General features: G+C 65.3%; 54 protein-coding genes and 1 pseudogene (1 of these 55 cut by a window edge). 23 read left to right on the plus strand and 32 right to left on the minus strand.

The window, feature by feature from the left end; genetic code table 11:
* Window positions 1-510: ABC transporter substrate-binding protein (locus tag GQS65_RS02640; protein ID WP_233264993.1), on the minus strand; the 510-nt coding region annotated here is incomplete at its 3' end.
* A 128-nt stretch (window positions 511-638) separates the two neighbouring features.
* Between GQS65_RS02640 and GQS65_RS22050 the strand changes: the two genes are divergently transcribed.
* Window positions 639-1,832: a M24 family metallopeptidase gene (locus GQS65_RS22050; RefSeq protein ID WP_158203127.1), complete on the plus strand. Its 1,194-nt coding sequence runs from the start codon at window positions 639-641 to the stop codon at window positions 1,830-1,832.
* Window positions 1,833-2,686: 854 nt separating this feature from the next.
* Here the strand turns inward: GQS65_RS22050 and GQS65_RS02650 are convergent.
* A complete protein-coding gene (locus GQS65_RS02650; protein ID WP_158203128.1) occupies window positions 2,687-3,460 on the minus strand; it encodes an SDR family oxidoreductase in 774 nt (257 codons plus the stop codon).
* An 80-nt stretch (window positions 3,461-3,540) separates the two neighbouring features.
* Here GQS65_RS02650 and GQS65_RS02655 point away from each other — a divergent pair, with 80 nt between their 5' ends.
* A complete protein-coding gene (locus tag GQS65_RS02655) occupies window positions 3,541-4,320 on the plus strand; it encodes an SDR family NAD(P)-dependent oxidoreductase (protein ID WP_158203129.1) in 780 nt (259 codons plus the stop codon).
* 74 nt (window positions 4,321-4,394) lie between these two features.
* Window positions 4,395-5,588, plus strand: a complete 1,194-nt coding sequence (locus GQS65_RS02660; protein ID WP_158203130.1) for a M24 family metallopeptidase — start codon at window positions 4,395-4,397, stop codon at window positions 5,586-5,588.
* 30 nt (window positions 5,589-5,618) lie between these two features.
* Here GQS65_RS02660 and GQS65_RS02665 read toward each other — a convergent pair whose 3' ends face one another.
* Window positions 5,619-6,389: a CoA-transferase subunit beta gene (locus GQS65_RS02665; RefSeq protein ID WP_158203131.1), complete on the minus strand. Its 771-nt coding sequence runs from the start codon at window positions 6,387-6,389 to the stop codon at window positions 5,619-5,621.
* On the minus strand, window positions 6,386-7,300 hold the full coding sequence (locus tag GQS65_RS02670) for a CoA transferase subunit A (RefSeq protein WP_158203132.1): 915 nt from the start codon (window positions 7,298-7,300) through the stop codon (window positions 6,386-6,388). Before GQS65_RS02670 ends, GQS65_RS02665 begins: the two co-directional genes overlap by 4 nt.
* Window positions 7,301-7,532: 232 nt before the next feature.
* On the opposite strand from GQS65_RS02670, the gene GQS65_RS02675 reads away from it, so the two are divergent.
* The 5 genes from GQS65_RS02675 to GQS65_RS02695 all read left to right on the plus strand — a co-directional run bounded on the left by GQS65_RS02675 (window position 7,533) and on the right by GQS65_RS02695 (window position 13,471).
* Window positions 7,533-8,873, plus strand: coding sequence for an aspartate aminotransferase family protein (locus GQS65_RS02675; RefSeq protein ID WP_158203133.1), 1,341 nt, complete (start codon window positions 7,533-7,535; stop codon window positions 8,871-8,873).
* A gap of 123 nt (window positions 8,874-8,996) precedes the next feature.
* On the plus strand, window positions 8,997-10,397 hold the full coding sequence (gcvPA, locus tag GQS65_RS02680; RefSeq protein ID WP_158203134.1) for an aminomethyl-transferring glycine dehydrogenase subunit GcvPA: 1,401 nt from the start codon (window positions 8,997-8,999) through the stop codon (window positions 10,395-10,397).
* A complete protein-coding gene (gene gcvPB, locus GQS65_RS02685) occupies window positions 10,394-12,031 on the plus strand; it encodes an aminomethyl-transferring glycine dehydrogenase subunit GcvPB (RefSeq protein ID WP_158203135.1) in 1,638 nt (545 codons plus the stop codon). Before gcvPA ends, gcvPB begins: the two co-directional genes overlap by 4 nt.
* 50 nt (window positions 12,032-12,081) lie before the next feature.
* Window positions 12,082-12,570, plus strand: a complete 489-nt coding sequence (locus GQS65_RS02690) for a VOC family protein (protein WP_158203136.1) — start codon at window positions 12,082-12,084, stop codon at window positions 12,568-12,570.
* Between the two features lie 91 nt (window positions 12,571-12,661).
* Window positions 12,662-13,471, plus strand: a complete 810-nt coding sequence (locus GQS65_RS02695) for an amidohydrolase family protein (protein WP_158203137.1) — start codon at window positions 12,662-12,664, stop codon at window positions 13,469-13,471.
* Between the two features lie 37 nt (window positions 13,472-13,508).
* On the opposite strand, the gene GQS65_RS02700 is transcribed toward GQS65_RS02695, so the two are convergent.
* On the minus strand, window positions 13,509-14,534 hold the full coding sequence (locus GQS65_RS02700) for an ornithine cyclodeaminase family protein (RefSeq protein ID WP_158203138.1): 1,026 nt from the start codon (window positions 14,532-14,534) through the stop codon (window positions 13,509-13,511).
* Between the two features lie 205 nt (window positions 14,535-14,739).
* Between GQS65_RS02700 and GQS65_RS02705 the strand changes: the two genes are divergently transcribed.
* Window positions 14,740-15,858 carry an ATP-NAD kinase family protein gene (locus tag GQS65_RS02705; protein ID WP_158203139.1) on the plus strand — a complete coding sequence of 373 codons (1,119 nt, stop codon included), beginning with the start codon at window positions 14,740-14,742 and terminating at the stop codon, window positions 15,856-15,858.
* A 51-nt stretch (window positions 15,859-15,909) separates the two neighbouring features.
* Here the strand turns inward: GQS65_RS02705 and GQS65_RS02710 are convergent, their stop codons facing one another.
* On the minus strand, window positions 15,910-17,571 hold the full coding sequence (locus tag GQS65_RS02710) for an aldehyde ferredoxin oxidoreductase family protein (protein ID WP_158203140.1): 1,662 nt from the start codon (window positions 17,569-17,571) through the stop codon (window positions 15,910-15,912).
* A gap of 157 nt (window positions 17,572-17,728) precedes the next feature.
* Between GQS65_RS02710 and GQS65_RS02715 the strand changes: the two genes are divergently transcribed.
* Window positions 17,729-18,397 carry an EthD family reductase gene (locus tag GQS65_RS02715; protein ID WP_158203141.1) on the plus strand — a complete coding sequence of 223 codons (669 nt, stop codon included), beginning with the start codon at window positions 17,729-17,731 and terminating at the stop codon, window positions 18,395-18,397.
* Window positions 18,398-18,462: 65 nt separating this feature from the next.
* Here GQS65_RS02715 and GQS65_RS02720 read toward each other — a convergent pair whose 3' ends face one another.
* From GQS65_RS02720 to GQS65_RS02745, 6 genes are all read right to left on the minus strand, one after another.
* Window positions 18,463-19,227, minus strand: coding sequence for an SDR family oxidoreductase (locus GQS65_RS02720; RefSeq protein ID WP_158203142.1), 765 nt, complete (start codon window positions 19,225-19,227; stop codon window positions 18,463-18,465).
* Between the two features lie 81 nt (window positions 19,228-19,308).
* Window positions 19,309-20,145: an ABC transporter permease gene (locus GQS65_RS02725; RefSeq protein WP_158203143.1), complete on the minus strand. Its 837-nt coding sequence runs from the start codon at window positions 20,143-20,145 to the stop codon at window positions 19,309-19,311.
* Window positions 20,142-21,065 (minus strand): ABC transporter permease, encoded by a 924-nt coding sequence (locus GQS65_RS02730; protein WP_158203144.1) that lies wholly within the window; start codon window positions 21,063-21,065, stop codon window positions 20,142-20,144. Before GQS65_RS02730 ends, GQS65_RS02725 begins: the two co-directional genes overlap by 4 nt.
* A gap of 3 nt (window positions 21,066-21,068) precedes the next feature.
* On the minus strand, window positions 21,069-22,142 hold the full coding sequence (locus GQS65_RS02735) for an ABC transporter ATP-binding protein (RefSeq protein ID WP_158203145.1): 1,074 nt from the start codon (window positions 22,140-22,142) through the stop codon (window positions 21,069-21,071).
* A gap of 64 nt (window positions 22,143-22,206) precedes the next feature.
* Window positions 22,207-23,349: an ABC transporter substrate-binding protein gene (locus GQS65_RS02740; protein WP_158203146.1), complete on the minus strand. Its 1,143-nt coding sequence runs from the start codon at window positions 23,347-23,349 to the stop codon at window positions 22,207-22,209.
* Window positions 23,350-23,591: 242 nt separating this feature from the next.
* Window positions 23,592-24,533 carry a dihydrodipicolinate synthase family protein gene (locus GQS65_RS02745; protein ID WP_158203147.1) on the minus strand — a complete coding sequence of 314 codons (942 nt, stop codon included), beginning with the start codon at window positions 24,531-24,533 and terminating at the stop codon, window positions 23,592-23,594.
* A gap of 152 nt (window positions 24,534-24,685) precedes the next feature.
* On the opposite strand from GQS65_RS02745, the gene GQS65_RS02750 reads away from it, so the two are divergent.
* Entirely contained in the window at window positions 24,686-25,408 is a 723-nt protein-coding gene (locus tag GQS65_RS02750; RefSeq protein WP_158203148.1) for an SDR family NAD(P)-dependent oxidoreductase, read from the plus strand.
* A gap of 57 nt (window positions 25,409-25,465) precedes the next feature.
* Here the strand turns inward: GQS65_RS02750 and GQS65_RS02755 are convergent, their stop codons facing one another.
* Entirely contained in the window at window positions 25,466-26,395 is a 930-nt protein-coding gene (locus GQS65_RS02755) for a TIGR03619 family F420-dependent LLM class oxidoreductase (protein WP_158203149.1), read from the minus strand.
* Between the two features lie 253 nt (window positions 26,396-26,648).
* Between GQS65_RS02755 and GQS65_RS02760 the strand changes: the two genes are divergently transcribed.
* From GQS65_RS02760 to GQS65_RS02785, 6 genes are all read left to right on the plus strand, one after another.
* The gene (locus tag GQS65_RS02760; RefSeq protein WP_158203150.1) at window positions 26,649-27,428 is read left to right on the plus strand and encodes an SDR family NAD(P)-dependent oxidoreductase; all 780 of its coding nucleotides are present in this window, start codon (window positions 26,649-26,651) and stop codon (window positions 27,426-27,428) included.
* A gap of 189 nt (window positions 27,429-27,617) precedes the next feature.
* Complete coding sequence (locus GQS65_RS02765; protein ID WP_158203151.1) at window positions 27,618-29,231, plus strand: DUF885 domain-containing protein; 1,614 nt, start codon at window positions 27,618-27,620, stop codon at window positions 29,229-29,231.
* Window positions 29,232-29,409: 178 nt separating this feature from the next.
* Entirely contained in the window at window positions 29,410-30,339 is a 930-nt protein-coding gene (locus GQS65_RS02770; protein ID WP_158203152.1) for an ABC transporter permease, read from the plus strand.
* A gap of 3 nt (window positions 30,340-30,342) precedes the next feature.
* Window positions 30,343-31,413 carry an ABC transporter ATP-binding protein gene (locus GQS65_RS02775; RefSeq protein WP_158203153.1) on the plus strand — a complete coding sequence of 357 codons (1,071 nt, stop codon included), beginning with the start codon at window positions 30,343-30,345 and terminating at the stop codon, window positions 31,411-31,413.
* Entirely contained in the window at window positions 31,410-32,426 is a 1,017-nt protein-coding gene (locus GQS65_RS02780; RefSeq protein ID WP_158203154.1) for an ABC transporter ATP-binding protein, read from the plus strand. The genes GQS65_RS02775 and GQS65_RS02780 overlap by 4 nt, the downstream gene beginning before the upstream one ends.
* Before the next feature lie 2 nt (window positions 32,427-32,428).
* The gene (locus GQS65_RS02785; RefSeq protein ID WP_158203155.1) at window positions 32,429-33,370 is read left to right on the plus strand and encodes an ABC transporter permease; all 942 of its coding nucleotides are present in this window, start codon (window positions 32,429-32,431) and stop codon (window positions 33,368-33,370) included.
* A 48-nt stretch (window positions 33,371-33,418) separates the two neighbouring features.
* Here the strand turns inward: GQS65_RS02785 and GQS65_RS02790 are convergent, their stop codons facing one another.
* On the minus strand, window positions 33,419-34,186 hold the full coding sequence (locus tag GQS65_RS02790) for an SDR family NAD(P)-dependent oxidoreductase (RefSeq protein WP_158203156.1): 768 nt from the start codon (window positions 34,184-34,186) through the stop codon (window positions 33,419-33,421).
* 180 nt (window positions 34,187-34,366) lie between these two features.
* Between GQS65_RS02790 and GQS65_RS02795 the strand changes: the two genes are divergently transcribed.
* Window positions 34,367-35,440, plus strand: coding sequence for a M24 family metallopeptidase (locus tag GQS65_RS02795; RefSeq protein ID WP_158203157.1), 1,074 nt, complete (start codon window positions 34,367-34,369; stop codon window positions 35,438-35,440).
* A gap of 92 nt (window positions 35,441-35,532) precedes the next feature.
* Complete coding sequence (locus GQS65_RS02800) at window positions 35,533-35,991, plus strand: nuclear transport factor 2 family protein (RefSeq protein WP_158203158.1); 459 nt, start codon at window positions 35,533-35,535, stop codon at window positions 35,989-35,991.
* Window positions 35,992-36,057: 66 nt separating this feature from the next.
* Here the strand turns inward: GQS65_RS02800 and GQS65_RS02805 are convergent, their stop codons facing one another.
* The 4 genes from GQS65_RS02805 to GQS65_RS02820 all read right to left on the minus strand — a co-directional run bounded on the left by GQS65_RS02805 (window position 36,058) and on the right by GQS65_RS02820 (window position 41,262).
* Window positions 36,058-37,002 carry a dihydrodipicolinate synthase family protein gene (locus GQS65_RS02805; RefSeq protein WP_158203159.1) on the minus strand — a complete coding sequence of 315 codons (945 nt, stop codon included), beginning with the start codon at window positions 37,000-37,002 and terminating at the stop codon, window positions 36,058-36,060.
* Window positions 36,999-38,030: an ornithine cyclodeaminase family protein gene (locus GQS65_RS02810; protein WP_158203160.1), complete on the minus strand. Its 1,032-nt coding sequence runs from the start codon at window positions 38,028-38,030 to the stop codon at window positions 36,999-37,001. Before GQS65_RS02810 ends, GQS65_RS02805 begins: the two co-directional genes overlap by 4 nt.
* A gap of 425 nt (window positions 38,031-38,455) precedes the next feature.
* Complete coding sequence (locus GQS65_RS02815; RefSeq protein ID WP_394351423.1) at window positions 38,456-39,475, minus strand: aldo/keto reductase; 1,020 nt, start codon at window positions 39,473-39,475, stop codon at window positions 38,456-38,458.
* A 122-nt stretch (window positions 39,476-39,597) separates the two neighbouring features.
* Entirely contained in the window at window positions 39,598-41,262 is a 1,665-nt protein-coding gene (locus GQS65_RS02820; RefSeq protein ID WP_158203161.1) for an ABC transporter substrate-binding protein, read from the minus strand.
* Window positions 41,263-41,542: 280 nt separating this feature from the next.
* Here GQS65_RS02820 and GQS65_RS02825 point away from each other — a divergent pair, with 280 nt between their 5' ends.
* A complete protein-coding gene (locus GQS65_RS02825) occupies window positions 41,543-42,307 on the plus strand; it encodes an SDR family oxidoreductase (protein ID WP_158203162.1) in 765 nt (254 codons plus the stop codon).
* 1,061 nt (window positions 42,308-43,368) lie between these two features.
* Here the strand turns inward: GQS65_RS02825 and GQS65_RS02830 are convergent.
* The 9 genes from GQS65_RS02830 to GQS65_RS02865 form a co-directional block, all read right to left on the minus strand.
* A complete protein-coding gene (locus GQS65_RS02830; protein ID WP_158203163.1) occupies window positions 43,369-43,770 on the minus strand; it encodes an acyl-CoA thioesterase in 402 nt (133 codons plus the stop codon).
* A 574-nt stretch (window positions 43,771-44,344) separates the two neighbouring features.
* Window positions 44,345-44,470 (minus strand): hypothetical protein, encoded by a 126-nt coding sequence (locus tag GQS65_RS21820; RefSeq protein WP_267902876.1) that lies wholly within the window; start codon window positions 44,468-44,470, stop codon window positions 44,345-44,347.
* Between the two features lie 116 nt (window positions 44,471-44,586).
* The gene (locus GQS65_RS02835; protein WP_158203164.1) at window positions 44,587-46,245 is read right to left on the minus strand and encodes a glycosyltransferase family 39 protein; all 1,659 of its coding nucleotides are present in this window, start codon (window positions 46,243-46,245) and stop codon (window positions 44,587-44,589) included.
* A 233-nt stretch (window positions 46,246-46,478) separates the two neighbouring features.
* Window positions 46,479-46,838, minus strand: coding sequence for a group I truncated hemoglobin (locus GQS65_RS02840; RefSeq protein ID WP_158203165.1), 360 nt, complete (start codon window positions 46,836-46,838; stop codon window positions 46,479-46,481).
* A gap of 102 nt (window positions 46,839-46,940) precedes the next feature.
* Window positions 46,941-47,570: a helix-turn-helix domain-containing protein gene (locus GQS65_RS02845; RefSeq protein ID WP_158203166.1), complete on the minus strand. Its 630-nt coding sequence runs from the start codon at window positions 47,568-47,570 to the stop codon at window positions 46,941-46,943.
* 177 nt (window positions 47,571-47,747) lie between these two features.
* Window positions 47,748-48,215, minus strand: a complete 468-nt coding sequence (locus tag GQS65_RS02850; RefSeq protein WP_368279778.1) for a hypothetical protein — start codon at window positions 48,213-48,215, stop codon at window positions 47,748-47,750.
* A 698-nt stretch (window positions 48,216-48,913) separates the two neighbouring features.
* Window positions 48,914-49,192, minus strand: a complete 279-nt coding sequence (locus GQS65_RS02855) for a hypothetical protein (protein ID WP_158203167.1) — start codon at window positions 49,190-49,192, stop codon at window positions 48,914-48,916.
* A gap of 1,206 nt (window positions 49,193-50,398) precedes the next feature.
* A complete protein-coding gene (locus GQS65_RS02860) occupies window positions 50,399-50,773 on the minus strand; it encodes a type II toxin-antitoxin system VapC family toxin (RefSeq protein WP_158203168.1) in 375 nt (124 codons plus the stop codon).
* Window positions 50,774-51,004 (minus strand): AbrB/MazE/SpoVT family DNA-binding domain-containing protein, encoded by a 231-nt coding sequence (locus GQS65_RS02865; protein WP_158203169.1) that lies wholly within the window; start codon window positions 51,002-51,004, stop codon window positions 50,774-50,776.
* A 224-nt stretch (window positions 51,005-51,228) separates the two neighbouring features.
* Between GQS65_RS02865 and GQS65_RS02870 the strand changes: the two genes are divergently transcribed.
* On the plus strand, window positions 51,229-51,429 hold the full coding sequence (locus tag GQS65_RS02870; protein WP_158203170.1) for a hypothetical protein: 201 nt from the start codon (window positions 51,229-51,231) through the stop codon (window positions 51,427-51,429).
* A gap of 45 nt (window positions 51,430-51,474) precedes the next feature.
* Here GQS65_RS02870 and GQS65_RS02875 read toward each other — a convergent pair whose 3' ends face one another.
* The gene (locus GQS65_RS02875; RefSeq protein WP_158203171.1) at window positions 51,475-51,924 is read right to left on the minus strand and encodes a hypothetical protein; all 450 of its coding nucleotides are present in this window, start codon (window positions 51,922-51,924) and stop codon (window positions 51,475-51,477) included.
* Between GQS65_RS02875 and GQS65_RS02880 the strand changes: the two genes are divergently transcribed.
* Window positions 51,900-52,667 carry a hypothetical protein gene (locus GQS65_RS02880; protein WP_158203172.1) on the plus strand — a complete coding sequence of 256 codons (768 nt, stop codon included), beginning with the start codon at window positions 51,900-51,902 and terminating at the stop codon, window positions 52,665-52,667. The genes GQS65_RS02875 and GQS65_RS02880 overlap by 25 nt on opposite strands.
* Window positions 52,668-53,268: 601 nt before the next feature.
* Here the strand turns inward: GQS65_RS02880 and GQS65_RS02885 are convergent.
* The 4 genes from GQS65_RS02885 to GQS65_RS02900 form a co-directional block, all read right to left on the minus strand.
* Window positions 53,269-54,000, minus strand: a complete 732-nt coding sequence (locus GQS65_RS02885; RefSeq protein ID WP_158203173.1) for an SDR family oxidoreductase — start codon at window positions 53,998-54,000, stop codon at window positions 53,269-53,271.
* Window positions 54,000-54,335: an EthD family reductase gene (locus GQS65_RS02890; RefSeq protein WP_158203174.1), complete on the minus strand. Its 336-nt coding sequence runs from the start codon at window positions 54,333-54,335 to the stop codon at window positions 54,000-54,002. Before GQS65_RS02890 ends, GQS65_RS02885 begins: the two co-directional genes overlap by 1 nt.
* A 179-nt stretch (window positions 54,336-54,514) precedes the next feature.
* Window positions 54,515-54,925 (minus strand): Zn-ribbon domain-containing OB-fold protein, encoded by a 411-nt coding sequence (locus GQS65_RS02895; RefSeq protein ID WP_158203175.1) that lies wholly within the window; start codon window positions 54,923-54,925, stop codon window positions 54,515-54,517.
* On the minus strand, window positions 54,922-56,097 hold the full coding sequence (locus GQS65_RS02900; protein WP_233264994.1) for a thiolase C-terminal domain-containing protein: 1,176 nt from the start codon (window positions 56,095-56,097) through the stop codon (window positions 54,922-54,924). The genes GQS65_RS02895 and GQS65_RS02900 overlap by 4 nt, the downstream gene beginning before the upstream one ends.
* Window positions 56,098-56,322: 225 nt before the next feature.
* Here GQS65_RS02900 and GQS65_RS02905 point away from each other — a divergent pair.
* A pseudogene (locus GQS65_RS02905) lies at window positions 56,323-56,911 on the plus strand (acyl-CoA synthetase); its annotated part runs 631 nt beyond the window's last position; the annotation flags it as partial.

Below are 56,911 nucleotides of genomic sequence, written 5' to 3' on the forward strand. Positions count from 1 at the left end.
CACGACCCCTCGTCCGATGGGGGCCTGGAAGGAGTAGATGACGTCCTCGGCGGTCACCGGGTCGCCGTTGTGGAACGTCGCATCGTCGACCAGTTCGACGACGTACCGCTGGCCGTCGTTCTCCGTCTCGGGGAGGCCCGTCACGAGGTCCGCACCGACGAGTTCGAGGCTGTCGTCGTAGGTGTACAGCGTACTGAACGCGTTCTGGCCGATTATCGCCGACGAGATGCCGAGTCCGAGGATGGGGTCGAACTCCGGCGGCGAGTTGCTCTGGAGGACGGTGAGGCTCCCCCCGTCGTTCGACCCGCCGGACTGCGTCCCGTCGGTACTGCCCGACCCGCCGTCGGTTCCGGTCGACCCACCACCCTCACCGGTCCCCGTCGCGTTCGCCCCCGAATCACCGCCGGTACAGCCAGCCAGCAACGCGAGCGACCCTGCTCCAGCGAACTGCACGAGTCGCCGTCTCGAGATGTCGGTACTACTGCCATGCGACTCGTTGTCCTGAGTCATGCTACCTCGATTTGCCCGTTCCTGCTCTTAACTGTAACTCTCACGTTCCGGAGTGTACCGGACACCGACGCGAAGCGCGACCGCCGAGAGGGGAAGACATTTGTCCGACGTGAACACACCGGATAGACGTGACGTCCGATAGCGAACTCATCACCGAGAAAGTCGACCAGGCCGTCGACGTACTGCAGGAGACCGACACCGACCTCTGGCTGACGTACTGTCGTGAGACGACCGAGATTCAAGAGCCGTGTCTCCCGTTCCTCCTCGGCTTCGACGTCGTCTGGCCGACGATGGTCCTCGTCACGAGTGAGGGACGGACGGCGACCATCATCGGGTCACACGACGCCCCCAACGCCCGTGCGCTCGACACCTACGAGGTGTACCCGTACGAGTCGTCGCTCGGTGAGCAGTTCCACGACCTCCTCGCGGAGATCGACCCCGACGAGATCGCCGTCAACTACGCGGAGGACAACACCATCGCCGACGGCCTCACTCACGGGATGTACCGACGCCTCGTCGACCTGCTGGACGGCACCGACTACGAGGGGCGACTGACGAGCGCCGACGAGGTCGTCACACGCCTCCGGAGCGACAAATCCCCCATCGAACGCCAGCGGATGGTCCGGGCGGCGGAACTGACGCAGGAACTCCTGGCGGAAGCAACGGAGCGGTGGACACCGGAGTGGACCGAGGCGGACGTCGCCGAGTACGTCCACGACCGGATGCGCGAACAGCGCCTCGGGAGCGCGTGGTCGTGGGACTACTGCCCGACGGTCCACGCCGGGTCGGACTCCGAGATGGGGCACACGATGGCGGGAGACATCACGCTCCGCCCGGGACAGGTCCTCCACGTCGACTTCGGCGTGAAGTACGAGGGGTACACGACGGACATCCAGCGCCTGTTCTACTACCCGGAGACCGAGGGCGAACCGATTCCAGACGACCTCCAGTCGGCGTTCGAGGACGTTCGGGCGGCGGTGAACGCCGCGTTCGACGTGCTGGCACCCGGTGTCGAAGGGCACGTCGTCGACGACGCCGCGCGTGACGAGATTACCGACCGTGGCTGGCCGGAGTACGGCCACGCCGTCGGACACAACGTCGGCCGGAACGCACACGACGGCGGGACCCTGCTCGGCCCGCTGTGGGACCGCTACGGTGACTCTCCCCGGGGCGTCGTCCGCGAAGGTGAGATATACACGCTCGAACTCGGCGTCGAGACGGAGTACGGCTACCTCGGTCAGGAGGACATGGCCGTCGTGACGAGCGACGGCGCGGAGTGGTTCGTCGACCCGCAGACCGAACTCCACCGCCTCGAAGCGTAGCCCCCGACTCGGGCGGTTCTGCCACCCGTCGCTCTCTCGTCTCCCGACGAACGTCCGCCGAGCGACCGCGACCGGTGACCGACGACCCGCACCGGGAGCAGCGTCGAACCCGTATTCCTGTCGAACCGGCGTTCGCCATCGAGAAACGCTCGTCGGGAGCCAGGGAGTGGCGTCCGAGTACCGCTCGACACGCAGCGACGTGACTCTCTGCCATCTCAGGCCGTATCGGTGGCTCTCCGGTCGTTCGACACCGTTTCTCGGCAGCGACCGGCCTTCCCGTGGACCCCGCTCGGGACGAACTCCGGCACACTTCCTGGCGCTCCGACCGCCAGCGATCGACGTAACAAGCATAGCCATGTTATTCAATCGGCCCGTCGGAGCGACACATCGGACGACAGGCGAGGTGGTACGGACCGAGTCTCAGGGGTTCGATGTCCGTATCCTCCGGCGAGAGCGGTCACCAGTGTGCCCTTCGTGGGCGTTGCAGACGACCGGCCTCACCGAGAGCGGGTCGCCACACCGAGGGTCCGCCTGCGCCGACCAGCGTGGGATCTGTGGTGAAGTGGGAGGGTCGTTCGTCGTCTCCGTTCGCTCCTGAGAAACGCTTGGAGGCGGCCGGCGTTCGACGCGAGGCGTCCGTACTGGCCGTAGGGAGGGTTCCACGGCCGTTTCCGACCGGTACGCACGTCGGTCACTCGACAGGACAGTGGAGAACACGGTCCGCCGGCCGGGTGGTGCTCGTCTCCGGGTTACGGTGGCGTGGGCTCTCGGGTCACCGGACTCGCGGACGGCAGTCCGAACCAGGAGACCGGGGGAGAGTCGACGTATCCGCTACCGCTGGCGGTCTCGCTCTGTCAGTGGATGCCTTGGAGGACGCCACCGTCGACGACCAGCGACGCACCGGTGACGTACGAGGCGAGGTCGCTCGAGAGGTAGACCACCGAGTCGGCGACGTCGTTCGGCCGGCCGAAGCGTCGGAGTGGAATCGACTCCTGCTGTCGCTCGCCCTTCTCGGTTCCGACGATTTCGACGTCGCTCGTCACCATCTGCGTCTCGGTGGTTCCGGGGTGAATCGCGTTGACCCGGATGTCGGGGCCGAGTTCCGTCGCCAGCGCGTAGGTGAGCAGCCGGACCGCGCCCTTCGACGCACAGTAGATGCTGTTGTTCGGGACGCCGACGATGCCCGCCGTACTGGAGACGTTGACGATGCTCCCGCCGTCGCCCTCCATCATGCGCTCGGCGGCGGCCTTACACCCCAGGAAGACGCCCCTCGCGTTGACACCCATCACCGCCTCGTAATCCTCGACCGTGAGGTCGGTGATGTGTCCCATCTTGATGATGCCGGCGTTGTTGACCATCACGTCGATACCGCCGAACTCGTCGGCGGCCCCGACGGCCTCACGAACGTCGTCGAGCGACGTGACGTCACACTCGACGAAGGTCGCACGGCCGTCGGTCTCCGACGCGACCAGTTCGTCGGTCGGGCGGCCACCTTCTCTGGGGTCGCGCCGGCGGTCAGCGACGACCACGTCCGCTCCGTACTCGGCCACGGTGAGCGCGATCGCACGACCGTTCCCGCTCGCACCGCCGGTCACCACCACCGTCGAACCGCCTAACAGTCGGGACATCGCTACGCAGTACCGACCCGACGACTATCACTGTTCGGATGGTGCGAAGACTGATAGCGTCGGGCGAACCTATCACGAGTATGGGTCTGTTGAGTGGGCAACTCGCGGTCGTCACGGGGGCCGGCCGAGGCCAGGGTCGGGCCGAAGCGGAACTGTTCGCGGACCACGGGGCGTCGGTCGTCGTCGCCGACGTCGACACGGAGAACGCAGAACGGGTCGTGGCGTCGATTCGAGACGGCGGCGGGGAGGCCGTCGCGGTCACACTCGACGTCTCCGAGGAGGCCGGCTGGGAGGCACTCGTGCGGACCGTCGAGGCCGACTACGGGGCTCTCGACTGTCTCGTCAACAACGCCGGCGTCGCTCGCAGCGAGTCGATAACGGACGAGACGGTCGACGGGTGGCAACACGTCGTCGACGTCGACCTGCGTGGCGTCTGGCTCGGCATGAAACACGCCATCCCGCTGTTGCGGGCGAACGGTGGCGGGAGCATCGTCAACGTCTCCTCGATATACGGCGTGCGTGGCGGGGCGGGCGACAGTGCCGCGTACCACGCCGCGAAAGGCGGGGTTACGGTCCTGACGAAGAACGCGGCGGTCGGTTACGGACCCGAAGGTATCCGGACGAACTCCCTCCATCCGGGGTACATGCGACGGCCGATGGGGCCGGGGGCGGACGAACCAGAGGCCGACGGCGACGAGAACGCGGCCCCGAGTCACGGGCCACCGGTCGAGGCGGTCCCGCTCGGTCGCTTCGGACGCTCCTCGGAGGTCGCGAGCGCGGCGCTGTTTCTCGCCAGCGACCTCGCTTCGTACGTCAACGGCGTCGAACTCTACGTCGACGGCGGCTACCTCGCGGCGTAGCTCTGGGACGTTCGGAGCCGAGAGCGGCTCTCCCGGACCAAACGACTATGTAGTCGCTCACGATTGTCTACGCCATGTCGAGTAGTTCGATACTCGCGGAGAAGACCGACCAGGCCGTCGCCGAACTTCGGGACGCCGAACTGGACGGCTGGTTGACGTTCGCACGAGAGACACACAACCTCGGGGAGCCCTGTCTCCCGCTCGTTCTGGGCGAGGGGTTCGTCTGGCCGGGGATGGTGCTGCTCACGGCGACGGGCCGGAAGATAGCCATCACCGAGACGCACGACGCCGACAACGTCCGTGCCCACGGCGTCCACGAGGTCTACCCGTACGAGTCGTCGCTCCAGTCGGCGTTCCACGAGGTGCTGGACGAGGTCGAACCGAAGCGGCTCGGGCTCAACTACTCGAAGGCCAACCCGACCGCCGACGGCCTCTCGCTCGGTCTCTACGAACAGCTTCGGGAGTACATCGACGCCTCCGACCACCGAATCGAACTCGTCAGCGCGGCACCCATCGTCGAGTCCGTTCGCGGCCGGAAGTCCGAGACCGAGACCGAGCGTATCCAGGGTGCGGTCGACACCGCTCACGGCATCCTCCGCGAGGTCCAGACCGAGTGGCGACCGGAGTGGACCGAGGCCGAAACCGCCGCGTTCGTCCACGAACGCGTCGCCGACCTCGGTCTGGTCACGTCGTGGGACGCCGAGACCTGCCCCGCGGTCACTGCGGGCGTCGAAGGCGAGTACGGGCACGCCAAGCCCGGCGACGTGACGATTCCGCCCGGCGAGGTGATGCGTATCGACTTCGGCGTCATCCGAGAGGAGTACGCCTCGGACATGCAGCGTGTCTACTACCACCAGCCGGCCGGTGAGACTGAGATTCCCGATGGCCTACGCTCCGACTTCGACGACGCACGGGACGCGATTCGGGCGGGCTTCGACGCGCTCGAACCCGGCGTGCAGGGCTACGAAGTCGACGCGGCCGCCCGCGAGTACCTCACCGAACGAGGCTGGCCCGAGTACCAGCACGGGCTGGGCCACCAGGTCGGCCGCTACGTCCACGACGGTGGGACGTACCTCGGGCCACAGTGGGACCGCTACGGGGACGCTCCCTACGGCGAAGTTCGTGAGGGAGAGGTCTACACGCTCGAACTCGGCATCCAGACCGACTACGGGAGCATCTCCCTCGAAGAGATGGTCCAGGTGACAGCCGACGGTGCCCGGTTCATGACCGAACAGCAGACCGACCCCTGGGTGCTCGACGCGAACTGAGACGCGCTGTGGAGACCGACTCCCGGCCGCTCAGTCGGTTCCGGTGTAGACGCCCTGCGGGTCGAGTTCGTCTCGAATCGTCGCCACCTCGTCGGGCGTCGGTGGGGCCGTCCGAGCGCTCTCGTCGGAGATCTCGACCTCCCACCCGGTCGCCGCCCGGACCTCGTCGGCCGAGACGTCCGGGTGGAGCGTCTCGACGTACGCGACACCGTCGTCGTCGAACCGCAGCACCGCTTTGTCGGTGATGATGGCCGACGGACCGCCGCGCAGGCCGAGTTCCGCGCGGCCCTCGCGCCCACCGACGTAGCCCGGACTCGTCACGAAGTCGACCTCGGCCGGGAGCCGACGCTCCTCGTGAGGCGTGATGATTATCGTCCGGTGGGCGTTGCTGGCGATATCGCAGGCGCCTCCGCTTCCGGGAAGCCTCACCACGGGGTCGTCGTACTCGCCGATGACCGTCGAGTTGATGTTGCCGTGGCGGTCGATCTGTGCGCCGCCGAGGAACCCCACGTCGATGCGACCCGCCTGCAGGTACGTCGTGAACCCGTCGAACATCGGGACGACACGGAGCGCCCCCGACGCCAACACCGGGTCGCCGATGGAGAGCGGGAGCTTCGAGGGGTTCGAGTCGATGGTCCCGGACTCGTAGACCATCTGCAGGTCGGGCGCGTGCGTTCGTTTCGCCAGATTGCACGCGAGGTTGGGGACGCCGACACCGACGAGGACGCTGTCGCCGTCGTCGAGTTCCCTCGCGGCGGCGACGACCATCGCCTCGGTCGCGGTGTAGTCGGCGTCGGTCATCGGTATCGCCCCATGTTCGCGGGCGTCGTGTACGCCGTCGACGGCTGGAGGTCGAGCAGTCGGTCCGCACCCAGTCGTTCGAGGTACTCGCGCCGCGAGTCGACGCCGTACACCCACTCGTCGAGCCAGGCCTCGACCGACTCGTGTGACGCCGACGCCTCCGCCCACTCCAGATACGCATCGTTGTCGCGGTCGTAGTAGCCCTGTGCGTAGGACGGATGCGAGCCGTAGGGCTCCTCGACGACGTAGTCGACGTCGCGGTTCGTCAGTGTCGTCCGGTTCGGGTCGCTCCGGATGACCGACTCGTCGACCAGTTCCTCGACGCTGAGGACGACCGTCTCGGCGGCCATCGCGGCGTCCGCTATCTCCCCGGAGATGCCCCAGAGATGGGCGTTGCCGTTCTCGTCCGCTCGCTGTGCGCGGACGACCGCGACGTCGGGGGTGAGCGGCGGGACGGCGTGGAGTTCGCCGCCACCGAACGGGTCCTCGACGCGCCGGATGTTGTCGTTGTGTGCGGGCAGGTCGGAGCCAGCGTAGGTCCGAACCGGCATGAACGGGAGCGCACGAGCACCGGCCGCCAGGCGAGCGGTCAGCCCGTAGTGTGAGTACTCCTCGATCTCGATCTCGTTCGGGACGCCGTCCTCGACGGCGCGCCTGAACGCCTGGAGGCTCCCGACACCGGGGTTCCCGGCCCACGAGAACGTCACCTTCGAGGCACACCCGGCGGCGACGAGTTGGTCGTACACCAGATCCGGGGTCGCGCGAACCAGGTGGAGGTCGCGCAGCCCCGCTCGAATCATCTCGTGGCCCGACGCGAACGGGATGAGATGGGTGAACCCCGCGAGGTAGACGGTGTCCCCGTCGTCGATAGCACTGGAGACGGCATCGGCCGTCGTGGTCAACACACTCATATCTCTGGATACTCCATGACTACGATGATTTCACTCCGTGCGTATCGATAGCATTCGTTGAGGACTTAGCTATGTCGGTCGGTTCGGCCGCTCGTCGCTCACGTGTCCGCCGTGAGGCGGTGTTCAGCGTCGACACCGACCCTCGGACGACCACCTCGTGGCGGGAGACGAGACGGACGTGAGCACCCCCGAAAAGTATAACCGCCGTGATTGGATAGTTCGGGTCGTTCATATGAGTGATTCTGAGCACGATGCGGCGTCACGGTCACGACGTGACGTCGACCGGGAGCAGTTGAAACGGACGACCGACGACCTCCTGATGCCCGCCGTCTACGGCCAGCAGGACCTCGTCCTCGACCGGGGGGAGGGCGTTCGACTGTGGGACGTCGACGGGAACGAGTTCCTCGACGCCGTCGCGGGCATCGCCGTCGTCAACACCGGCCACTCCCACCCGAGAGTCGTCGAGGCGATTCAGGAGCAGGCCGCGAACTACGTCCAGTCGTCGTACTACTTCTACCACGAACCGATGGCGGACCTGCTCCAGACGCTCGCGGACCGCTCCCCGGGGGCGCTGAAGAACACCTTCTTCGGCAACTCGGGGGCGGAAGCCGTCGAGGGCGGTATCAAGCTGGCGAAGAAGGCCACCGGAAAGAGCGAGTTCATCAGCCTCCGTGGGTCGTTCCACGGTCGGACACCGGGAGCGATGGCGCTCACCGGTCAGAACAAGTACACGCACACGTTCAACCCGCACATGCCCGGCTGTTACAAGATTCCCTCGCCGAACTACTACCGGTACGGCGACCGGTTCGCCGACGAGGAGGAGTTCGGCAAGTGGGCCGCCGAGCAGGTCCACGAGGTGATCAAGTACGACTCGAACGACGACGTCGCCGCGGTAGTCGTCGAGCCGATTCAGGGAGAGGGCGGCATCGTCGTCCCACCGAAAAACTACCTGCCGTACCTCAAGGAGATCTGTGAGCAAGAGGACATCCTCTTTTTCGCCGACGAGGTCCAGACGGGGATGGGTCGCACCGGGAAGCTGTTCGCCGTCGAGCACTGGGACGTCGACCCCGACATCATGACCCTCGCGAAGGGCATCGCGAGCGGCGTCCCGTTCGGCCTGTTCATGGGCACCGAGGAAGTGAGCGAGACGATGGCACCGGCGGACCACTACACGACGTACGGCGGCAGTCCCATCGCCTGTGCGGCCGCGAACGCGACGTTCGACGTCATCGACGAGGAGGGACTCGTCGAGAACGCGGCTACGGTCGGGGACGAGGCGCTCGACCGCTTCGAGGAACTGAAGGAGGACCACCAGCTCGTCGGCGACGCACGCGGGAAGGGCCTCCACCTGGGACTCGAACTCGTCGAGGACCGAGAGACGAAAGCGCCGGCCGAGGAGGGGGCGAAGGCCGTCCGCGCGGCCGCTCACGAACGCGGGCTGCTCGTCTCGCGCTGTGGCACCCACGGCAACGTCCTCCGACTCACCCCGCCGCTGTCGATCACGAGCGACGAGATGGAGGAGATGCTCGACCGCCTCGACGCCGCGTTCGACGACGTCGAAGCCGCCACCTGAGCAGACCGCGGGGCCTCCTCTCCCGTCCGGTCGTGAGGGGTCGAGGAAACCGACGGCAAGCGAGTCGTTCACTCCCGCCACCACGGAAAATTCTATGTGCCATGACCTCAACTGACGTACCACATGGCGACACACCATCCTCACATGCCGAACGCCACCGAGGAGGCGACGTCGGCGATGCTCTCCGCGGTCGGCGCGAGCGACGTCGAGGAACTGTACGAACAGATACCGGAGCGACTGCGCTTCCGTGGCGAACTCGGACTGCCGGAGCCGATGACCGAGATAGAGCTCCAACAGCACGTCGGCGGCCTGCTGGAGAGAAACGAGACCTGCGAGTCGAACCTGAACTTCAAGGGCGCGGGCTGCTGGCAGCACTACGTCCCGCCCGTCTGTGACGAGATCATCGAGCGCCGGGAGTTCCTCACGTCGGAGTGGGGGTCGCCGGAGTCGGACAAGGGGCGCAACCAGGCGTGGTTCGAGTTCTGTAGCCAACTCGGCGAACTCCTCGAACTCGACGCCGTCGGCCTCCCCGTCTACAGCTGGGGGAACGCCGCCGGGTTCGCGATGCGGATGGCCCACCGGCTCACCGGGCGGACGGAGGTGCTCGTCCCCGAGAGCATCTCCCCCGAGCGACAGAGCGTGATGGAGAACTACAGTCGCCTCTCGTCGGGGGAGCGACGACTCACCATCGAGACGGTCGCGTTCGACCCCGAGACCGGGGAACTGGACCTCGACGACCTCAGAGAGCGCTGTTCGTCTTCGACCGCCGCCGTCTACTACGAGTCGCCGTCGTATCTCGGTACCATCGAGTCGGGAGCCGAGACCATCGCCGACGTCGCTCACGAAGCGGGCGCGGAGTGTATCGCGGGCGTCGACCCCATCACGCTCGGCGTCCTCGACAGTCCCGCGACCCACGGTGCGGACATCGTCGTCGGGACGACACAGCCCCTCGGCATCCACATGAACGGCGGAGCGTGCAGCGGCTTCATCGCCAGCCGCGACGAGGAGGAGTACGTCGTCGAGTACCCGACGCTGCTGTTGAGCGTGACGAACACCGCGACCGAGGGCGAACTGGGGTACGCGTTCATGCCCGAACAGCTCCACCGGTCGTCGTACGGTCTCCGGGAGGACGGCAACGACTACACCGGGACGTCGGTCTACCTCTGGACCATCGCCAACGCCGTCTACATGTCGCTGCTCGGCAAGCACGGGTTCCGCGAACTGGGCGAACTCGTCGTCGAGCGGTCACACTACGCGGCCCAACGGCTCTCCGCCATCGACGGCGTCGAGGTCCGCCTCTCGCCGTCGTTCTTCAAGGAGTTCGTCGTCGACTTCGAGGACGCTCCGGTCTCCGCCAGCGAGGTCAACGACCACCTCAAGGCCGAGGGCATCTTCGGTGGCGTCCTCCTCGGCGAGGAGTTCCCGACGCTCGGCGACGCGGCGCTCTACTGCGTCACGGAGGTCCACACGCAGGCCGACGTCGACAGACTGGTCGACGCGGTCACGGAGGTGGTCGAGGCATGAGCACCCCCAGCACCGACGAGCGCCCGCGTGACGACGAGGCGGAGCGAGCGACGAACGAGGGCGCACGCGAGGGCCGCCGTGGTGGGACCGTCCGGGAGTACCACGCGAAGGTCTGGGACGAACCCTCCATCATGGAGATGGGTGCGGCGGGACGCCGCGGTATCACGTTCCCGGAGGCCGAATCGGCGGTCCGTGACACCGTCGGGTCGGCCGCGGACTACCTCCCCGACGCCGTGGCCCGCGAGGACGACCCCGCGCTCCCGGAGGTGGCCGAACCGTTCGTGGTCCGTCACTACCTCCACCTGGCCCAGGAGACGCTCGGGTTCACCAACATCAGCATGTGGGGGACGTGTACGATGAAGTACGCCCCGACGATGAACGAGCAACTGGAGAAGCGGCACCTCTCGAACCTCCACCCCAGACAGGACGACGACACGCTCCAGGGGATGCTGGAGATCGCCCACGAACTCGACGGCTACCTGCAGGAGCTCTCGGGGATGGACCGGTTCTCGTTCCAGCCGGCCAGCGGGACGCAGTCGGCGTTCGTCTTCACCAGCCTGCTCCGGAAGTACCTCGAGGACCGCGGCGAACTCGACCAGCGAACCGAGATCGTCACGACGCTCTACTCACACGCCTGTCTGCCGGCGACGGCGGACGTCGCCGGGTTCGACGTCGTCACGCTCCAGCCCGGCGAGAACAGCTATCCGTCGACCGAGGCGCTGGAGGCGGCGGTCTCCGAGAAGACGGCCGCGCTGATGATCGTCAACCCGAACGACCTCGGCGTCTACAACCCGAACGTCGACGAGTGGGTCGACATCGTCCACGACGCCGGCGGCCTCTGCTTCTACGACCAGGCCAACTTCAACAGTACGATGGGCATCTCCAGAGCACGCGACGTCGGCTTCGACGCCTCACACTACATGCTCCACAAGACGTTCGGGAACCCGAAAGGTGGGCTCGGCCCGGCCGCCGGCGCGTTCGGCTGTCGGGAGGAACTCGTCGAGTACCTCCCGACCCCGCTCGTCGAGTACGACGAGGCCGACGACCACTACTCCCTCGACTACGACCGGCCCAACAGCGTCGGGAAGGTCCGCGAGTTCTGGGGCAACCTCCCGCTCGTGATGAAGGCGTACGTGTGGGTCCGGAGCATGGGCGCGGAGGGAATCGTCGAGGCGAGCAACCTCTCGGTGCTCGGGAACAACTACCTCGAAACGCTGCTGGAGGACGTTCCGGGGCTGGCGAAGACCGTCGAGAACGTCACACAGCGTCGGATGGAGATGACGCGGTACAGCTGGGGTGAACTGTTCGAGGACACCGGCGTCAGCACGGTCGACATCCGTCGTCGCCTGACCGACTTCGGCATCGACGCCTACTGGATGAGCCACGACCCCTGGACGTACGACGAACCGTTCACGCCGGAACCCGGCGAGATGCACTCGAAGGAGAACATCGAGACGTACGCCGAGGCGCTCCGGCGCATCGCCGAGGAGGCCTACGACGACCCCGAACGCGTCAAGACGGCCCCGCACAACCAGTCCATCGACCGCGTCGACGAGGAGCGTATCGACGACCCCGACCAGTGGGCGATGACGTGGCGGGCGTACCAGCGGAAGTTCGGCGACCACGAGGACTGACCGCCTCCACCGAAACGTATTTTCATCAGGCAGTGTACCTCTCAGCCGGTATGGCAGAGAAACCCTATCCACGTGGCCTCGCGCACGTCGGCTTCACCGTCTCGGACATCGACGCCGCCACGCAGTGGTACCAGGACGTCTTCGGGTTCAACGTCGTGATGGAGCCGACGACCATCGAGAACGAGGGCTACTTCGGACGACAGGTGACCGACCTGCTCGGCGACTTCGGGACGATGACGATCGCCCACCTCTCGACGGGGAACCAGATCGGTATCGAACTGTTCGAGTTCGACGAGACCGACGGCGAGAGCGACCCCGACCCGAGAGCGCCGGGGCTGTTCCACCTCTCGATAATCGATCCGGACGTGTCGGGCCTCGCCGAACGTATCGAGGAACACGGCGGCGAGGCGTACTCCGAGGAGTGGGGCGTCAACCACGAGGACGACGACTTCACGCTGATCTACTGTCGGGACCCGTGGGGGAACCTCGTCGAGGTGTTCCCACAGAGCGACGAACGCGTCTACAGCAACCTGGGGTGAACGCGTCGGACCTCGCCACCCCGTCGGTGGCGACGCTCGCCGCCATCGGGTGGAGCAACGTTCTTCGTTGACGCCCGCCGAGTGCGATACGATGACAGTCACAGATTTCCGAGCACGACCGAACACGAGCGAGTACATGGCGGCGTACCCGCCGGACTACGACTTCTTCGACCTGGTTCCGGGCCACGACCACCCCGGAACGGACACGCTCGAGGCGTTCGTCTCGGCGCTCGACGACGTAGGCGTCGACCGGGCGGTCTTCACCGGTCGACAGACCGTCGAGGACGGGCGGGTCGTTCGCGGCGTGACGAACGACTACGTCGCCGACTGCGTCGACCGATACCCCGACCGACTGGTCGGGTTCGCTGGCGTCGACTGCGAGACGGACGTCGTGGCGGCGACGCGCGAACTCGAACGGGCGGTTCGGGACCTCGACCTCTCCGGGGTGTCGTTCGACCCGACATCCCCCGACGCCCGGACCAACTACCCCCTGTACGCGAAAGCCGCTGAACTCGACGTACCGGTCGTCCTCACGCTCGGTCCCAACGTCGGGACCGTCGGCGACAGCCACGACGCGGCCCGCGTCGACCGCGTCGCCACCGACTTCCCCGACCTCACCTTCGTCTGCTCGCACGCCGCCTGGCCGCGCCCGACCGAGTTCGTCGCGCTGGCCTACCGACGCCCGAACGTCTACATCGACGGGTCCATCTACCAGTTCTTCCCGGGCGCGGAGCCGTTCGTCGCGGCCGCCGAGGACCTCATCCGGGAGAAGGTGCTGTACGCGAGTGCCTTCCCCTTCGACTCGCTCGACGCCATCGAGCGGTTCAGAGCCCTGCCGTTGAGCGACGCTGCGACCGAGGCGATCGTCTCCGAGAACGCGAGCCGTCTCCTCGACGACTAAACGAGTCGCGGGCCGACGTCGTCGACCCGAAGAGCGGTCAGAACAGCGTTATCTCGGTGCCCAGGTTCGCCTCGACGGCCTGCTCGTAGACCAGTTCCATCGTCGCGGTGTCGAGCGCGGGCATCCCCTTGTGGGTCATGACCGTCCGCTCGTCGGGCGACTCGCGGCCGGGAGCGTCGCCTCGCATCACCTCGACGAGGTCGGCGTGGATGTCGTCCGGGTCGACGCTGTAGCCGTCGGCCGTCCAGTCGTCCTCGGTCTCCCCCGCGAGCCAACTGAGGTCACGGTCGTACCATCCAACGACCCACTTGTCCGCCGCGCCACTGAGCGTCGGTTCCATGTCGTAGAACCCCGCGGTCGCCGCGACGTGCGTTCCGGGCGTCACCCACTCCTCTTTGACGATAGGCTGCGTCGCGGACGTGACGGTACAGATGAGGTCCGCGCCCTCGACGGCCGCCTCCGCGTCGGTGTAGCCGACGACGTCGACGTCGAACCGCTCGCCCATCTCCTCGACGAACGGCTCTCGAACCTCGTCGGCGATGTCGCAGGCGTTGACACGGTCGAGGTCGAACAGTTCGTTCATCATCGCTAGATGCGTCCGGCCCTGGTCGCCACACCCGACGACGGTCAGCACCGAGGCGTCCTCGCGGGCGAGGTACTTCGCGCCGACGGCGGCGTGGCCCGCCGTCCGCATCGCGGTCACCGACTGGCCCTCCATCACGGCGACCGGTAGCGAGGTCTCCGCGTCGCTGAGGACGTCGATGGCGTTGATGGTCGGCAGGTCACGTGCGGCGTTGCGCTCGATGTAGCCGAGCCACTTGTGACCGGCCGCACCGAGCGGTTCGACGTACGACGGGAACGACTGGACCATCCCGAGACCGTACTCGTCGTCGGCGCTGGAGACGTCGAGGTCGAACGGGTTCGACTGCTGGACGCGGCCCTCACCGACCCACCGGAACGTCTGCTCGACTCTGTCGAGACACGGGCCGGCGTCGAGGGCAGTCTCGACGTCCTCACGACTCAGAAATCGCAGGGTACCAGGGTCTGCGGTTCGTGTTACCATCGTACGAGACGACAGAGTGGCCACGCTTAACCTTTTCTCTGCCACGAGCGACCCCCGTCGGCCGAGCGGGTGGACTCGCTCCGCGAACGGTCCACTTCGGCCGGTCGCTCACGCGACTCCGGGAGACGACGGCGAGTTCACTCGGACGGCGGTCGCCCGAGTCGCTCGCCGTGAGCTTCATGTCCGGGGGTGGTGATTGCCGTGTATGAGCGAGACGCGCATCGGACTGGTCGTCAACCCGATCGCCGGCATGGGCGGGCGAGTCGGCCTCAAGGGGACCGACAGCCGTTCGGTCCTCGAACGGGCGCGCGAACTCGGTGCCGAACCCGTCTCGCCGGACCGGACGGGGGAGGCGCTCGACGAACTCGCCGCACAGGGAGTGGGCGTCGACCTCCTCGTCGGGCCGGGGCCGATGGGCGAGACCGTCGCCACGTCCCGTGGGTTCGAACCGACCGTCGTCACGAGCCTCGAGGGGGACGAGACGACGGCGGCCGACACGAGGCGTGTCGCGGACGCACTCGTCGATGCGGACGTCGAGTTGCTCGTCTTCGCCGGCGGCGACGGGACGGCACGGGACGTCGCCGACGCGGTCGACCAGCGAGTGCCGGTCGTCGGCATCCCCACGGGTGTGAAGATATACTCCGGCGTGTTCGCGCCGACACCGAGGGCTGCTGGCCGACTCCTCGCGGCGTTCGTCCGGGACGAGGTCACGAGCGTCGACCTCCGGGAGGTGATGGACATCGACGAGTCCGCGTTCCGCGAGGACCGTCTCTCGGCGACGCTCTACGGCTACCTGCGCGTCCCACGACAGCGACGCCTCGTCCAGAGTCCGAAGTCCGGCGGCGGGACGAGCGACGACGCGGCGAAGGCCGCTATCGCCGCCGCAGTCGTCGAGCGGATGGAACCGGACCGCTACTACGTCGTGGGGCCGGGGACGACAACCAGCGCTGTCATGGACCGTCTCGACCTCCCACACTCGCTGCTCGGCGTCGACGTCGTCCGCGACGGGAAACTGGTGGGTCGGGACGTGAACGAGGCGGACCTCCTCGAACTGCTCGACGGCGTGGACGCCGAAATCGTCGTCGGGGTCATCGGTGGCCAGGGGTTCGTGTTCGGGCGCGGGAACCAGCAGTTGAGCGGCCGTGTCGTCGAGCGCGTGGGTGTCGAGAACGTCACTATCCTCGCCACGCAGGAGAAACTCCTCTCGCTCGACGGACCGCTGTACGCCGACACCGGCGACGACGACGTCGACGCCGAACTCACCGGCTACGTCCGGGTCGTGACCGGTCGTGGCCGGACGATGGTCGTCGAGATGGCCGGGTGACCGCGTAGAGGTGCCCAGTGTCCGACGACAGACGGGGACGATGCGGTCGGCTCAGTACTCGACGGCGGCCTCCGGCACCGTCCCCCGGTCCGTCCACCCGCGTTCGCCGTAGTACTCGTCGAGCGCCGCCTCGAAGTCCGGCAGGTCGTACGGCAACCGGTCGTCCGAGCGGTCGAAGCCACGCTGGTTGTTGAAGTGGCGTTCGAGCGCCACCGTCCGCGCGCCGACGTCGAGGAGCGTCTCGAACTCCGCCCCGAACAGCGTCTCGAACCGGTCGGGGGTCATGTAGTCCCGCGAGAACTTACAGACGACGCCGCTGTCACAGAGCGCCATCTTGTCCTCCTGGTGGGCGATGCGACCGGCCTTGCCGAGCGTCCCATCCGGCAGGAGCGCCTCGTCCTCGTCGACGAGCGGGTACTCGACCGAGTAGAACGTCGCGTACATGTGGTCGGCTCCGCGGTTGGAGACGGCATAGGAGAGCCCCTGACCGTTGAGGACGCGCCCCTCGTGGGCGGCGAAGTCCATCCCCTTGACCGACCAGTTGTCGACGCCGAGGTCGTCGGCGATGCGATCGATGCCCTCCGCGAGCGTGTCGCCGACCCCCTCCCGACGGGCGATCTGCTCGACGAGCTCCCAGATGAGGTCGCGGTTGCCGAACTCGTCTTCGGCCGCCAGATACGCCGCGATGGTGTTCCCCGCGGAGATGGCGTCGAGACCCAACTCGTCACAGAGCTTGTTCGACTTCATCACGTCGACGATGTCGTCGACGCCGGCGTTCGACCCGAACGCCATCGCCACCTCGAACTCCGGGCCTTCCGTCTCGATGCCCCGTTCCTCGTCCCGCGTCGGGAGTTTGCAGGCGAACGCACAGGCAGAACAGGTCCCCTTCTTGTACTTCTTGGCCTCGACGGCCGCGCCGTTGATACCCTCGACGCCCTCGAACTGCCGTTCGGAGAAGTAGTACGACGGCAGGCCCTCCACCTCGTTCGCCAGGTCCATCACGGAGACGGTCCCCTGCCGTTTCATGATGTGGTCGTCGGTCGCGGCCTCGCGGTGGACCTCCGCCTGCGTGGCCGGTATCTCGACGTCGGGAGCGGAGTCGCCGTCGAACGTCACCGCCTTGACGTTCTTCGCCCCGAGGACGGCCCCGAGGCCACCCCGGCCGAACGCACGCTCTTTCGACGTCATGATGGAGGCGAACCGGACCTCGTTCTCGCCGGCCGGCCCGACGACCGCCGTCTGGTCGGCGCTCACGTCGAACTCCCGTTCGAGCGTCCCGAGCGTCTCCGAGACGGTCGCTCCCGCGAGGTCGGGCGTCGGGACGAACTCGACGCCCTCGTCGGTGACGTGGACGGTCAGGAGTTCGTCGGCCGCCCCGACGAACTCGACCGCGCTGTAGCCCGTGTCGGCGAAGTTCCGCGACAGGAACCCACCGGCGTTCGACGAGCAGAGGCCGTTCGTGAGCGGCGAGACCGCCGTCGCGTTCATCCGACCGGTGAACGACATCGTCGACGCCTGCATCGGCCCCGTCGTGAAGAGGAGACGGTTGTCCGGCCCGAGCGGGTCCACGTCGAAGGGGACGCGTTCGTGCGCGAGTCGCGTCGCAACACCCCGACCACCGATGAACGACTCCAACACGTCGTCGACGTCCGTCGTCGTCGTCGTTCGGTCGCTCACGTCGATGCTGAGGAGGTCGCCTTTCGCGTGAAGCATGATGGTAGGTCACAGGGGAAGCGGTGTCTAAAGGGTATCGGCGACGGCGTGGTCGCCGCGCCGGGTCGCTCGGAGGGAGCGAGTGGCGAGCGGGCCGGGAGCAGGCGGCCGCAGGGCGATGTGTATTTGGCGGCGCTCGCAGAAGTGACCAGGTGTCGTGATCAAACTACAGGCCTTCCTCGTCAGACGGGAAGACATGACCCACGAGGCGTTCCGCGAACACTGGCTGACCGACCACGTTCCACTGGCGAAGCGACTCGACGGGCTCCGGGGGTATCGGACGTCGCTCCCGGTGGCCCCGGCAGCGAGCCCGTACGACGGTATCGCCGAGCTCTACTTCGACGACGTCGACGCCTTCAAGGCGGTACTGGGACCGGACAGCGACAACCCTGCGATCAACGACGTCGACAGCTTCGAGGCGCGGAGCGACCGGCACCTCGTCACCGAAACCGTCCACTACGACGCGCTCGGCGACCGGTCGCGGTCGGCGAAACTCGTCGCCGTCGTCGCGCGTGCGGAGGGCTGCTCGCACGAGGCGTTCCTCGACGGCTGGCTCGACGGCGTCAACCCGGAGGGCGTCCCCTCGATTCGGAAGTTCACGTCGGCGACGCCAGTCGCGCCGGCCGAGGCGGACTACGGGGGTATCGTCGAACTGTACGTCGACGACGTCGAGACACTCCGGACGACGGTGGGCGTCGACGGCCCGATACGCGCGGCCGACCTCGCAGGTCCCATCACGCGGGCGCTCCCGACGAACGGGGGTGTCGTCGGGTGGACGACGGTTCACCCGGTCGAAGAGCTCGTCCAGGTGGCGCTCGACGACTGAATCGGCCGACCACGGCTGCCTGGGTCGGGACGGAAGGTGGACACGAGTCGTTCGACGGGCGATCCTTACGGCGTTCGGAACGCACCGCCGTCGACGATGAGCGACTCGCCGTTGACGAACGACGCGGCCGGGTCGGCCAGGAACAGCGCGGCTCTCGCCACGTCCTCGGGGGTCGCCACGCGCCCGAGCGGGACGCGCTCGCCGTGCTCGTCGAGATCGTACATCCCGCCGAGGTCCTCACTCTGGAGTGCGGTGCGGACGGGGCCGGGATGGATGACGTTCGCCCGGACGCCCGACGGCCCCAACTGGACGGCCAGCGAGTAGGTGAGCGTCCTGACCGCACCCTTCGACATCCCGTAGACCGTCGAGTTCGTCGTCCCCTGGAGGCCGGCGTCGCTCGACATGTTGACGATAGCTCCGCCGTCGCCGTCGACCATCCGCTTGGCCGCGACCTGCGACCCGAAGAACGCCCCCTTGGCGTTGACCTCCATGAGACGGTCGTACGCCGACTCGGTGACGTCCAGAAACGACTCCACGCGGGTCAGTCCCGCGTTGTTCACCATGACCGACACGCCGCCGAACGCCTCGGCGGCGTCGACGGCCGCTTCGAGATCCGCCACCTCACGCACGTCACAGTCGACGTAGCGCGCAGACGAGTCCGTCTCCGCTTCGATTCGGTCGTGTGTGGGGACGCCGCCCTCCCGTGGCTCCGAGGTAATGTCCGCGACGACGACGTCGGCCCCGTGGTCGGCGAACGTCAGCGCGATGGCCCGACCGATACCGCTCGCGCCACCCGTGACGACGGCGACCTCGTTCGTCAGGTCAGTCATACGCGAGTCGACCCGACGCGTCGGCAAGTAGCTACCGGCGGGTGCGTCCGAAGGGGGGAGAGACCGACCGCGTACGCGGCGTCAGGTCAACAGGCGTTTCGACGCCCGTTCGGCGGTAACGGTGACGACGAGCGAGAAGACGATGAGGACGGTCCCCACGGCGTTGAGCGTGGGGTCGTACGTCAGCCGGATCCGACCGTAGATGAGCACCGGGAGCGTCTGGTCGGTGAAGCTCAGCCAGAAGAACGTCTGGACGAAGTTGTTGAACGAGAGGATGAACGCGAACAGCATCGCGGCGACGATGCTGGGCATAATCATCGGGATGGTCACCTCGTAGTACGCTCTGAGCTGTGTCGCACCGAGGTTGCGCGCCGCCTCCTCGACGGACTCGTCGAGGCCGCTGAGTCCGGAGGCGATGACCAGTGTCGTGAACGGGAGCGTGATCATCACGTGTCCGACGAGCAGCGAGGTGAAACTGCCGTAGATGCCGAGGACGTTGAAGAACACCAGCCCACCGATGCCGGTGATGATGAACGGGATGATGATGGGCAGACTGAACAGGATGCGAAGCTTACGTTCGTCGAGGAAGCCACCCGACGGTGCGGTCCGAGCGAGACCGAACCCGGCCATCAGGCCGACGAACCCCGAGACGAACGCGCACGCGACGGCGAGTTTCGTACTGAACACGATGGCGTCGGTGAACGCGCTGTTCTCGACGAGCGCCTCGTACCACTTCAGCGAGAGCCCCGGCATCGGGAACGACGGGTTGCGCTCGGGGGTGAACGACAGCAGGATGACGATCAGGATCGGCAGGTAGAGGAACGCGAGAACACCGCCCGCGACCGCTCGCTGCAGACGCCCCGCGGTCCGGTCGCTGACGTCGACACGCCCCAGTAGCGCACTGAACGACGGGCTCACTGGTCGCCCTCCAGGTCGGTCGCCCCACCCAGTTCGAGGTCACCGACCAGGCCGACGGCGACGAACAGGACGACGATGACGGCGCTGTAGATGACCGCCAGCACGGCACCGAAGTTCCAGTTCTGCCCCTCGCTGAACATGAGGCCGATGAAGTTCGCTATCATGTTGTTCCCGCTCCCGCCGAGGAGGACGGGGGCGAGATACGCTCCCGACGAGAGCACGAAGACGAACGTCGCACCGGCGGCGATGCCCGACACCGTCTGCGGGAGCGTCACCTCGTAGAACGCCTGGAGCTTCGTCGCGCCGAGGTTTCGGGCGGCCTCTATCTCCGAGAAGTCGATACGGAGGAGGCTGGCGATGATGGGGACGATCATGTACGGCAACAGCGGGTGGACGAGACCGATGACCACCGCCGTCTCGGTGTTCATCAGTCTGAGCGGGTCGTCGAGGACGCCGAGCAGGTCGACGAGCACGTAGTTGATGACGCCGTTCGTGTTGAGGATGAGCATCCACGCGAACGTCCGGATGACCTCGTTGATCCAGATAGGTGCGATGACGACGAGCAACAGCAGGTTCCGATGGTCGCTGTGGACCGCGATGTAGTACGCGAGCGGGTAGCCGACGAGGAGCGTCCCGAGCGTCGTCTTCAGCGCGATGACCAGCGAGTCTATCATCACGGTCCGGTAGAGCGCCTTCGAGAAGAACTCGCGGTAGAACTCGAAGGTGATGGTGAAGTCACCGGACAGCGGGTCGACCATGAAGCTGTAGAGGACCATCGTCAGGATGGAGCCACCGAGGACGAAGACGACCCACACCAGCCCCGGAATCAACCGGACGTCCGGGACGAACCACACCGACCGGCCGCCGACCAGCGAGTCCAGCGAGAGGTTCAGTCGCTCCGTGTCGTCTCTGATTCCCATCGGTCAGGCCTCCAGCAGTGCCGCACGGTCCGAATCGAACTGGAGGTGGACCGACTGGTTCCGTTCGAGCGAGACCGCTCCCTCGCGGCCGCCGACCTCCACGAGCACCCGCTCGCCGTCGACGTCGACGAGCAGCCGCGTCGAGTTGCCGTAGAACGTCACCGTCTCGACCTGCCCGACGACCTGCCCCGACGACGCCGTCGAGACGTCGATGTGCTCGGGGCGGACGCTCAACACCACGGAGTCGCCTTCACGAGCGCCGATTGGGTTCCGGACCGACTCCAGAGCCGTCGAGAGCCCTCGAAGCTCGACGCTCGCGGTCGACCCGTTCGTCCGTGCAACCGCGCCGCGAAACAGGTTCGTGTCGCCGATGAAGTCCGCCGCGAACTCGCTGGCCGGGCGACTGTAGAGCTCCTGGGGAGTGCCGACCTGCTCTCGCTCGCCGGCGTTCAACAGCATGATGCGGTCGCTCATCGAGAGCGCCTCGTCCTGGTCGTGCGTGACGTAGATGAACGTCGTGTCGAGTTCGTCCTGAATCCGCTTCAGTTCGAAGCGCATGTTCTTCCGGAGCTTCAGGTCGAGACTCGACAGCGGTTCGTCGAGCAGGAGAATCGACGGTTCGGTGATGAGTGCTCGCGCGAGCGCGACGCGCTGTTGCTGGCCACCGGAGAGGTTCGTGGGGTCTCGGTCCTCGAACCCCGGCATGTCGACGAGGTCGAGGTACTCCGCGACCCGCTCGCGGCGTTCGGCCTTCGGGACGCGGTCCATCTTCAGCCCGAACCCGACGTTCTCGCCGACCGTCTTGTTCGGGAACAGCGCGAACGTCTGGAACACCATACTGACGTCCCGTTCGTGGAGGGGGACGGCGGTCAGGTCCTCGCCGTTCATCTCGATACTCCCGGAGGTCGGCGTCTCCAGGCCCGCTATCATGCGGAGTGTCGTGGTCTTCCCACAGCCGCTCGGACCGAGAAACGAGAAGAACTCTCCGTTCTCCACCTCGAACGAGACGTCGTCGACGGCCACCGTCCGACCGTACGATTTGGTCAGGTCGGTGACGGATAGGATCGGTTCGGTCATCTGTTGGATATCCGGTCGGCGAGACGGTATAGCAGTTGCGCTCTAGGTGGCATGATAGCGTCACTCAGGCGCGGATGATCTCCTGGATCTTCGTCGACCACTGGTCGGCCTTGTCGCCGATGAACAGGGGGTCGAAGATGGCGAGGCGGTCCTCGAACTTCACCGCGGCGTTGTTCTTGTAGGCCTCGGACTGGTACTGTTCGGGGACGTCGAAGGTAGTCCCCGTCGGCACGGTCTGGAGGTAGTTCTCGCGGTTGGCGGGGTCGAGCGCGTAGTTGATGAACTCCTCGGCGGCCGCCCGCTTCGGGTCCTCGACACCGGTCGGGATCGCGAAGCCGTCGATGTACTGGAAGGCTCCCTCCTCGGGGACGGTGTTGCGAACGGGGACGCCGTCGTTCTGGAGCGTGGCGACGATGACGGGGAACTGATGGCCCGCAGTCACCGTCTCGTTGGCGAACGCCTGGCTCGCCTCGGGGCCGCCGCCGAACCACGTCCCGACCTGCGGTTTCCACTCGGTCTCCAGTGACTCCCACACCTTCTGGATCCGTTCGTCGTAGTTCTCCTCGAACGCACGCGGTTCGTCCGGCCAGAACTGGAGGTAGGTCGTACAGACCGCGTAGTTCGGTCGCTGGGAGTAGCCGACCTCACCTTCGAGTTCGGGCTGGAGCAGGTCCCGCCAGCTCGTCGGGTCCTCGTCGTAGGGCCAGAGGTCCGTGTTCCACGCCAGCGAGTTCGACCCGAAGTGCGCCGGCACCGCCGTCCACGTCTCTGCTTCGGGCTCCCACGGCGTGTTCTCGGGGCGGTACTTCGACTGGACGTTCTCCAGGTTCGGAACGTTCTCGGTCCGAATCGGCTGGATGAGGTCGTCTCGCCGAGCGGAGGGGACCGCTCGCATCGAGAGCTGGAAGAGGTCGAGGTTGCCCGCACCCGCCCGTTGTCGTGCGAGCACCTGCCAGTCGTCGCTGAACGGAGCGGCCGACACCTCGATACCCGTCTCCTCCTCGAAGTCGGCGGCCATCTCCTCGACCGCCGGGATATGTGTCCCGAACCCCTGGAACGTCACCGACGTCCCGGAGAGGTCCTGTCCGCCCGTGGTCGCCCCGCCACCGCCCGACGTTCCATCACCGCCCGACGTTCCGTCACCGCCCGTCTCCCCGTCGCCACCGCCGTCACCGGTGCAGCCGGCCATCGTGGACAGCGCGACCATCGCGGCGCCGTTCCGAAGCCACCGACGACGCGTGACGCTCGACCCGCCGGGTGACGCTGTTCGTTCTCCGTCCGAACCTACCGGTTCTTGACTTCGCTCCGACATAGGTCGACTTCCGCGAGCATGCTAATGAATGTTTCTCACGGGCTCAGCGTCGTGAACGTGAACGAAAGTCCACGGGATACGAACGTACCGAGAGAGACGGAGGAGATCCGTAGCGGGAGCGAGCCGCGAGTCGACGCCTACAGCTCCGCTTCGAGCGCTTGCAGCGGCTCGACGGCGTCTTCGAGTGCCGCTCGCGCCTCGTCGTGGAGCGGCCGGTAGGGTTTGCGCGGTGGCCCACCGTTCTGCCCGCCGATTTCGGCGAGCGCGTTGAGCACGCCGAACTCGTAGGGCTCTGCGGGCGCGTCCGGCAGTCGGTTCATGTCGCCGAACGCCCGGACGATGCGGCGGTTGGCCTCCCGGACCCACTCGTCGTGGTGGTTGCCGGCGCGACACTCCTCGTAGAACTTCACGAACAGTTTCGGCGCGGACCACGTCAGGATGCCGATGAACCCCTTCCCGCCGAGCTGTGAGTCGTGCCAGAACGGGGCGTCGTACGGGGAGATGAAGTTGACGTCGTCGGCGACGGTCTGGAGCACCTCGTCGTGGTGGTAGAGCGCCATGTTCGACTCCTTGACGGCTTTGATGCTGTCGATGTCGAGCAGGTCCTCGCGCCAGATGTCCGGCGTGATGTTACAGTCCGTGACCGGCGGGAAGTTGTAGACCATGACGGCGATGTCGCCGTTCAGGGCGTCGTCGACGTCGCGGAAGAACGGCCCGACCCACTCCGGTTCGAGGGGGAGCATGTAGGGGAGTTCGACCATCGTCCCGTCGGCCCCCGCCTGCTCCGCGTACGTCGTGCGGTCGATGACCTCGCGCTGACTGGTGCCGGACCCGCCGATGACGCAGGTGATGTCGTCGGCCGCGTCGACACAGACGTCGGTCAGTTCCGCGAACTCGGACTCCGTCGGGGCGTTGACCTGTCCCATGCTCGATAGCTGGACGAAGCCGTGGACGCCCTGCGATTCGAGGTGTTCGATGTTCGCACGGATGCCGTCGTAGTCGATCTCCTGGTCGTCGGTGAGACACAGCGGCGAGAGGGCCATGATGCCCTCGATCGGATTTCTGTTGAACGTAGTCATGGTTGGGTTCTGTGAGTGAACAGATGTGGTATGCCAACCCAACAGTCTTGAACGTTTCCATCGCCACACCGCCGTGGCGTCGGTCGCTTCTCCGTGTCGACAGCCCGCGATGACGACGTAGATTTATCGCACACCCGCCGAAAGCAGAGGCGATGCCAGCAGCAATCGTCACCGGGTCGGCCCGCGGAATCGGCAGGGCGATAGCCCTCCGGTTCGCCGCAGACGGGTACGACGTCGTCCTCAACTACCGAACGAGCGAGCAAGCCGCCGAAGAGACCGCCTCCAGCGTCGAGGAGCGAACCGACCGGGCCGCCGTCGCGGTTCGGGCCGACGTCAGCGGCGACGGTGCGGAGACGCTGGTCGACCGGGCCGTCGACGAGTTCGGAGGCGTCGACCACGTCGTGAACAACGCCGGTATCGAGGAGGCCCGGCCGACGGCCGACCTGCCGACCGCCGACTTCGACCGCGTGATGGACAACAACGTCAACAGCGCGTACGCCGTCTCTCGGGCCGCAGCGCCACACCTCCGGCGCTCGACGGCGGAGACGCCGTCGATAACCAACCTCTCGTCGTTCGTCGCGCTGGTCGGCTACGCCGAGGAGGCACACTACGTCGCCTCGAAAGCCGCTATCCTGGGGCTGACGAAGAGCCTCGCCGTCGAGTTCGCCCCCGACGTCAGGGTCAACGCCATCGCGCCGGGCCACATCGAGACGGACATGACCGACCAGTCGCGGGTCGCGGAGAACGAAGCGACCGTCCCGCTCGGGCGGTACGGCCACGTCGACGAAATCGCGGACGCCGCGGCGTACCTCCGCGACGCGAGCTACGTCACCGGTGAGACGCTCCGCGTCGACGGTGGCGTCACGCTGGGGTGAGCGGCGACTCCACCGGGCGAGGCGTCGTGTACCCGCTGCCACCGACTCCGGGCGTCGTCACTCGAACTCGGGGATGACTTCGGCACCGAACCGGCGGATCTGTTCGAGTTCCTCGTCGAGGCTGTCGACCATCGGCGACACGATGAACTGCGTCGTGCCCGCCGCCGCGTAGTCCTCGATCGTCGAGATGACGTCTTCGGCCGCTCCGGCCGTGGCCACCTCCGGGACGTCTCCCTCTACGTCGCCGAGGTGGACCCGACAGCGTGCGGATATCTCCGGCACGCCCTCGCGGTCGTAGTCCGTCCAGGCGTTCATCAGTCGGTCGCGGGTCTCGCCGACCTGTTCGGCCGTTCGGGAGACGACGGTCCAGCCGTCGCCGAACTCCGCGGTTCGCCGGAGCGCCGCTCCGGAGGTGCCGCCCACCCAGATGGGGGGTTTCTCGTCGGGGAGCGGGTGGAATCCGGTCTTCCTGAAGTTGATGACGTCGCCGTCGAACGCCGTCTCCCCCTCGTTCTCGAATATCGTCTCGAACATCGAGAGGAACTCGTCGGTCTGCTTGCCCCGTAGCTTGAACGGCGCGTCCAGCACCTCGAACTCCGAGCGGAGCCAGCCGCTGCCGACACCGAACTCGAAGCGGCCGTGAGAGAGCGCCGAGACGGTCAGCGCCTGTTTCGCGAGCAGGATGGGGTGACGGAGCGGGACGATACAGATGTTCGTCCCGACGTTGATTTCGTCGGTCACCGCGACGATGTAGGAGAACTTCCCGAAGACGTCGAGACTCGGGTTCGAGATGTCCGCCCAGTCCGGTACCCCGAACTGGTACTCGTCGTAGTCGAGTTCCTCCGGGATGGTGACGTGGTCACCGGTCCACAGCGTCTCGAAACCGGCGTCCTCCGCCGTCCGGGCGATGTCTTTCCACGGTTCTGGTCGGCCGTACTTGCCGTAGCCCGGTATCGCGTATCCGAACTCGATGTCTGCGTCACTCATTGTCGACGTCCGTCCGTTCGGGGGAGCCCGTATAACTATTTGCAAGAGGCGGGGGCTACCGGGACAGACGACCACCGCAGCGGTCCCGAGACGACGGACGTCGATAGCTCCGACGACCACATCACCCCGGACAGTGTCCGACCGGTGTCGGTGATTCCCGGTCTCGACGGAGAGCGCCATCGCTCGGTCGTTCGTGACAAGAGTCAGTTGACGTGGGAGTACATTTATATTCACCGACGCGACAACTCGTGTCATGGTTCGCGAAGGCGCGACAGCCATCGTCACCGGTGGCGGTCGCGGTATCGGACAGTCGATTTCGGTAGAGCTAGCACGAAACGGGGCGAACGTCGTCGTTGCAGACCTCGACCCCGACGAGATGGCCGAGACCAGACGACGGGTCGAAGAACTCGGTGGAGAGGCGCTGTGCGTCGAGATGGACCTCACGAGGCCCGAGAGCATCGAGCGGGCCGTCGACTACGCCGTCGAGGAGTTCGGAACCGTCGAGATCCTCGTCAACAACGCCGGCATCGCCGGACCGACCGCGACGTGCGACGAGGTGACCGTCGAACAGTGGGACCAGACGATGGCCGTCAACCTCCGTGGCGCGTTCCTCATGACGCGGAGCGTCCTCCCGGTGATGAAACGGGAGGGGTACGGTCGCATCGTCAACATCGCCTCGGTCACCGGGAAGCGACCGGTGCCACACCGGACGCCGTACGCCACCTCGAAGATGGGTCTCATCGGGTTCACACGCTCACTGGCCGCCGAAGTCGGTCGATACGACATCAACGCGAACGTCGTCTGTCCGGGCTCCGTCGAGGGGCCACGCATCGAACGGGTGTTCCGTCGACACGCCGAGGCGAACGGCCACACCGCCGAGGAGGTCAAGGAGATGGAGATGGAGAAGAGCGCACGGAAGGAACTCGTCTCGCCCGAGAACGTCGCTCGGACCGTCACCCTCCTCTGTTCGTCGATGACCGACCAGATGACCGGACAGGACCTCAACGTCTCCGCCGGGAAGGTCATGTACTGATGACTCGGCGGCGGCGACACGCTCGTCGGTAGTCGAAGCGAGGAGAGCGCCGACCGGCCGGTCGATGAGTATCCTTCGAGGGCCACAGGACGGCCGCGTTCGCGTCCGTCTTCGCCGGGCCGTCTCGTCCCGACTCGCGTCCTTCGAGCCGTGCGTACAGTTAAGCTACCACACACTCGAATCGAGTGTATGGCGACGTTCGACGAGACGGTCGACGAGTTCCTCGAAACGTACTGGCGACACCACCCGGTCGAGGCGACCCACGCCGGCGTGCATCGATACGACGGCGACCTTCCGGACACCGGTCCGGGGGCGGCCCGCGAGTGGCGCGAGGCGGTCGACCGGTTCACCGAGCGATTCGAGGCGTTCGACCCGGCCGAACTGGACCACGACGCGAGACTCGACCGTCGTTGGGCGTTGGCGGTCCTCGAGAAGTTGCGAATCGACGCCGAGATGCGACCGTGGGAGCGAGCACCACGACACTACCTCGACACGCTCGGGAACGGCCTCCACGACCTGCTCCTCGGTGACCGAGCGCGCAGAGACCGGTTCGAGGCGTTGCTCGCACGACTCGACGCCGTCCCCGAGTTCCTCTCGACGGCCGAGTCCACACTCGACCCGCCGTCCGTCCCGCCGGTCTGGGTCGACGCGGGGCTCAGAACGACCCGGACCCTTCGACAGTTCGTGGACGACGGGATTCCCGAGGCGGCAGGCAGGGTTCCGGACCTCGAGTCCGACATCGTCGCCGCGAGCGAGCGGGCGGCGGACGCCATCACCGCGTTCGAGGCGTTCCTCCACAGCGTCGAAGCGCGTGCGGACGGCGATTTCGCGGTGGGCCGCGACCGGTTCGACCGACTGCTCCGGGACTACCACCTGCTGGAGATGGACGCCGACGACCTCCACGAGTTCGGGCGGGAGTGGGTCGACCGGTACGAACGGGAGATGGAGACCATCGCCGACGGTATCGACCCCGGCAGCGACTGGGTGACCGTTCTCGAGCGCATCAAGCGAGACCACCCCGCGGCCGAGGACCTCCGGCAGGCGTACGAAGACGAGACGATGCTGGCCCGCGAGCACTGTGTAGAACACGACCTCATCACCATCCCCGACGGCGAGGAGGTGAGCATCGAGTGGACGCCGTCGTACATGCGCGACGCCTACCCCATCGCCAAGCCGTGGACCACCGCACCGTTCGAGGAGGGCCTCGCGGGGAAGTGGTACGTCACGGGCGTCGACCCGACCGAAGACGACGAGGCGCGGGCCGAGCACCTGCGTGACCACAGTTGGGCGTGGATTCGCGCCATCGCCCAACACGAGATGTACCCCGGCCACCACCTCCACATGGCCGTCCACAAGCAGGTGGCGACGCCGCTCCGCAAGCAGTTCACCAGCCCCATCTTCGTCGAAGGGTGGGGACTCTACACCGAGGAACTGTTCTACGAGACGGGACTCCTCGACGAACCGGAGCTACGGCTGATGCAACTACGCAACGGCCTCTGGCGGGCAGTTCGGATCGTCGTCGACACGGGACTTCACACGCGGGAGATGACCGCCGAGGAGGCCACGGACCTCCTCGTGGACCGCGCCCGTCTCGAACGGCGCTGGGCCGAGACCGAAGTCCAGCGCTACACGACGCGCCCGACCTACCCCTCCTCGTACCGCATCGGGCTGACACAGCTGATGGACCTCCGCGAGACCTACCGGGAGCAACGAGGCGAGGCGTACGACCGCAAGGAGTTCCACGACGAACTGATGGCGTACAGCATCCTCCCGGTCGGGATGATAGCGGACGAACTCCTCTGAGCCTCCACTCCGCCCGGAGGTGTCGACTCGGTAGTCCGGTGGTCTCCGGTCGTCGAGCAAGGGCGGTGACGACGGCGGGCGAACGGACTCCGGGGCCAGTCCACGGGAGTCGAGGTGCGACGTCGCCTGCAGGAAAACACATATGTACTGTCACGCGGTAGCGCCTGTCACGCCCTATATGTCAGATCTGCAGGAGGGACGGTCGGGCCGACCGAACCGTTCCGACGAGTCGACGACGCAGTCGCCGGACGAGGAGACGCAGCTTCCCTCGCGGCGTCGGAAGGTCGCCGGACGACTAATCCGAAACCGACTGGCGCTGCTCGGGTCGGGGATCGTCCTGGCGCTCGTCCTGACGGCGCTGTTCGCACCGTACATCGCGCCGTACGACCCGGTCGAGCAGGACTACGCGGCGCTCGAACAGCCACCCAGCCTCGAACACCCGTTCGGGACCGACACGCTGGGCCGTGACGTCTTCTCGCGCGTCGTCTTCGGCGCGAAGTACGCCGTCTTCCTCGGACTCGTCATCGTCGGGTTCGAGATGCTGCTCGGTGTCACGCTCGGACTGGTCGCGGGCTACTACGGTGGGATGGTCGAGTCCGTCATCATGCGTGTGGTCGACGTCGCGCTCTCGATACCGGGCGTCGTCCTCGCGCTCGCCATCGCCGGGATGCTCGGTGGGGGGCTGATACCGCTGGTCATCGCCATCAGTCTCGTGGGCTGGCGCGGGTTCACGAGGCTGGTCAGAGGCGACGTCAAGGGGGTGATGGAAGAGGAGTACATCGACGCGGCGAAGGGGGCTGGCGTGAGCGACGCCAGACTCATCGTCCAGCACATCCTCCCGAACGTCGCTTCGAGCATCATCGTCTACGCGACGCTCACCATCCCGACGGTCATCCTCTGGGCGGCCGGCCTCTCGTTTCTTGGGATGGGCGTCAGCCCCCCGACCCCGGAGTGGGGGGCGCTCATCGCGAACGGGCGCGGCGAGATCGACGACGCGTGGTGGATCTCGACGTTCCCCGGCCTCGCCATCATGGTGACGGTCATCGGGTTCAACGTCCTGGGGGACGGCCTACGTGACGCACTCGACCCACGACAGTCGGAGCTCTGAACCATGACGGACCCACTACTCGCTATCGACGACCTGCACGTCCACTTTCACACCGAAGAGGGGACCGTCGAGGCGCTCGACGGCGTCGACCTGGAGGTGTACGGAGACGAGGTCGTCGGCGTCATCGGCGAGAGCGGCTGTGGCAAGACGGTCACGATGCTCTCGGTGATGGGACTGCTCCAGTCGCCGCCCGCCGAGGTGGTCGGCGGCTCCATCCGGTACGACGGACGCGACCTGCTGACCTGTTCGGAGTCCGAACTCAACGAGATCCGCGGCGAGGAGATTTCGATGATCTACCAGGACCCGATGACGTCGCTCAACCCGGTGTTGACGGTCGGTCGCCAGGTCTCGGAGGTGCTGCTGGCTCACCGCGACATCTCGAAGCGCGACGCCCGCGAGCGCTCCGTCGAGATGCTCGACGCCTGCGGCCTCGCCGACCCCGAACGGCTGATGGACGAGTACCCCCACTCGTTGAGCGGCGGGATGCGCCAGCGGGTGATGATCGCGATGGCGCTGGTCACCGAACCGAACCTCCTCATCGCGGACGAACCGACGACGGCGCTCGACGTCACCATCCAGGCGCAGGTGATGGAGGTGCTCCGTGAGCTACGGAGCGACCACGAGGTGAGCATCGTCTTCATCACGCACGACCTGCCGCTCGTCAGCGAGATCGCCGACCGCATCGCCGTGATGTACGCCGGGACCGTCGCCGAGACGTGCTCGGTCGAACGGCTGTTCGACCGTCCGCTTCACCCCTACACCAGGAAACTGACCGAGAGCATCCCGAAACTGGATCAGCCTGCGACGCGACTCCCCTCCATCGACGGCACCGTTCCGAGCCTCGTCGACCCGCCCGACGGCTGTCGGTTCGCCTCGCGCTGTCCGCAGTTCATCGGCGAGGAGTGTCGGTCGGTCACACCGGCGCTGACCGACGTCTCGGGGACCGGTCGCCACGAGGTGGCTTGTCACCTCTACACCGACGTGAGCGAGGCGTCACCGCCCTGGCCCGTCGACGACGAGGACCGCACAGCGCAGCAACCGACGGCGGAGACCGACGACGGAGGTCGACGATGAGCACACAGGAACGGACCACCGACACCGACGGAGAGCGACCCGACGACCCGATCGTGCGCGTACACGAACTGGAGAAGCACTTCCCGATCAAAGGCGGCATCCTGCAGCGGACCGTCGGCCACGTCCGGGCGGTCGATGGGGTGAGCTTCGACATCCAGACGGGAGAGACCCTCGGGCTGGTCGGCGAATCGGGCTGTGGGAAGTCCACGCTCGGGCGGACGATGGCGCGCCTGGAGGAGGCGACGTCCGGCAGCGTCGAGTTCGACGGGCGCGACGTCACGACGGCGTCGAAACGAGAGCTCAAGGCGATACGACGGAACGTCCAGATGATCTTCCAGGACCCGGCGTCGAGTCTCAACCCCCGAATGACGGTCTCACAGATCATCACGGAGCCGATGCGGTCGCTGACCGACTGGTCGAAGTCGAAACGGGAGGACCGGCTCTATCAGCTCATCGAGGAGGTCGGCCTCTCGAAGGCCCACCTCTCGCGGGCCCCCCACGAGTTCAGCGGTGGGCAACAGCAGCGCGTCGCTATCGCCCGGGCGCTGTCGGTCAACCCGCAGTTCGTCATCGCGGACGAGCCGACGAGCGCGCTCGACGTCTCCGTCCAGGCCGACATCCTCAACCTGCTGAAGGACCTGCAAGACGAGTACGACCTCACGTACCTCTTCATCAGTCACGACCTCTCGGTGGTCCGGCACATCTCCGATCGGGTGATGGTGATGTATCTCGGCGAGGTCGCGGAGATCGCCCCGACCGAGCGGCTGTTCGACGCCCCGAAACACCCCTACACGAGAGCGCTGCTCTCGTCGATACCGCGGGCGTCCGCGGGGGCGATGGACGACCGGATCGTCCTCGAGGGGACCGTCCCCAGCCCGGAGGACCCACCGGACGGCTGTCGGTTCCACCCGCGCTGTCAGGAGTACATCGGCGAGGTGTGCGAACGCACCGACCCGGAGGTCGAACCCGTCGACGGTCGCGCCGACCACGTCTGCGCCTGCCACCACTACTGACCATGCTCAAGTACATCATCCGACGGCTGCTGGTGATGGTCCCCGTCGTCCTGGGGGTCACGGTCGTCATCTCGACGCTGATCTACCTCTCGCCGGGCAACCCCGCGCAGATCGCGCTCGGCCAGAACGCCAACCCCGAGGCCGTCGCCCGTCTCGAACAGCAGATGGGGCTGAACAAACCGCCGCATCTCCGCTACGTCGACTGGCTCACCCAGGCGCTACAGGGGAACCTCGGCCGGTCCTTGGAGACCGGCACGCCGGTCACCGACCTCATCGTCGAACGCCTGCCGGCGACGCTCGAACTCGCGTTCGCGTCGCTGGCGATCATGCTCGTCATCGCGCTGCCGCTGGGCGTCGTCAGCGCCGTCCGCCAGTACTCCTGGGTGGACAACGCGTCGATGCTGTTCGCCATCTTCTGGCTGTCGATGCCGTCGTTCTGGCTCGCGCTCATCCTCCTGTTGCTGTTCGCGGTCCACTGGGACTTCTTTCCCATCTCCGGGCGGGCCGGCGCGCTCCTGTCGGTCACCGCCCTGTCGTATCTGGTGTTGCCGGCCATCGCCAACGGCGCGCGCAGAGCCGGGTTGCTCACGCGGATGATGCGCTCGTCGATGCTGGAGATTCTCAACAAGGACTACATCCGGACGGCGAAGGGGAAGGGCATCGGCCAGCGGTCGGTCATCTACTCCCACGGGATGCGCAACGCGATGATTCCCATCGTGACGCTGCTCGGGTTGCAGGTCCCCTCGCTCATCTCCTCGTCGGTCATCGTCGAGGTGGTGTTCGCGTGGCCGGGGATGGGGCGGCTACTGGTCGACGCCGTGTTGCGACGGGACTACCCCGTCGTCCAGGGCGTGACGCTGATGTACGCGGTCATCGTCATCGTCGCCAACCTCCTGGTCGACATCGCCTACAGCTACCTCGACCCGCAGATCTCCTACGACTGAGTCGGCGACTCCGTCGCTTCGTCCACGTCGAGAGCCCAGGTCGAACACTCAGGTCGCCGTGTACCCGCCGTCGACGAGCAGCGTCGCGCCGGTGACGTAGCCGGCCGCGTCCGACGCGAGGAACACCGCCCCCCCGACGAGGTCGGAGGGGCGCGAGAGGTCGCCCAGCGGGATACGGTCACGCCGTTTCTCGTCGGTAGCGTCGTCCGACGCGGACATCTCGGTCTCGACCATGCCGGGCGCGAGGTTGTTCACGCGAACGCCGTGACGCCCCCACTCCGTCGCCAGTTGGCGGGTGAACGCCTCGACGCCACCTTTCGACGCGTGGTAGTCGACGTGGGGGACGTCCGGGTCGGCGACCGCCGCCGTGATCGAGGAGACGTTGACGATCGAGCCGCCGTCGCCCTCGATCATCGCACGACCGGCGTGTTTCGCACAGAGGAAGACGCCGGTGAGGTTGGTCTCCATCGTCTCTCGCCACTCCTCGACCGGTTTCTCCTCGGCCGGCGACGGGACGGCGATACCGGCGTTGTTCACCAGCAGGTCGACGCCACCGAACGCGTCGGTGACCCGTTCGACGAGGTGTTCGACGTCGGCCTCGTCGGTCACGTCGGTCGGGACGGCCAGCGTTCGGGCGTCGGTCGCCGCCTCGATCTCGGTCGCCGCCTGTTCGCAGGCGTCCGCCGAGCGGTTGGCGATGGCGACCGCGGCCCCTGCCTCGGCGAACCCCTCGGCGATGGCTCGCCCGATTCCTCTGGAACCGCCGGTGACGATAGCGCGCTTCCCGTCGAGACTGAACGCGTCGAGCGCAGGCATGTGCTATGGCTGCGAGCGTGAGAGCATAAGTGGTCGGTCGAGCGCCACCACGAGCGCGGACCGGCCGATATCGTGTACACGGCGACATCGTGACGACGGATAGAGTTAAGCCACTACGGGAGGCGTTAGCAAACGGAACGCATGTCCAAATCGAGCGTCAGTTACGATTGGGAGAGTCGCATGAGCCGCGCCCGCGATAGGATGCAGGAGGCAGACCTCGATGCCCTCTACGTCGACGCCGGCGCCAACCAGTTCTACCTCACCGGATTCAGCGCCTACGAGGGCGGCTGGCCGGTGTGGCTGTCGGCGTTCGTCCTGCCGCTGGACGGCGAGCCTGGGTTCGTCCTGAGCGAGATGCACCGCGACATCATGAAACACGCCGAGACCGCCATCCCGGCCGACGCGGTCACGACCTACCGCGACGGCGACGACCCCGAACCGCTTCTGGGAGCGCTCCTCGAAGAACGGGGCGTCGCCGATGGGACCATCGGCGTCCCCGCGGACGCGTGGTTCGGTGACGGCGAGCTCCTCCGGTCGGTCGCGTCCGACGCCGACCTCGTCAGCGCGCAGTCGCTGTTCGACCGGCTTCGGATGGTCAAAGACGACACCGAGATCGAACATCTCCGCAAGGCCACCGACATCGCCGCCGAGGCCCACGCCGCCTCGGTCGAGGCGATCGAGGAGGGCCGCCCCGAGTACGAGGCGGCGATGGAGATAACCGACGCGATGCTGGCTGCCGGCTCCGACAACATGGGTCTCGGCGGGGTCTTCCGTGACCCGCGACAGCGCCGGTTCGCCGACGGCGACATCGTCGACGTGGACATGGGTCCGCAGTTCGAGCACTACGCGACCGACTGCGCGCGTAACGTCTTCGTCGGCGAACCGTCCGCCGAGGACCGTCGCGCCTACGAGGTCTGCTCGGAGTGCCTCTACGCGACGATGGACGTCGTCGAACCCGGCGTCACCGCCCACGAGGTCCACACGTTCGCCGAGGAGTACATGGCCGACGAGGGCTACGACCAGCCCTGGAAGATCGGCCACGGTGTGGGGTTGATGGGCGGTCACGAGGCCCCACAGGTCCAGAACGGGAACGATGTCGAACTCGAGTCGGGGATGGTGTTCGTCATCGACCCCGGTATCTTCGTCGAGGGCCGCGAGCAGGACACGCCGATCCACATCGAGGACCCGGTGCTCGTGACCGAAACCGGCTGTGAGAACCTCCTCGACTACACGCACGACGTCGTCACCGTCTGAACGCGACCTGCACGACACCGGCAGCGGCCCACGAGAACACGGCGGTGTCGTCCTCGACGAAGCTTTTTGTGGTCTTTCACCGGATAGAGGGTATGCGACCGACAGCGAGCGACGTCGACGTCCGGAGCGCAGTCGAGGCGCTGCGAATCGCGTACTGCCATCGTTTGGACGACGGACGACTCGAGGAATGGCTCGACCTGTTCACCGAAGACGCCGTCGTGAACTACGCCTCGCGAGAAGGGGCGACGGAGGGCCGTGACGCGCTTCGCTCGCTCGCCGAGGACTGGCTCTTCGCCGAGGACGAGACCCGCGTCCACACCGTCTCGAACCCGCTCGTCGACGTCGCGGACGACCGCGAGACGGCCACCGGTCTGTGGTACTATCGGGCGGTCACCATCGACGAGGACGGAAGTGCGCTCCTCGAACAGGGGCGGTACGACGAACGCTACCGGCACGACGACGTGACCTGGCGAATCGCGCGGCTCACTACGACAGTGACCTACGAGACGCACCGAAGCGCCGGGTGGGCCGAACCCCGGCCCTTCGAGTAGCCAGACCGAACGGGAACGGATGTGAAAGCCGACGACGACGTCTCCGCAGTTCCTACGACACCGGGTTCAGACGAGGTCGCGTTCGATCTCTCGAAGCGGTTCGACCGCCTCGACGAGCGCCGTCTGCGCTTCGTCGTCGAGACGGCGATACGGTGGGCGCACCTCGCCGGCCGGTCGCCCGCTGACCTCCGCGAGCGCGTGGAGGATAGCCGGGGAGTTCGAGACGATAGGCCGGCCCGGAAGCGAGCTGACGTCCCCCCAGACCTGCGCGAGCGTCCTGTTGACCCGCATCGTCCAGTCGTCGTGGTGGTTCCCGTCGCGACACTCCCGGTAGAATCGGAGCATAGTCTGGGGTGCGGCCCACGTCAGGATGCCGATGAACCCCTTCCCACCGAGCTGTGAGTCGTGCCAGAACGGGCAGTCGTACGAGGAGATAACGTTGATACGGTCGGAGAGACCGAGGATACGGTCGTAGTGTGGCGTCGAGTAGTTCGAGTCCTTGACCGCCTTGACCGAGGGGATGTCGACGAGCTCCTCCCGCCAGGTCTCGGGAGTGATGTCGACGCCCGTCGCCGGGGGGTAGTTGTAGACGATGACGCCGATGTCGCCGTTCAGGGCGTCGTCGACGTCCCGATAGAAGTCACCGACCCACTCCTGCTGGAGCGGAATCATGTACGGGAGTTCGATCATCGTCCCGTCGGCTCCGGCCGCTTCGGCGTACGTCGCACGTCGAATCGCTTCCTGCTGGTTCTGTGCCGACGCCCCGACGACACAGGCGATGTCGTCGGCCGCATCGACGACGGTGTCGGTCACGGCGTCGAACTCGGCCTCCGAGGGAGCCATCGACTGGCCCATCGTGGCGAACTGGATGACGCTGTGGACCCCCTGGTCCTCCAGCCACTCGACGTTCGAGCGAATCCCGTCGTGGTCGATGTCGTAGTTCTCGTCCAGACACAGCGGCGAGAGCGCGTGTATCCCTTCCAGTGGCTTCCGTTCGAAGTGTACAGTCATGGTTGGTGGTCGAACAGACGTAGCGAAGACCCGATGCCCGCCTGTTTAGCTCTTTCGTACACCAGGTGAGACACCGCGACGTCCAGCGCCGGCATCCCCATGTGGACCATCACCGTCCGTTCGTCCGCCGACTCCCGGCCGGTCGTCTCACCGGTGACGACGTCGGTCAACTCGCCGTGGACGTCGTCGTACGACAGCCCCTCCGGTGCGGTGATGCCGACTTCCTCGCCGTCGATCCACAGTCGGTCACGCTCCTCGACGCCGATGACCCACTTGTCCGCCGCCGCACTGAACGTCGGGTCGAGGTCCTGGAACCCGTTCGTCGCCGCGATGTGGGTCCCCGGCTCTATCCACTCCGCCATCACGATGGGTGACTCCGCCGTCGTCACCATGCAGATGACGTCCGCTCCGGAGATCGCGGACTCGGCGTCCGCGTAGCCTTCGACCGTCGCGTCGGTCTGTTCGTTCATCTCCCCGACGAACGTCTCGCGAGTCTCGTCGTCGATGTCACACGCGTTGATTCGTTCGAGGTCGAACAGCGCGTCCATCACCCGCAGGTGGGTTCGTCCCTCCATGCCACAGCCGACGATGGCGAGGGTCGACGACTCCGGTCGCGCCAGATACTTCGCCCCGACCCCCGCGTGACAGGCCGTTCGCATCCCCGTCACTAGCTGCCCTTCGAGGAGTGCGAGGGGCATCGCCGTCGACGCGTCCGAGAGGACGTTGACCGCACTCAACGTCGGCAGACCGCGCCTGGCGTTCTGCTGGTAGACACCGAGCCACTTGTTCCCCGCCACACCGAGCGGTTCGATGTACGCGGGATAGCTCGACACGTTGCCGAACCCGAACTCGTCGCCACGCTTTGCGAGCCAGATCTCGATCGGATTGGTCTGCTCGACCTGCCCGTCGCCGACCCACCGGAAGGTGTCCTCGACCCGTTCGAGACAGTCTTCCGGGGAAGCGGCGGCACCGATGTCGTCCCGAGAGAGGAATAGCAACTCCCCAGGGGACGGGCTGTCAGTTTCCATACGGAACCAGTGTATCGACCGAGACGGTATATAGCTACTCCTGCTCCCGCCGAAATCCAACACACTGGGCGCTCCTGATGGGAATCGCGTATCCACACCCACTCGCAGCTACAGACGGTCGTGAACAGCGGCCGGTTGGGCCGCGAGCGGTCCTCCGAAGGACCCGTGGAATCGACCAGGGACCGACCGCCCTCGGACTCGAACGGAACCCACCGATTGCAGAGGGCTCCCTGCAGCGAACCACTCCGTCGCTTCTGGCCGGACACGACTTCCGTGTGTATCCGTGCGACGAGGTCGGACGGCGGTCCGACCGGGCACCGTCCGTCCGTGCCGGCCCCCACACCAAGCACCCAATCGCAGAGCATCGCCCGCGGACGGACCTGTCGCTGGATCTCTGTCGAGTCACGTACCGCCCAACCGCGGTCTCATCGCGCAGTCTCGGAGACGTGCCCGTACGCGTCACTGATTCGGCTGTAGGCGTCCTGTGGCAACGACAGCGACAGTGCGCTCAGGTTGTCTCGGAGCTGGTCGACGGTTCGCGGTCCGACGACAGGTATCGGCGTGAACGCCGCGTGCCGCTCGTGTGCGAGCAGCCACGCGAGCGCCACCTGCGTGGGTGTCGCGTCCAACTCCTCCGCGACGGTTCGGATGGTATCGAGGACTCGCCAGTCGCGCTCCGGGCGGTCGAGGAACCCCCGATCACGGCTGGCTCGCGACGCACTCGGCTCCGGTGTCGACCGCTCGTACTTGCCGGTGAGGAACCCACCGGCCAACGGTGAGTAGACACAGATGCCGACGTTCGAGTCGACGCACGCGTCGAGGTACGGTGCGACCGGGGCACGATGGACCGCGTTGTACTTCGGCTGTGTGATCGATACCGGTTCCCAGCCGTTGACGTCGCTCGTCCACTGGGCTTTGACGAGCTGCCACGCGGCGGCCGTACTGAGACCGATGTGGTGGACTCTACCGGCCCGAACGGCATCGTCGAGCGTCGACAGCGTCTCCGTGATGGGGGTGTCGTCGTCCCACCGATGGAGATAGTAGATGTCGACGTAGTCGGTGCCGAGACGGTCGAGGGTCCCACGAAGCTGTGCTCGGACGTGCTTGCGGGACAGTCCAGCGTCGTTCGGACCATCGCCCATGTCCCCGTACACTTTCGACGCGACGACCACCGACTCGCGGTCGCGTCCGTCCAGCCACTCGCCGATGTAGCGTTCCGCACGCCCTTCGACGGGACGACCGTACGAGTTCGCAGTGTCGATGAAGTTGACACCTTGGTCGAAGGCCGTGTCGAGGAGGTCGTGGGCGGTCTCCCGGTCGATTATCTGCTCGTCGAGACGCCGCGTTCGGTCGGTGTTGACTGCCCGACCGAAGCGGGCGGTTCCGAGGCAGAGTCGCGAGACGCTCAGTCCCGTCCCGCCAAGTGTCGTGTACACACTCGACACTGGAGTGCCAGCGGCAAAAGTCCCGGTCGTTCGACGAGAACCCGACGCCGGAGCGAGCAAACCCCTGGTCGTCACTGTCGCCGCCCCACCAGTTCGGGGGTAGCTACCGTGGCGTCTCGCGGTCAGAGCGTGACGTCTGTCCAGTGGACGAAGTACGCGATGGGATACCAGTCGTGTTCGAGAAACGCCTCCAGACCGCCGACCGGGTTCTGGTTGCCGTACGTCCGGTTGATCGTCATCACGGGGACCGCTGCAGCCTGCTCCATCACGAACCGCTGGGCCTCCTTGACCGCTTCCACTCGGGCCGCCTCCTCGGGTGCGGACTTCGCCGTCTCGATTAGCTCGTCGAGTTCGCTACTCTCGATCATAGAGTTGTTGAACCCGCCAGTCGTTGCGACGTTGTCGCTGTGAAACGCCGAGTCGAGGAAGTCGACCGCGAAGTACGCGCCAGTTCCGCCCGTGAGCGTGTGGTACTCCTGATTCTCCAGTTTGCTGTAGAACGTCCCTCCCTCGACGACTTCGAGATTCACCTCGACGCCGACCTCACCGAGCAGCGACTGTGCGACCTCGCCCTGTGTCGACCACTGATTGAGGTCGAACGCGAGCATCGTGAGCGTCAGCGAGTCCCCGTCTTTGGTCCGCGTTTCACCCTGTGAGGCGTTCGTCCATCCCGCCTCCTCGAACAGTTGACGGGCCTTCTCGGCGGTCTCCTCGTATCCGACCTCCATCGCGGCTTCTTCGGTGAGTCCGTTGACGCTCGAGGGTGGCGCGAGCGCGTGAATCTGCGTCCCGTGTCCACCGACCGCCGCGTTGACGATCGGTTCACGTCGAATCGCGTGAGCAATCGCCTTCCGAACGGTGATGTCGTCGGTCGGGGACCGCTGCATGTTCAGCGGGAAGTACGCCGGATACGGGAAGTCGGTCTCGTGGACTGTCGCACCGTCGCTGTCCGCGACGTTCTCGATATCACTCAGTGGGATGTAGCTCGTCCCGTCGACGTTCCCCGACGTCAGTTCGTTGATTCGTGTCGTCGCCTCCGGAATGACGCGAAACTCGACAGCCGAGACGTTCGCTGGCCCGGTGTTGTCCGCGAACTCCGGTCCCCAGGTGTACTCGTCGAACCGGGAGAGCGAGATACTCTGGCCCTGGGACCACTGGTCGAACGAGAACGGACCGGTTCCGACGACGGACCCGACGCCGTAGTCTTCGCCCGCGTCGTCGACGGCCGCCTTCGAGACCATCCCCACGTACCAGTTCGTGAGCAGTGTCGGCAACCGGGGTTTCGGGCTGTCGTAGCCGACCGTCAGCTCCATCTCCCCGGTCGCCTCGACCCGTGCCGGGTCACCGAGGATGTAGGCGTTCGTCCCGACGTCGAGGAACCGATCGATGTTCCACGCGGCGGACTCCGCGTCGAACGTTTCGCCGTCGTGGAACGTCACACCGTCTTTGATGGTGAAGGTGAACTCGCTCGCGTCGTCGTTGCGCTCGGTGTTGCTGACCAAGTGCGGAACGGGCTTTTTCTCTTGGTCGAGGCGGAACAACGGCTCGGTGACGGCGTCGAGCACGAGCTGCTCGGGGACCCGCCTGGTCTCGTGCGTGTCGAGCGTGGTTGGTTCGCTCCCGAGGGCGAAGGTGAACGTCCCGCCGGAGCGACTACCACTATCTGGGTCGTCGTCCGTCCCAGTCCCTCCTCCACCCCCGTCGGTACTGTCGGTCCCGTTCCCTTGACCACCACCCAGACAACCCGCGAGCAGGGCCGTCGTCCCTCCGGCTCCCATCACTTTCATGAATCGGCGGCGGTCGTCTGACGGTACATCCGTCGGTGTAGTTGACTCGTTCGTCATGCGTGGCAACACACTACACACTATCGTTCTCGCACTTAAACGGTTGGTTCGTCGGCACGATTCGGAGACAGGGAACGGTGGAGGCGGTGGTGGCGTCCGACCGATGGCGAGCCGGTCCCGGACGATAGCTACCTGCCCACGGCTGCTCGGTCGAGATTCCCTGCGTCCGCGTTCGTAGCGTGGTAATCCGAACCTATTTGATTCGGTGTCGTGAGGAACTGGCATGAGTCTCCTCGACGAGAAGACCGTCGTCGTCACCGGAGGCGCGAGCGGTAATGGCCGCGCCATCGCAAAGACCAGTGCCCGGCACGGTGCGGACGTCGTGGTCGCAGACATCCAAGAGACGCCGAGAGAGGGTGGTGTTCCGACCCACGAGTGGATCGAAGACAACACGGACCGAGCGGCGACGTTCGTCGAGTGCGACGTGACCAGTACCGCGGCGCTGGAGCGCGCCGTCGACACTGCCGACGAGTTCGGTGGAATCGACGTCATGGTGAACAACGCAGGCGTCATCTCCGACACTCCGCTGCTCGAACTCGACGAGACGGAGTATCGGCGAGTGACCGACGTGAACGTCAAGGGCGTCGTCTTCGGAACGAAGGTCGCGGGGCTTCGACTCCTGGAACGCGGTGGTGGAGCGATCGTCAACGTCTCGAGTACGCTCGGCATCAGGGGGTCCGGAGCGTATCCGCTCTACTCCGCGACGAAAGGCGCGGTCCGGATGTTGACGTACTCGACCGCCGAGACGCTGTCTCCCGACGTCCGGGTGAACGCGGTCCACCCCGGAACGATCGAGACCCGAATGAACGTCGAGGACATCGACGTCCTCGATTCGGCGACCGGCGAGGACCTCCGAGAGGGGGTTCCCGCTGGTCGGTTCGGTCGCCCGGAGGAGGTCGCTGACAGCGTCGTCTACTTGGCCAGCGAGATGGCATCGTACGTCACCGGAAGTTCGCTGCTGGTCGACGGTGGGGAGACGAACGTGTGAGCGACGGTCGTACAGCCGGAACGCGTCGCCGACGTTCGTCGGTGGTCGTCCGAGCAGTTCGCACGAGTCGGTAGAGTGCCAACATCTTCGAGCGACCCGCTCTCGGAGGTCTCCCGGCATCAACCACGCGGCCGCGGTCGGTCCTCCGTGGCGCCGAGAACGACCCCAGACGGGCGATTCGGGTCCGGCCTCGTGAGGGGGTCGTTCGGTTCTACTCCCCCGACCGTCGCATCAGACTCCCGTACACTCGAACGCCGGCCAACTCGACGGCACCGTCGTGCCGACGCTGGACCCCCGGCGTCGGGACGGTCGGTGACCTGGGTCGAACCAGAACCGACCCGCGGCCGAGTCGAGTGAGAGAGTCGGCAACACGAACGGCAGGCGTGCATCCCGTTCGCCATCGGGAAACAGACGTGCTAGCATTCCCCGTGGCCCCGTCGGTGAACCACTCGAACTCGCCGTCCCAGCACGGTGGGGTCCCTCGTCGAAGGGACGACGCCCGACGCTCTCGGGAACGGGTGTCGATACAGCGGTAGCCGCCAGTGTGAGGGGAGTAGCGGGCCGTGTCACCCCGTCGCCAGACACAGATCGGAGGAACTGTAGCGGTCGTGAGCGGCCCCTGTCCGACGTTTTTGGCGCACTGTGCGTGTATCGTACGCATCGACGTCGTCGTTTCGACCGGCCGGAGCGGGAGAGAGTCACTCTACGGAGCGACTCGAGGCGTGAGTGGACGGATCTTCCGACGCTGGTGGCCACCATACCCACACGTCCGTTCGACGATGGGGAACGAGGTATCCGAACGACATACCGGTCTTTCGCCAGTCGACGGTGCTCGGTGACGGACTCGGGTTCACGCTCGTACTGCTCTCCGTCCGTGATTCACACTGCTGTGGTCGGCCGTCCCTCCGGTGTGGAGTGCCTCTCACACGCCTCGACGTACGCACCGTAGGATGGTAGAGATAACAAAAATAGTGGTGTTATACTCTCGCCGCCCGAGCTACGCGCACCGCACACTGGTCCGACCGTTCACGACACCGCAGACACGTTCTGCTGACTCCGGCTTACGAGTCGCCACTGGCGGACTCCAACGCCTCTCGATACCAGTCCGGAAGCGGCCTCGACGTCCCGGTTTCCACGTCGACGAACACCTGAACGGACCGGGCCGCCGCGAACGGCCGGTCCGAGTCACCATCGTGAATAACGTACTCCATCGGCACGCTCGACCGGCCCAGCTCGCCGACGGAGAGGTCGACCACGACGCTCGCCTCGCCGGCTATCGGTCGGACGAAGTCGACCTCCACGTGCGCGAGGACGGTGTCGATGTCGAGCATCGACATCTCGAGGACCGATTCGTAGAACGCGGTACGAGTCGCTTCGAGATACGTGACGTAGACGGCGTTGTTGACGTGACCCAACGGGTCGATGTCACGGAAGCGAACGGGAATCGTTGTCTGGAACGTCATACTCGGTGGCACGTCGCTCACCGAGATAACTTCACCTGCCGGGTCGAGCGGACCGACGAGTCGTCGACACCGACCGACGGGACGAGTCCGAGCGGTTGTGCCGGGGATCCGGACGAGTCTGGCGTGGGCCGCCGTACTGCTCGAATGGCTGGCCGCGTTCCCCAGAGAGCGGTATCGATGGTTACAGACTCGACCGGTCCATCGGTGTCCAGTCGTCGAACCCGTGTCCCTATCCGAGAGGATTCGTGTCGACTCCCGTAGGGTGCGCCAGAGGATGCCTGCGTGGTCGTTCGGTTCTCGTCGAATCACGACTACCCTGGCGGGTCGACTACCCTGCGCGTCACTTCCGGAGACAGGAGAATCCCCAGTCTCGACCCGAAACCCGGTTTCGTGTTGTCGAACGGTCCGTGGGGTACGACCCGGCCGAACCGGACGAGAGCGGTACCAGAACCACGGCCAACGGCGATGTCGACTGCGTTCCCACCCACCATCGGACACCCGAGTGGGGGGGCGTACGGAGGTGGGCCTCTCGGTTAATCGACAGTGCGGTGTACACGTCGCTCGCTGGTCAGAGTCACTGCAGCAGGTTTCTGACGACGAGAGACCCGATTAGCGAGACGAGCACGCCAGCCAACCAGACGAGTTCGGTCGCCCCAGTCCGACCATCGTCACGACGAGTGAGAATTAGATAGAGACGCATCTGGTCGAAGGTTTCGACCGCCTCTACTTAACAGTTCCACTCGCTCGTATCGGTCCGGTCGGCGCTCGCTCACCACCGTAGCGGATCCATCGGACGAAACGCTGGTGTGAGCGTCTTCAGCCGGACTCGCTCTCCGTCGTCCGGCGACCGTCAGAGACGCTGGCGTCCGGAGATGCCGTGTTGACGTACTCGTAGACCCTCACACCGGTGAACGACTGGGTCTCGGTGCGTGTGTGCCCCTCGCCGAGTACCGACCGGTAGCGTCGTTCTTGGCCCTCGGTGAGATGGGAGGCGACGAACCAGACCCTGCGATGCTCTCCGTCGAGGTGCTCGTCGATGGCCGCCCGAGTCGCATCCTCCGGGACCGGGACGACCACCAAGTCTCCGCGCGTCGCGTGGTAGTCGTAGGGCAGCGTTGCGCTGTCGGTCGAGACGATGACGAGGTCGCCTGGAGCTGCCTCCTCTTCGACGGTCGCCGTCGCCTCTCGCCACTGTTCTTTCTGGTCTGTGCCGTAGTGCGCCGGCAACGATGCGACGGCTCCGACGAGGACGATGGCCACGGCAGCGTACCGCACGTGTCCCCGCTCGAGTCGCGTCAGTCCGCCGCCAGCGAGGAGTGCCACGGCCAGCGATGCCCCGATCGTATACCGGTGGACGAAGATGGGTGTCACGGTGTACGAGAGGACGAATGGGACCAGCACGGGGACGACCGCCCACGTGAGCAGCAGTCGGTTTCGGCGGTCACGAACGACCGCGATTCCGATATCGAGAAGCCGTCTCTCCTCCGAACGCTCACCCCCACGGGTACGGAACCGGTCCGTTCTAACGGCAGACCCGAAGAGACCGACCAGACAGCCGAGAACGATTACGGCGAATCCGCCGAGCGCGACGATCTCGGCGACGCCAACACCGTCTACGAGCGACCCCAGTGGCACCCAGTGTGCGAGATACGTCGTCGGGAGAGAGACGACACCGGGCGTCGGGATAGTGACCGCACTCGCAGCGTTGCCGGACTCGACTCCCGCGGTTTGGCCCGGACCCCCGAACACACGCAGCGCGAGCAGCGCTATCCAGGGTGTGGATAACACGGCCGTCACACCGACCGGCACGGTCCACCGCCGGAGGAAGTCGTACACGCCCGCTCTACCACCCTCGACGGAGAGAGACAGGAGGTAGAGTGCCTGTGCACCGACGACGAACAGTCCGTACGTATGTGTATGGACGAGTACGACCGTCGAGAGAACGTACCCCACGGTGTCGACCCGTCCGCCACCGGTCTCGATCCGGAGCAAGAACAGGTACGACGCGAGCGCCGCCGCCGTGAGGAGTGCGTACATCCGTGCTTCCTGTCCGTAGAAGACGTGAAACGGCGAGACAGCGAGGAACGCGGCCGCCGCGAAGCCGGCCCGTCGGTCGAACAGTCGCCGCCCGACCAGGAAGACGAGGGCGACGGCGAGCACACCGAAGAGGGCCGACAGCGCCCGCATCGCAACCAGTCCGTCTCCGACGAGGGCCGTCCACTCGCTGAGTGCGAGGAAGTAGAGTGGCGGGTTCGGGTCGCGTTGGGGGAGCCAGACGAGCAGTTCGGTGGTAGTCAGCGTCGTCGCGTGGTGGTGTGCGAGGGCCTCGTCGAGCCAGATACTCTCCGCTCCGAGGCGGTACAGGCGAAGCGCAGCCGCGATACCGAGAGTTACGACGAGCGCGAGGCTGGAGTGGACCGACCGACGACTCCCGTCCGTGTGTTCAGCACGGAGGGAGGTGAGCTGTTCGGACAAGCGACCTGACATAGTCCTCTGAGTTAGAGAGTGTCAGTTGCCGACGACATTAAGTCTGTCCCCGAGTTCTGCATCCGGTACCCACTGCCCGTCGGTGGCGGTAGACGGGAGTACGAGAACGTGGCGTGGAGGAACGACACCTGAACGAACGGGCGACCCCATGTCGTCGTGAGTGTGCGTTCGAGTGCCTCGCACCTGACTTCGACGGACCCACCGTTCGACCGCTGGGCGGGTCAGTGCCCGACGATCGGTTCCTTCAGAGCGACCACCTCGGACATGATCGCTTCGACGTTCTCTTCGTTCACCCCGGCGTCGACCAGTGCTTCTTCGAGGTATCGACAGACGGCATCGAAGTCGTCCTCGCCGATATCGAGGTGACTGTGGGCTTCACGCATGTTCGCACCCGAATAATCGACCGGGCCCCCTGCAACTGCACTCACGAACTGGACCTGATGGGCACGAAGTTCGGCCATGTCCATCCCCTCGAAGTATCCGACGAGGTCGTCGTCGGCCAGTACTCGGTCGTAGAAGTCGTCGACGACGTGTTCGACCGCTTCTCGACCGCCGATCTGACGATAGATGGTCTCGGACATCGACTATCTGAGACTCCGGTCTCTCACCCGAAAGCACCTCCTGCTACCGTCGTCGGGGTTTTAAGTGGGACACGTCGTATCGCCACCGCGTCCCGCGTCAGTTCACGCCGAAAGGATCTGGTCCAGCAGTTTGCGCTGAGCACGAGCTAGGTGTTCGGTGAACGTCGCGCCAGTGATGTCGAGTTCGTCCGCGACGTCGTTCCTGCTCGAACGCCTGGGCGTCTCGAAGTACCCCATCTCGTGGGCGGTCTCGAGCGTCTCGTACTGGCGGTCGGTGAAGCTGTCCCGGTCGACGAACAGCAGCCTCTCTTCCCCATCCGGTGCGGAGCGAGTGAGCCGACGGATTCGTACCGACTCGGCGCGCGCTCTGACGTCGGTGACGACGTCGCGGACCGTCGGAACACCTGCCGCGATGAACGAGAGGTGAAGCGCGCCCGATTCCGCACGAAGGTCCCGAACGGGACAGCCGTGATTGGGTATCCGTCCGCACGGACAGTCGGCAGTGTCGTTGGTGAACCGGTGTACCTCCCGAGAGCCGTCGGCGAACACGACATCGGTACCGGGTGACTCGAGTTCGTTCTGAGCGGTACGGTCGACGGTCAGTTCACCGATGACACCACCGTCGCCACCTGCCGTACGGATCGATTCGACCTCACAGTCCTCGCTGATGGAGGTGACTGGACACACGTCGGTACCTTCGACGACCATCTCTACGTGAATCCCCGTGGCCATCACTGGCGGTTCGAGTCGACCGTGTAAGTCCTGACCGATACGCGGAGGGACACTACGACCTGTCGATATTGTGCCAACGAATGCTCACGGGACGGGGTGGCTTTCCCTCGGGTCGATTCGTGCTGACTCGGCTGTTCGACGTGTGGCGCGTGTAACAGGAGCTTCGGTTCCTCTGCGTCAGTATCGACTCCAGAGTCTCACCCACCGCCGAAGAAGCTCCTGAAGTTCTCGTGACGATGGTGTTCCGCCGTACACCGAAACGGTATCAGTTCCGGAGGAGCCATGTTCGCCGGAGGCATCACGCTCCCAGTAGAGCCAGATGGTGTCATCCCCCCGCCCGAGCCCCATCTGTTCGACGGGGAACGTCAGCGTGAGTACCTCCGTCGTGCGCTCGTGGTCCCCGTGGCCGGTGGTCGTCTCCGTCACCTCGCCGTCGTCGGTTGGACGAGCACCCGCTCCATCGTCGAGCGTGCTTCGAGAGCCAAGACGATAGCGCACATCCCGCTCGGTGGGGTCGAACGTCTCCCGCTTGCCATCCGAGTTCAGAAACTCCGAAGGGTGCACGACGACCGACACACGGTCGTGCTCGTCGAGATCGACGAAGTTCTCCTCGTTTCGCGGCTGGACATGGATGTCCAGTTCCACCGGAAAATGTGCCGCTGCGACACCACCGAACACAGGGACGGCAGCGATCCCCGCGCCGATTCCAGCGGTGCGTCTGAGGAATCGACGGCGGTCGACTCCGTAGGAGCCGGACTGTTCTGAACTGGGTGACACATCGTCGGACATGATACGACTGCCGATACAGAGAGTACTCAATTACGGATTCTGGTGCGTTCGACGAACGTACTAACCGCGTAGATGAACTGTCCAACGAAACGCTCGGACACCGGAACGCACGTGTGCCGCTGCGACGACGGAGACACGCTCTCTGTCCACCGATACTGGTAAGCAGTGGGCGGGGGTGGCTGCAGGCTGATTCGCGGTGACTCGGCTGATAGACGCGTTCCGCGCCTGTATCAGTTGAGTTACTGTAGATGAGTATGGCAATCAACGAGGGGTTCTGACGACCTCGAACAGGTCGCAGCGAGCGAGAGGTCCTCTCGTCGTTCACGTCCTCCGATAGCGTGGGGACTCCATCGCTGGAGGAGAGAGTTTGAGACATCCGTGCCGAAGATAGTCTCCAGCTATACCAACTGCTATAGCTCGAGAGTTATACTGTACAGTTAAGTTCGATAGTTATACCAAGTAGTTGGAAGCGATAGCGTCCGCTCACACAGTCCGTTCCCTCCTTGAGGATACGACTCGGTCCCACCGGCGCGGCGGGAACGCTACGCCCCGCTTCACTGCTCGACCACCATCGCCCCAACCACATCTGGATCGAGCGTCGCCTGCACCTCCGTCGCTACTGTCGTCCGTAGTTCAACTCCCCCTTTGACGGTGAGGGACCCGGTTCTCCTGTAGCGACGTCTCGGGGCGACCTGAGAGGTGGACGCGACTTCGACACGCCTACCGACCTCCTGAACAACACGCCGACCATCGGCGAACCGACGGGTATCGGTATCGACGACGAACAGGCCGCCGAGTGAAAAACGGCTCCGCTCGTGAAGCCGACCACTCATCGGGAAGACGTCACTCGTCGCTCCTGCCCGCTCACGTCCCACCCCTGAGTCCAGTGGACGGTGGATGCACCCTGCGACATGGACCGTGGGCGGGCCTCACAGGTAGACCGGAACCGCAGGACAGTAGCTTCACCTCCTGTCGGTGCAGTACGTGTGATGCATCGCTCATGTTCGGGAGACCCGAAGTGTGAGTCTCTCACCGAGGCTGAAGGACCGGCCGGACTCGCGGCTCCTGATTCCTACCGCACGTTAGCGACGAGGGGTTCGTTATTCACCATCTCGATGAATCCGTGCCACTCATCCAATTGTGGGATAGATGACAAATAAATGCCGTGATTGAGGCACGTGTTTACCGTCCTGTGTTGAGGTATCATATCTGCCCGTCGTGAAGCGATGGGCGTCACACGCGATGTAGAGGCTGTCGGACCCCACTGGTCGCATGCGGCTTCTCCCGGGACTCCCCGGGAACTCGCTTCCACTTCCGTCTGGTTCCAGTGCCAATACGCGGGAGGCTGTCTATCGGCCACGAGGTGAAGTCCATGTTATCAACAGGGTGGGCGACCAAGGCTTTCCGACTGGCTCGTCAACTGCGAACTCCGAGACTAGGAATTCCCCTGTGTCTCCGTCTCTCTGATACGGGGATGGTGGACACTAGTCGTCGTGTCCCCGTGACATGGTCCATACGCGTGGCCGTCGTGCGGAATACACCACACAGTATTACCCGCCGTTTGATGAACAGAGAGCGTGAGTGTATTTGTTGATAGCATTGAACACACCTCTTCGACGGCGGGTGAGTTCGTAGTCGTCTTTGATAGATTCCGTAGCCAGACGGGGAGGTGCCAGAGTCAGTCAATAGGAGGGGGCTTCTTGTGTTCGCGTGTGACGGCTGTACGGGTATCTTTTGCCACGACAATCGTGGTACTACACACGGACGATGACGCAAAGCGACGACGCGACTACCCAGACGAGGAGACCGTTCCGATTAGCGTCGCTATCACAGAGGCAGTCCGCGCTCACGAAACCCAGCGGTCACTACGGAACAGTTCAGTCTGTTCGATCATATCGACCCCGACGCCCTGAATCGCCTGGTCGACGACTCCGTCGGCGTCGACTTCTCGATGGAGTTCCATCTCCCCGAGACACTCGCGACACAACGCTACCAGCTTAGTCCACCGAGAAGTTGAGGGCACGTCCGGTGAACAGCGGTCACTCGTCTTGGACCGCTTTCAGGTCGAGTCGTGGAGCAAACGACTTGTACGTCTCGTCACTGGAGACGATTGTGTCACCACCGGATTCGACGAGATGGAGCGCGTCGAAGGGTGTGAACCCGTGGTCTTCGACGTAGGTCGCAGCTGTGACGACCGTATCCACGTCACCACGCACGTCGAGCAGGGCAGCCGCATTCGTTATGACTCGCTCCGTATCTCGCCCTTCACGGTACGCGACCATGAGAAGTTCGACGAGTGTGAACTGGGACGTCCACAGTTCGTCCTGATAGTCGTGGTAGACGGCCGCTGCGGCCTCACCGAGCCAGTCTTCGTCCTTGATGAGTGCCAGAAGGAAGTCCGTTTCCGCGTACATTCAGCGTCCGGCCTCGTCCAGCGCGGCCTTGCGTCCTTCCTGACGGAGTTCTTCCGCCGTCTTCTCGACGTCTGCGAACTCGGAACGGAGGGCATCGAGCGGATCGTCCTCGACTGGAACCAACTTGATGCCGTCGTGAAGTTGGACGATACGGTAGTGTTCGCCGTATCGCTCTCGAACCTCTTTCGGAAGCGTGAGACGTCCACGACCGTCCAGCGTTGCTTCGGACATGTTCTCAACTACAGTGGGTCGATACAAGAGCCTTACCCATTTCGTACCTCCTTACCCACCATATGGAATCTCGTCGTTTCTGCATGTGTCCTCTAAGTCGGTCACGCCGGTGGACAATATGAACACGGTCTGGCAGGGACGACAGTGTTTCACTCGCGGCACGAGTGTATCGAACAGTTCTGCTCGCCGGAAGATTCAAACTGTAAGCCAAACTACAGCAGACCATGGCCTCCAATGTGGTTGATGCAGACGATTTCTCATCCGTCCGGGTCCTGACGCCGGTGAATATCGGACTTGTTCTGCTTGGTATCGCGTACGCTGTGTTGACGCTCGCTGACGTCATCGATTATCCGTGGCTCTCGGTCGTGTTCATTCTCGTGGGCGGTGGGGTAGTCTCATATAGAGCATACCGACGGGATTCGTGAGCGACCCACGCTCTCTATCTAACTAAACCGGTAAGGTATGCAGCGTCACTCCTCGGCTTCCTCACGCCGGATACGGCAGTAGTCGTTTCTGAGGCCCTCGAACGGCGTCTCGTGCCTCGCTTGCACGCAGAGTTCGGTGTGGCCGTCCTGCTGGTCGACGCGCTCCATCTTGATGGCGAGCCCCCCGTCCGGTGGCTCGTACAACCGAACCCGCACTCGGTGGTCCTCGGCGCTGTCGACCAGCACGTCTTCGAGGACTGTCCACTCCTCGGGGGACACGATGGCGTCGTGGCCGACCCGGCCTTCGTAGGTGTACTGCATCGCCGCCTTGTCGATGGCGACGAGTCGGTCTAAATCTTCTTCGGTGACGTGCAACCGGACGCACTCGGACTCGTCTTCCTCCGTGTCCTTGCGCCAGAGTTCGAGGTGCAGGTCGCCGTTGCGCTCGCGTTTGAGAGAGAGAGCCAGCTGTGGATGCGCGTGTCCTTCTGGCACCGTTTGGTGCCTCCACGAGCCGAGGCGTTCGTCACGGTCTCCCACTCGCAGGGCAGTTCGACGGTCTCTATCTGGTCCCACAACCAGTCCTTGTAGAGCGTCACGAGGACGTCAGTAGGGAACAGCACCTCGACCTCGACCGACTCGGGCGGCTCGCGGAGTTCGTCGACGAACGCCGGTGTTCCACTCCAGGCGGTGACCGGCGGGACCGCGGTCGGCCAGACGGTGCGAATCCGGTCCTCGTCGATGACGAGAGAAATACCGTCGAAATCGTCGGGAGCGACCCACAACACGCTGTACTCGGCGGCGGTGAAATCGCGGGGGACGCGCTCGATGTTCTTTCCGTGGTTCCGGTACTGGACCTCGACGACCAGCCCTCGTCCCGACTCAGAGTGCGGGTCGTCGAACGCCACGCAGACGTCGGCCCGGCGTATCCGGTCGGTGTTCGCGGCGGCTGCGGTTCGCTCGGTGGTGGTGCTGGCGGTGAGCGTGGTTTGCTCGGTGATTCCGGTTGGTTCGGTGCGTTCGGTGTCTTCGGTGTGTACGGTTCGTGCGGTGTGTGCGGTTGCTTCGGTGTCGGGGGTGGGTCGGAACCGTTGAACGGGGATGTCTTCTCGACCGTCACGGTCGCGGCGGGGAACCGACGAGCTCGCAACGTGGCTCGAAACCGGGGACATCCACGAGAGGCGACTCGGGCCGTGAGCCCGGAAAGCTTCAAAATGCTCGGGAGAAAAACACTCTGATAGCATGAGCCGCTCCACCGACCTCGACCTCGACGCCCATCGTGAGGAGATACTGGCGCTCATCGAGGCCGACCACGAGTTGCTCGATGTCCTCGACGAGTGATAGAAATCGCACAGGAGCACCCGGACCGCTGAGCAGGCGACTCTCTCGGTGTGAACGCTGTTCATCTACCTCGAACGCATGCAATACTCTTTACTCGCAACAATCGTGCTCGCGGTCTCAAAATGCAATGTCTGGACTTCTACCGGGAATACGAACACGAACTGCAGCTCAGCAACCAATCCAGACAACCTTCTGAACTTGTGCCGAAAAAGAAACGCGAATTTCAAATCGATAATGTCGATTCGGGTGTCTCGGCTCTGCACACAGAGCTTCGAGATGACGATAGACGAACGGGTAGAAGCAGCTGTGCGAGCCTTACCTGCTTCGATGGCCGAAGTCGAGTCCTGGTTTGTATCGCCCGATCCGATACGCCGTAGTGGGCCAACGTGTGTAAGTACTACTGATAGTACGTGTCCGGAAGTCACCGTTCGTCGGCGACCGACTATCGAACAGTCCAGCCGCGCTCGGTGCGAACTCGTAAAAATGGTCGTGGGGGTCCTACAGGTACAGTCCGCCGTCGACGAACAGCAACTGTCCCTGAACCATCTCTGCTTCCGGAGACGCGATCCAGTAGACCGCTTCTGTGACGTCGTCGAACGCCAACCCTCGACCGCTCGGATTCGCCTCCGCCGCGGCCGCGAGTCGCTCGTCGGCGTTGTCGAGGACTGAGTGAATCGCTTCGGTATCGAGCGGCCCTGCGGCGACAGTGTTCGCCCGGATGCCGTGCGGTGCGAGTTCCTTCGCGAGATAGCGAATCAGGCACTCGCCGAACGCCTTCGAAGTGCCCAATGCTGCGTACGCTGGAACGACCGTGTCACTCCCACGACTCGACATGAAGAAGATGGTACTCCCCTCGTCCAGTAGCGGGAACGCTGCCTGTGCCATGTAGAGCAACCCGACTCCGTTGAGTGTGACGGCCTCGGTGAACCGCTCAGGGTCGACGTCCAAGATGGGCGAGGATAGCGGGTCGACGGCACAGTGAACGAGTTGGTCGAGCTGATCGGCCTCCGCTGCGACTTCGTCGACGACGTCCTGCGCTCCCTCGGGGGTCGAGACGTCACCTTTGACGAGGAACGCGTGGCCCCCCGCTGCCTCGACTTCCTCGGCTGCGTCCTGTGCCGCCTCGTCGTCGCTGTGGTAGTTGATGAAGACGTCGTCGCCCTCTTCGGCGAACCGTTTCCCGATAGCCCGACCGATACCCTTCGACCCGCCCGTAATCAGGATCGCCATCAGCTGTCACCGTCGGTCACGTGTTTCTCCCCGATGGCGACCTCCAAGGAGACCCCGAACTCCTCGATGATCTTCCCGCTGTCTTCTCGGACTTTCGCCCACTCGTCGGACGCTTCAGCTTCGTGGAGGTCCTCTCGGGAATCGAACTCCATCTCCGCGACCCGGTAGTACGCTGGGTCGCCCTCCTCCAACCCCTCTGTAGCACGGACAGTAACCAGTTTGTTGAGGTTCGGCACGGCCGCTGCGAGCGGAGCGTGCGTCTCCGTGTAGTGCTCTTCGAACGCTTCGACATCGTCGTCATCGGGTGCCGTCCACAGTGCGTACAGTGTGTACATTTGGTAAACTATCAAATAGAGTGGTTCGACATAACCGTTTCCCAAGATCGTTCACTCCGTACCAGTTCCGCGTGTACGAATTCACCTCTGGTCGCCCACCGGCCTTACAGCAGTGACGTCGATGCCCATCCCGACGTCGAGTCAGACGCTCGGTTCGACCGTCGATCGTTCCGGTCGTATCAACGAGCTTCGAACACCCCCACGATGTCGCCGTCGTACTCGTACGTTCCCGTGAGCTCGACGGTGTCGTCGATTTCGACGTGGTCGCCGTCGGCGATACGCCCGAGCATCCGAGCGTCCCCGAGATCGATCAGCGCGATCTGGTAGCCACGTCCCTGATTCCCCGGTGCGATTTCGATCGTCGACTTCGTATAGACGGTTCCCGAAGTGGGGAGCGAGACTGTCGAGACGTCACGGCTCCCACAGCGGACACACGCCGCCTTCGGCGTCCCGGTCACGTAGCCACAGTCACCACACGACAGTCCCATCGGCTCCCCTGCCTCGAGTGCCCGGGTCCACCGTTCGTGGGTGAGCCGTTCGCTCTCGTCGTCGCTCGCAGCCCGCTGGCCCTGTTCCGGTCGGTTACTCATGTGCGGGCCTCCAAGGCCGTGACGACGGCCGTCGCGGTCATGCCACCGACGTTGTGAGCCAGCGCCCGTGTCGAGTCTTCGACCTGGCGCTCGCCCGACTCGCCCCGCAACTGCTCGGTCAACTCGACGATCTGAGCGGTTCCCGTCGCACCGATGGGATGACCCTTGGACTTCAACCCACCGGAGGGGTTGACGGGGATGTCCCCGGTTAGCCGTGTCCGCCCCTGGACCGTCGCCGGGCCGGCCCGCCCGTCCTCGACCAACCCGAGTGCTTCCAGCGCGAGGATCTCGGCCCCTGTGAAACAGTCGTGGACCTCGGTGACGTCGACGTCGCCGGGGCCGAACCCGGCCTGGTCGAACGTGTCTCGTGCCGCCCGTCGGACCATCTCCGTCGACGGGGGGTTCGGTTGGTCTGCAACGGGCGAGGCGTTGGCCTGGTGAGAGATACCGGCGACGTCGACCGGTTCGACACCGTAGCTCTCGGCGGCCGATTCGCCGACGACGACGACTGCCGAGGCCCCGTCGGAGAACGGGCAGCAATCGAGGAGGCGAAACGGCGAGGCGATGACCGGACTCTCCAGTACTTCTTCGACGGTCTTCTCCTCGCCGAACTGGGCCCGACTGTTCATCGACCCGTGATAGTGGTTCTTGACGGCGACTTCGGCGAGCTGTTCTTCGGTCGTCCCGTACTCGTGCATGTGACGCTGTGTGTGGAGTGCGAAGACGCTCGCCGTCGTCATCCCCGGGGCCTGCTCGTACTGGCGGTGGGCACCGCTGCCGAAGATTCGCGTCATCTCGGAGGTTTCGATGCCGGTCCCCGCGGGCGTACATCGTTCTGCCCCGCCGACGAGCACGACGTCGTGCTCGCCAGTCTCGACGGCACGGACGGCGTGTTTCAACGCCAACGACCCCGTCGCACACGCGTCCTCGTACCGCTGGACGGACGTTCCAGGTGGAAGTCCGATATGGGATGCGACCTGTGGTGCGAGGTGTGTCTCGTTGAGAATCGCGCCACCGAGCACGTTCCCGAAGTAGAACGCGTCGACGTCGCCGTTCTCGATACCTGCATCCTCCATCGCCGGCAGCGCGGCGTCGGCGAACAGTTCCGCGATGGGTTTCGTGTAGACACCGAAGTCGGTCATGCCAGTGCCTACCACCGATGCTCTTGCCATTGTGTGACACACTGCTGGCGTGCACAAGTAAGTTCCGCCAAACCGTCCCGGACGACTCACCGTCTCGCCAGCGCCCAATACGAGGACGTAGTGGCATCGACCCGGTCACTCAGCGCGGTTTCCAAGTAGAGACGATGGGACGCTTCGTCGGTGTGGAAATCGGTGGGGCGCACCGCCATCATTAATTGGTTGGGTGGTAACACACGGCTGAGGAACGCGAGACCAATGTACACAGTACCAGACACCGCCGTCGCACCGAGGCTGGACGCGTACCACTTCCACGAACAGGAGTGGGCGAGCCACGAACAGCTCGTGGAGGCGTTCGAGTGGGAGATCCCCGACGAGTTCAACGTCGCGTCGTACACGTGCGACCGGTGGGCGGAGGAGTCTCCCGAGCGAACTGCCCTCTACATCAGAGACGACCCACACGGACGAGGCGAGTACACGTTCGGCGAGCTCCAGACGGCCGCCAATCAACTGGCCAACTACCTCGAATCGCGCGGCGTCGAGCGAGGCGACCGCATCGGCGTGAACGTGCCACAGAAACCCGAAGCCGTCGTCGGTCACCTCGCGGCGTGGAAACTGGGTGCCGTCTCGGTGCCACTGAGCACGCTGTTCGGGACCGACGGCCTCCGATACCGACTGGACGACAGTGGGTGCGTCGCCTCCCTCATCGACGAAGCGACCATCGACGTCTACCGCTCGGTTGCAGACGACCTGGACGACCTCGGGACGGTGCTCACGGTGGGCGATATCGACCCTCGCTCGGAAGCCGACGAGGTGGCGTTCTGGGACGCGCTCGAGGGCCAGTCCA

The organism is Halomarina oriensis, assembly GCF_009791395.1.
GTDB lineage: Archaea > Halobacteriota > Halobacteria > Halobacteriales > Haloarculaceae > Halomarina > Halomarina oriensis.

Bases quoted from the DNA above. Each gene is read 5' to 3' on its own strand.
- GQS65_RS02650 (WP_158203128.1), bottom strand. From the start codon at position 3,460: ATGTCCCGACTGTTAGGCGGTTCGACGGTGGTGGTGACCGGCGGTGCG.
- GQS65_RS02655 (WP_158203129.1), top strand. From the start codon at position 3,541: ATGGGTCTGTTGAGTGGGCAACTCGCGGTCGTCACGGGGGCCGGCCGA.
- GQS65_RS02660 (WP_158203130.1), top strand. From the start codon at position 4,395: ATGTCGAGTAGTTCGATACTCGCGGAGAAGACCGACCAGGCCGTCGCC.
- GQS65_RS02665 (WP_158203131.1), bottom strand. From the start codon at position 6,389: ATGACCGACGCCGACTACACCGCGACCGAGGCGATGGTCGTCGCCGCC.
- GQS65_RS02670 (WP_158203132.1), bottom strand. From the start codon at position 7,300: ATGAGTGTGTTGACCACGACGGCCGATGCCGTCTCCAGTGCTATCGAC.
- GQS65_RS02675 (WP_158203133.1), top strand. From the start codon at position 7,533: ATGAGTGATTCTGAGCACGATGCGGCGTCACGGTCACGACGTGACGTC.
- gcvPA (WP_158203134.1), top strand. From the start codon at position 8,997: ATGGCGACACACCATCCTCACATGCCGAACGCCACCGAGGAGGCGACG.
- gcvPB (WP_158203135.1), top strand. From the start codon at position 10,394: ATGAGCACCCCCAGCACCGACGAGCGCCCGCGTGACGACGAGGCGGAG.
- GQS65_RS02690 (WP_158203136.1), top strand. From the start codon at position 12,082: ATGGCAGAGAAACCCTATCCACGTGGCCTCGCGCACGTCGGCTTCACC.
- GQS65_RS02695 (WP_158203137.1), top strand. From the start codon at position 12,662: ATGACAGTCACAGATTTCCGAGCACGACCGAACACGAGCGAGTACATG.
- GQS65_RS02700 (WP_158203138.1), bottom strand. From the start codon at position 14,534: ATGGTAACACGAACCGCAGACCCTGGTACCCTGCGATTTCTGAGTCGT.
- GQS65_RS02705 (WP_158203139.1), top strand. From the start codon at position 14,740: ATGAGCGAGACGCGCATCGGACTGGTCGTCAACCCGATCGCCGGCATG.
- GQS65_RS02710 (WP_158203140.1), bottom strand. From the start codon at position 17,571: ATGCTTCACGCGAAAGGCGACCTCCTCAGCATCGACGTGAGCGACCGA.
- GQS65_RS02720 (WP_158203142.1), bottom strand. From the start codon at position 19,227: ATGACTGACCTGACGAACGAGGTCGCCGTCGTCACGGGTGGCGCGAGC.
- GQS65_RS02730 (WP_158203144.1), bottom strand. From the start codon at position 21,065: ATGGGAATCAGAGACGACACGGAGCGACTGAACCTCTCGCTGGACTCG.
- GQS65_RS02735 (WP_158203145.1), bottom strand. From the start codon at position 22,142: ATGACCGAACCGATCCTATCCGTCACCGACCTGACCAAATCGTACGGT.
- GQS65_RS02740 (WP_158203146.1), bottom strand. From the start codon at position 23,349: ATGGTCGCGCTGTCCACGATGGCCGGCTGCACCGGTGACGGCGGTGGC.
- GQS65_RS02745 (WP_158203147.1), bottom strand. From the start codon at position 24,533: ATGACTACGTTCAACAGAAATCCGATCGAGGGCATCATGGCCCTCTCG.
- GQS65_RS02750 (WP_158203148.1), top strand. From the start codon at position 24,686: ATGCCAGCAGCAATCGTCACCGGGTCGGCCCGCGGAATCGGCAGGGCG.
- GQS65_RS02755 (WP_158203149.1), bottom strand. From the start codon at position 26,395: ATGAGTGACGCAGACATCGAGTTCGGATACGCGATACCGGGCTACGGC.
- GQS65_RS02760 (WP_158203150.1), top strand. From the start codon at position 26,649: ATGGTTCGCGAAGGCGCGACAGCCATCGTCACCGGTGGCGGTCGCGGT.
- GQS65_RS02765 (WP_158203151.1), top strand. From the start codon at position 27,618: ATGGCGACGTTCGACGAGACGGTCGACGAGTTCCTCGAAACGTACTGG.
- GQS65_RS02770 (WP_158203152.1), top strand. From the start codon at position 29,410: ATGTCAGATCTGCAGGAGGGACGGTCGGGCCGACCGAACCGTTCCGAC.
- GQS65_RS02775 (WP_158203153.1), top strand. From the start codon at position 30,343: ATGACGGACCCACTACTCGCTATCGACGACCTGCACGTCCACTTTCAC.
- GQS65_RS02780 (WP_158203154.1), top strand. From the start codon at position 31,410: ATGAGCACACAGGAACGGACCACCGACACCGACGGAGAGCGACCCGAC.
- GQS65_RS02785 (WP_158203155.1), top strand. From the start codon at position 32,429: ATGCTCAAGTACATCATCCGACGGCTGCTGGTGATGGTCCCCGTCGTC.
- GQS65_RS02790 (WP_158203156.1), bottom strand. From the start codon at position 34,186: ATGCCTGCGCTCGACGCGTTCAGTCTCGACGGGAAGCGCGCTATCGTC.
- GQS65_RS02795 (WP_158203157.1), top strand. From the start codon at position 34,367: ATGAGCCGCGCCCGCGATAGGATGCAGGAGGCAGACCTCGATGCCCTC.
- GQS65_RS02800 (WP_158203158.1), top strand. From the start codon at position 35,533: ATGCGACCGACAGCGAGCGACGTCGACGTCCGGAGCGCAGTCGAGGCG.
- GQS65_RS02805 (WP_158203159.1), bottom strand. From the start codon at position 37,002: ATGACTGTACACTTCGAACGGAAGCCACTGGAAGGGATACACGCGCTC.
- GQS65_RS02810 (WP_158203160.1), bottom strand. From the start codon at position 38,030: ATGGAAACTGACAGCCCGTCCCCTGGGGAGTTGCTATTCCTCTCTCGG.
- GQS65_RS02820 (WP_158203161.1), bottom strand. From the start codon at position 41,262: ATGAAAGTGATGGGAGCCGGAGGGACGACGGCCCTGCTCGCGGGTTGT.
- GQS65_RS02825 (WP_158203162.1), top strand. From the start codon at position 41,543: ATGAGTCTCCTCGACGAGAAGACCGTCGTCGTCACCGGAGGCGCGAGC.
- GQS65_RS02830 (WP_158203163.1), bottom strand. From the start codon at position 43,770: ATGACGTTCCAGACAACGATTCCCGTTCGCTTCCGTGACATCGACCCG.
- GQS65_RS21820 (WP_267902876.1), bottom strand. From the start codon at position 44,470: ATGCGTCTCTATCTAATTCTCACTCGTCGTGACGATGGTCGGACTGGG.
- GQS65_RS02840 (WP_158203165.1), bottom strand. From the start codon at position 46,838: ATGTCCGAGACCATCTATCGTCAGATCGGCGGTCGAGAAGCGGTCGAA.
- GQS65_RS02845 (WP_158203166.1), bottom strand. From the start codon at position 47,570: ATGGCCACGGGGATTCACGTAGAGATGGTCGTCGAAGGTACCGACGTG.
- GQS65_RS02855 (WP_158203167.1), bottom strand. From the start codon at position 49,192: ATGAGTGGTCGGCTTCACGAGCGGAGCCGTTTTTCACTCGGCGGCCTG.
- GQS65_RS02860 (WP_158203168.1), bottom strand. From the start codon at position 50,773: ATGTACGCGGAAACGGACTTCCTTCTGGCACTCATCAAGGACGAAGAC.
- GQS65_RS02865 (WP_158203169.1), bottom strand. From the start codon at position 51,004: ATGTCCGAAGCAACGCTGGACGGTCGTGGACGTCTCACGCTTCCGAAA.
- GQS65_RS02870 (WP_158203170.1), top strand. From the start codon at position 51,229: ATGGCCTCCAATGTGGTTGATGCAGACGATTTCTCATCCGTCCGGGTC.
- GQS65_RS02885 (WP_158203173.1), bottom strand. From the start codon at position 54,000: ATGGCGATCCTGATTACGGGCGGGTCGAAGGGTATCGGTCGGGCTATC.
- GQS65_RS02890 (WP_158203174.1), bottom strand. From the start codon at position 54,335: ATGTACACACTGTACGCACTGTGGACGGCACCCGATGACGACGATGTC.
- GQS65_RS02895 (WP_158203175.1), bottom strand. From the start codon at position 54,925: ATGAGTAACCGACCGGAACAGGGCCAGCGGGCTGCGAGCGACGACGAG.
- GQS65_RS02900 (WP_233264994.1), bottom strand. From the start codon at position 56,097: ATGGCAAGAGCATCGGTGGTAGGCACTGGCATGACCGACTTCGGTGTC.